Below are 56,044 nucleotides of genomic sequence, written 5' to 3'. Positions count from 1 at the left end.
CGCACGTGCGTTTTCCCGCGGCAGCAGTCCGATTGCAGCGCTGCGCGAGTTCGGACAGCACCGGCGCGGCGGCACGCAGGCTGCCCGGGTATTCGAGCACGGCCACTTCCATCAGGGTGGGTGACGTGGGCTTGTGGGTCGGCGATGAAGAGGGGGAAAGTGCTTCCATGGCGGCGCTCCTGGAACGGCTGCTGAAACCGCCAAACCCTGCTGGATCAAGGCCTGACGGCGATTCCAATGGAGCGTACGGAGCACCTCACACGGCAGCTATGAAACAAGTTGCAAATCCGGCCCGGTAACGACATTCCAGATCTCTGCGGCAAACCCTTGACTCTTGACCAGACTCCAGGGTTCACACTGGGCCCCTGCTCCCCCAAAGAGGTCGCCGTGAACATCGGACAACTTGCACGCCACGCTGGCGTGCCCATCGACACCGTGCGCTACTACGAGCGCCAGCACCTGCTGCCCACTGCCCAGCGCAGTGCCGGCGGCTATCGGGTGTTCACCGACGCCGACCTGACCCGCCTGCGCTTCATCCGCCGGGCCAAGGCGCTCGGCTTCACCCTGGAGGAAATCGGCGAGCTGCTCGCCCTGAGCGACCAGCGCGGCCAGGACATGGCCCAGGTGCGCGAGGCAGCAGTGCTCAAGCTGCAGGACATCGAGCAGCGCGTGGCCGAACTGCAGCGCATGCATGCGGCACTCGAACAGCTGGTGGATGCCTGCCCCGGCCACGGCGAACTGGAACAGTGCCCGATCCTGGGCGCACTGACGGAGCCGCGCCAATGACCGCATCCAAAGGCAGCTGCTGTTCCGCGCACGGCGGTGGCGTCGGCGCCACGGCTGGCAACACGGTCAAGGATCCGGTCTGCGGCATGGACGTCAACCCGGCCACTACCCCGCACCATGCCCGCCATGCCGACCGCGACTACCACTTCTGCAGCGACGGCTGCCGGCGGAAGTTCATTGCCGCGCCGCGGCGGTATCTGGACCCGGCCCCGCACGCCGCCGACCCCGTTCCAGCCGGCACGCTGTACACCTGCCCGATGGATCCGGAGATCGTGCAGGAAGGCCCCGGTACCTGCCCCATCTGTGGCATGGCACTGGAGCCCATGATGCCCCGCCTGGACGAGGGCGAGAACCCGGAACTGACCGACTTCCGCCGGCGTTTCTGGTGGAGCCTGCCACTGAGCATCGCCACGATGGCGCTGGCGATGCTGGCCATGACCCCGCTGCTGCATGGGGTGCCACCGGTCGTGCGGGTGTGGATCGAGCTGGTGCTCGCCACGCCGGTAGTGCTGTGGGCGGGGTGGCCGTTCGTGCAGCGCTGGGCGCAGTCCATCCGCAACCGCAGCCCGAACATGTGGACTCTGATCGGCACCGGTGTGCTGGCCGCGTATGGCTACAGCGTGGTGGCGACGGTCGCACCCGGGCTGTTCCCGCCGTCATTCCAGCAGCACGGCCACGTCGGGGTGTACTTCGAAGCGGCGGCGGTGATCATCTCGCTCACCCTGCTCGGCCAGTTGATGGAACTGCGTGCCCGTGCCCAGACCTCGGCGGCGATCAAGTCACTGCTGGGGCTGGCGCCGAAAACCGCGCGGGTACTGCGCGATGGCGGCCACGAGGAAGACGTCGCCACCACGGCACTGCAGCCCGGCGACCGCGTGCGGGTGCGGCCCGGTGAAACGGTCCCGGTGGATGGCAGCGTGCTGGAGGGTCGCTCCACGGTGGACGAGTCCATGCTGACCGGCGAAGCGGTCCCGGTCGCCAAGGCCGTGGGCGACGCTGTCATCGGCGCCACCCTCAACGGGACCGGCAGCCTGCTGATCCGCGCCGAGCGACTGGGCGAAGACAGCATGCTGGCGCAGATCGTGCAGCTGGTGGCGCAGGCGCAGCGCTCACGTGCCCCGATGCAGCGGATGGCCGACAAGGTCGCCTACTGGTTCGTATTGGCGGTGCTTGGCGTGGCGGTGCTGACCTTCTTCGGCTGGGGCCTGTTCGGACCGGAACCCTCGTGGACCCATGCGGTGCTCAGCGCGGTGGCCGTGTTGATCATCGCCTGCCCCTGCGCGCTGGGCCTGGCCACGCCGATGACGATCATGGTCGCCACCGGACGCGCGGCGCAGCACGGTGTGCTGTTCCGCGACGCCGAGGCCATTGAGGCGCTGCGCGCGGTGGATACGCTGGTCGTGGACAAGACCGGCACGCTGACCGAAGGCCGGCCCGCGTTCCGCAGTGTGCAGGCGATGCCCGGATACGTGGCCGAGGACGTGCTGCACTGGGCGGCCAGCCTGGACCAGGGCAGCGAACACCCGCTGGCGGCGGCGATCGTCGCCGAAGCGCGCCGTCAAGGCCGCCCTCTCGCGGCGGTGGAGGACTTCGATTCGCTCACCGGCCTGGGCGTACGCGGCACGATTGAAGGCAAGGCGCTGCTGCTCGGCAACGCGGCATTGATGAGCGACCACGGCATCTCCCTGCAGCCCCTGCACGCCGATGCGGAACGGCTGCGCCAGGCGGCAGCCAGCGTGATGTTCCTGGCTGTCGACGGCGCGCTGGCGGGGCTGATCGCCGTGGCCGATCCGATCAAGGCCTCCACCGCCGAAGCCATCGCACAGCTGCGCCGCGATGGGTTGCGCATCGTGATGGCCACCGGCGATGGCAAGGCCACCGCTGAAGCAGTAGCGCGCGAGCTGGGCCTGGACGAGGTACACGGTGAAATGCGCCCTGCGGACAAGGCCGAACTGATCCGCAGGCTGCAGGCGCAGGGCCGCACGGTGGCGATGGCCGGCGATGGCATCAACGATGCGCCTGCCTTGGCGAGCGCCAACGTCGGCATCGCGATGGGCAATGGCACGGACGTGGCGATGTCCAGCGCGCAGGTGACGCTGGTCAAGGGCGACCTGCGCGGAATACTGCGCGCACGCCAGCTGTCTTCCGCGAGCGTGCGCAACATGCGGCAGAACCTGGGCTTTGCGTTCCTCTACAACGGCCTGGGCATTCCGGTAGCAGCCGGTGTGCTGTATCCGCTGGGCATCACGATGTCGCCGATGCTGGCGGCAGTGGCGATGAGCCTGAGTTCGGTGTCGGTGATCAGCAACGCCCTGCGTCTTCGTCACCAACGATTGCCCACGTCCTGACAGTTTTTTCTTGCCATTCGAAAACAGCATCGCTATGATCTCGCTCCTCACGACGTGGGGCCATAGCTCAGCTGGGAGAGCGCCTGCATGGCATGCAGGAGGTCGGCGGTTCGATCCCGCCTGGCTCCACCACTCCGATCATTAGGCCGATCGGAAGGTAGTGAACACAATTTGGAGTTTTTCGTGCGTCCCCATCGTCTAGAGGCCTAGGACATCACCCTTTCACGGTGGCGACCGGGGTTCGAATCCCCGTGGGGACGCCAGTTACAAAACAAAAAGCCCTGACTTCGGTCGGGGCTTTTTGTTTTTGTGCTTCATCAGGTCGAAAGCAGGGCAGCGTTTCAATTGCTGCGAGCCGGGAGGCGTGCGCGGAAGGTAGGGTCGATTCCCGAACGACCGCACGTACCGCACCAACATCCGGTAACGCGTGTGTGATCGACGCCGGCCTTTGATCTTCCATGGCCACCGGCCCCACGCAGTGAACCGCGCAGACAAAGGCTCTGGCTCTTGCTGTAAGAAAAACGCACAAAAACACTTGGCGAATCGTCTTCACACGCGTAGAATTCCGCCTCCAGCATCGTGGGGCCATAGCTCAGCTGGGAGAGCGCCTGCATGGCATGCAGGAGGTCGGCGGTTCGATCCCGCCTGGCTCCACCACTCCGGACCTTAGGCCGTTCGGAGGTGTTGGAAACATTGATGAGTTCATGCGTCCCCATCGTCTAGAGGCCTAGGACATCACCCTTTCACGGTGGCGACCGGGGTTCGAATCCCCGTGGGGACGCCACTCATCAACCGGTGTAACGACCAACGGTCGTCACCTACCGGTAGCATCCGACCGTTGGTCGGAGGGCGGTATTCAACAAAAGCTGGCCATTCAGGCAAATCTACGCTATGATGGTCGGCTTGCAGCAGCAACGTGGGGCCATAGCTCAGCTGGGAGAGCGCCTGCATGGCATGCAGGAGGTCGGCGGTTCGATCCCGCCTGGCTCCACCACTTCTCCGGACATAGGCCGTCCGACAGAAGCAGAATTCAAAGTTTCGTGCGTCCCCATCGTCTAGAGGCCTAGGACATCACCCTTTCACGGTGGCGACCGGGGTTCGAATCCCCGTGGGGACGCCAATGAAACGCAGAAGACCCCGGCAATGCCGGGGTTTTTTGTATCCGCCGAAAAAGTGTTTCCATTTCCCGGAAAACACCGATATGATAGCGGGCTCGCAGCATCATCGTGGGGCCATAGCTCAGCTGGGAGAGCGCCTGCATGGCATGCAGGAGGTCGGCGGTTCGATCCCGCCTGGCTCCACCAACATCCGGTCATTAGGCCGATCGGATGGATGCGGCATTAAAATTCAGGTTTTCGTGCGTCCCCATCGTCTAGAGGCCTAGGACATCACCCTTTCACGGTGGCGACCGGGGTTCGAATCCCCGTGGGGACGCCAATACAACGCAGAAAGCCCCGGCCATGCCGGGGCTTTTTGTTTGGTAGCGTATCAACCCCCGATTGATATCTCTCCCGGTCCAGGTCCATGTGCTATTCCGCCCAGATCCGCGCCGACTACACCAAGCTGGTTCGTGAGTTCGGCGCCACCCTGTCGCTGGACGAGTTCGCCCAACTCTATGCGCATGACGCCGGCAAGCAGCGCCCCAGGACGCCCAAGGCCATGGACGACGGCTTTGCCGGTGCGCGCACCGCGCAGGGCCAGGACATCGTGGCAAAGATCCAGCAATGGCACGCCGAAGAAATTCAGGCGCTGGACGAAGAAATACGCGTCCAGGCCGCGCGCCTGAAGCAGGCCGAAGAAAGCCTGGCGCAGCGCCCCACCCAAAAGGCCCGCAATGACATCCGCATTGCCGGCAACCGCATTGACCGCGCCCAGGCACGCCTGGCCGACCTGCACCGCACCGGTCTGCTGCCGCGCGACAGTCGCATCTTCCCCGGCCTATACGCCCCGGTGATCGTGTCCGAACACGGCCAACGCGTGATCAAGCCGATGCGCTACCAGTGCCGCCTTCCCGACAAGCCCGCGCGCAGTGACGCGCTCTATCCCGGCACCTACAACGCGCGACGCGACAGCCTCGAGGCTTACTGGAAGAACGCATTCGGCCACCAGCACGGCGTGGTCGTGGTGCAGTCGTTCTACGAAAACGTCTCGCGCCATGCACTTGAACAGCGCCGCCTGGCCCCGGGCGAGAATCCACAGAACGTGGTGCTTGAGTTCCGCCCGCAGCCGCCCCGCGACCTGCTGATCGCCTGCCTGTGGTCGGAATGGGAGGGACCCGAAGGCCGGCTGCTCTCGTTCGCCGCCATCACCGACGCCCCCCCGCATGACGTGGCCGCCGCCGGCCATGACCGCTGCATCGTGCCGATCCGGCGCGAAAACCTGGATGCCTGGCTGAACCCGGATCCGCAGGACCTGGCCGCCCTTTACCGCATCCTGGACGACCGCGAGCCGGTCGAGCTCGCTTACGCCGAAGCGGCGTGACCCTGCAGGGCAGCGGTCAGCGCCTGGTTCAATTCAGCGGTCAGATAGGGCTTGGTCAGCACCCTGCCCGCGCGGAACGCTTCGGGCAGCTGGAAATTCGCCATGCCAGTGGCAACGACGAAGGGAATGCCGAGCGCGGTCAGGGTAGCGGCGACCGGGTCGCTGGTCTCGTGATTGGCGAGCCGGTAATCGAGCAGCACGATCTGCGGGGCAGCCTCCTCGATCAGGCGCAACGCCTCGGCCACCGACGACGCCGGGCCAAGCATCACCGCGCCCGCGTGCATCAGCTGCATCTCCAGCAGCGACGCGCTCATCGCGTCGTTTTCCACCACCAGTACCCGCAGACCCTGCAACGCGCTCATCACCGTTCCCTGTATGGTTCAGCGCAATGAGTATAGCGTCGCGGAAAAATGAAGGACCGGACCCGACTGAACGATTCAGACCTCCCCAATCGGATCCGGTTTGTATACACTACGCGGCCAGCCAGCCGAAGTGGCGGAATCGGTAGACGCAGCGGACTCAAAATCCGCCGCCCTTAAAAGCGTGTGGGTTCGAGTCCCACCTTCGGCACCACTGATGTATTAAAGCTGTACGGCTAGTGATAGCAAGGGTTTTGCCAAGTAGACTGAGCCACCTACTGAGCCACCGGCACCCTTGATGAACGACGGACCCACCTACCTGAAACAGCGTGCGGGGGTGTGGTACGTCCACATGAAAACCCCCGGCCATGCGCGCCATGAGTACGGGGACACGCGGAGCGTGTCTCTAAAGACCCGTGATCATGCCCAGGCGCTTCGCGCCCGGCACGCGGTGATTGCCCGGCTACAGGCCGAGCACGACAAAGCCAAAGCCACCCCTGCCCCATCTGCTGCAGAAGCCATTGCCCTGCAGGCCGAGGGCGTGCGCGCTGGCACAGTCCACCCCGACGACTATGAGGGCCAGGTCGAAACGTTCCTCCGGCGAGCGCCCAAAGACGCCGAAGGGGAACCCGTGCTCACCCCTTCAGAACTACGGCTGATCCGCCGGGCCAATTCCATTGCCGGTGGTGGTGTCCTGCTACTCGACGAGCTGGCCGCGCAGTGGCTTGCAGCGGAAGCAACCCGGGGCGTCAAGCGGGCCACTGTGGCAGAGCGTCGGGCGCACCTGAGGAAGCTACAGGACCACGCGGGAGCCGATGCGGTGGCCTCTGCACTGGACCGCAGGTGTGCCGTGGGTTTCGTGGAAGACGTGCTGAACCCCCTGCCCCCTCTCTCTGGAACGAAAGCAATTCATCCTCGCCACTGCCCGCCGCTTCTGTGACTGGCTGGAGGTGAAGGGACTGATTCCGTCCAACGCCTTCGACAAGGTCGGGCTCCTCCTGCGGGCTGACGACACCTCGCGCGAGGACCGCGAAGTCTGGACCGGTCCGCAGCTACATCGATTCCTGCAGGAAGTGGAAGGTGGTGATGCGCTATGGCCGCTGGTCGCCACGTGCGCGTATCTCGCCTGCCGACCGCAGGAGCTATGCAACGTGCGGACCGACGACATCGCAGACGGCACCCTTTCCATCCGCGTAAGTAAGACCGACGCGGGTAAGCGCCTCCTGCCAATCCCCGTCACGCTACAGCCGTTGATCACCTCACTGGTCCAGACCTCTACCGACGGATGGTTGATACCTGGGCTTGTGGTGACTGGGGCTGATGACGATCGTTACAAGCTGCTGGGCAAGCGGGCGCAGACTGTCCGCAAGGTCATTGGCGCGGGCGAGAGCCATCCTATCTACAGCCTGAGGCACACGGGAGTCACCCTCATGGCTGACGCCGGGATACCCAAAGAGCTGCGGCAACGCATCGTCGGCCATGTCGGCGACGGCGACGTGATAGACCGGAATTACGACAGGTCCCGCCGACTCGCAGCGATGACCGATGCCCTTTCCAAGATCACTTTCGGTGCCGATGTGGACGCATACGTCAGGTCCACCGGGGAGCGGTTCAAGGTGACCTCAAGAGTCCGTAAGAGGTCCTGAGGCGCTGCGCACAGCACTCCCACAGCATTGCCACAGGCTGCTCTACTGGCTGTTCACAGGCGAGCACTGCCACCGCGTGAGCGTGCCCGCGCACTGCAGTTAGATAGACCGCGCCAAGAGCATCAATCACGAAGCCGGAGCATCAACCACAAATGTGTCCGAAGCCGGGCACTGAGCTGCAAGCATCCAAGGCCGCAGCGCGTGCTGGGCCTGACACTTGCGACGAGGGGCCTTGAGGCCGACTGAGCCGGCACCGCGTATGGGGCCCGGCGAAACTCCGGGTTATGAGCCCGGCAGCCTGTTCCTCTAGCCTACGCCCGCAGAAACGCAAACGGCCCGCCGGTGAGGGCGAGCCGCCGAAATGGATGGAAAAGAAAAAGCCCCCGGGTTCGCCTGAGGTTCTTATCTGATCGTGCCCGAAACGTTACGCTTGAGGTGCACACCTGTGAACAGGACAATAAAAATGGGTCAGAAAACCGCACGTCAGCGGGCAAAGCAGGACATTGAAAACGATGCGGGGCTCGAACTTGTTGGGGTAATAAAGAACGGCGCCGAATTGGCCGTGGTCGCAGCGTTGTTCTCTTTCATCGGAACAAATTTCGCCTCTCGCGAGGCATTGATCGTGAGCTGGGTGCTGAAAGTGTCACTTGCAGTTTTCATCGCATCGCACATTCAGCACCGGATGATGAACATTGCCACTCCAGGGCGAAAACACTACTACCCAAAGATTATACTTTCAGCGGCTCTGGGGGTTGCTGTACTCATGATGGTTCATTTTTGGGTAATAACACCCGTACTTGGAGCAATTGAACGGCAGATGGCGGCTACGCAGCCCTTGCCCCAGCCCCAAGACGATCCCGCACGCGCTGAAAGGCAAGCTCTGCCATCAGCTGGTACTGCCGCACCGAAACCGGCCGCTGCCCCATCAGCACCAGCAGCTCGCGCGCCTGCTGCCACCGTTCCTCCTTCCGCCGCCCCGAGCCGCAGTAGTACCCCCGAAGCACGCAGGCCAAGTTAATGTCAGTGCGCGCGATGTCCGACACGATGTCTTCGATTGCCTGCGCAGTCCAATTCGCCACGGTGCCACCCCAAGCGCTCAGGAAGACAGCTTGCAGCGTCCATAGCGGCCTGCCACCAAGGGCGCAGCGATAGACCTCAGGGCCAACTGAAGTCTACGGGACGGCCGGAACACGCTGCTCGGGGAGCTGATCATCAAGATCCGAGACAACCGGCAGGCGACCTAGCTGCGACCGGGGCCTTTCCACCTCGGGGGGTAGACTTCGAGCTGCGCGATTAGCGCGACGCAGAGGCTAGAGGAAATGAATGACGGACGTCCAGGCGACGCGACCACTCCCCGCCAGCACGCCATCCGGCTGGACTTTGATTGTGACCCGATGCTCCAGGCGCTCATCACGCTTGCGGAGAGTGGTTCTGGTTTGCCCGTGACCCTTCAGACTGGGGGCATGCTCGTGACCGGAAACGTGGTCACCGGCCACCACTTTGTCCTTCATGTGCTGGATGACGTCGTGGGAACGCTGAAGAATGAAGCTCTACGTGCAAACCTAGATGACACGTTTCGCTCCTTCCTCGACTTTTATCCGGCACGGACGACGCAACCGGACGGAAGGGTCACCGTTTACATCCACCTCGAAAACGCCAGGTTCTTCGCGCCGGGCGGGACCCGGGCGACGCCCGACGGGAAGGGGGTATTTTGGCGGGGGAATATCTCCCAAGTGGTCGGATTCAACTTCGGCGCCCTCGCGCTTTAGTAGGCTGAAGCAGGGACAAAGCTGCAGCGTCCCGGAAGGATATCCCTCGGCGCAGCGGCAACGGCCGGAACCACTCGCGGAAGGGTGGTCTATAGGTAACAGGAGGGCAAGCCCTTGGGCCTCTGGTCGTGCCCTAAGGCCCCTGTTACTGTTCGCGCATGGGACGCGGGGGCGTCGGCAGAGGACCGTCGTGGTTATGGACAATATCGAGTCTTGGGCAAAGCTGGTTGCGCCTATCGTTTCCGCTCTGCTGATCGCTGGGTTTAAGTGGTACACGGAGGGCCGGCCAAGGGTTATCTCCTACCTTGTCCAGTCATGGGGAGTGCTCATAGCTGACGGCCCTGATGGCACTAAGGGCGGCATGGTCCACTCCCACTCAATCGTGGTCGCTAATATCGGTCGCAAGCCGGCCACCGGCGTCCGCGTAACGCACAGCATCAAAGATCATCTACCCGCCCACGCCGTCCACCCTCCGACCCAGTACACGATTGAGAGGAACCCGGAAGGCTATCCTCAGATCGTGTTCCCGGTGCTAGTTCCGAAGCAAGAGGTGACCATTTCCTACCTCTACTTCCCTCCTCTATTCGCCGGCCAAATCCTAGGCAACGTGCTGAGTAACGAGGGCATGGCGAGGATTCTGCAGATGGTGCCGACACCTAAGCCGAATCGTTTTGTGTCTTGGGCGACGTGGATACTGGCGACGATCGGCGGCTCCGTCGTCGTGTACTGGCTGTTCCGTTTGATCATCTGGCTTGCGCTCTACGCCTGAGAGCCTCAAGTGATCTTGCGCTCCCTCACGCTCTAGGGCCAGCTCAAGGAACCTTTAAGGAGAACTACCCATGAAGGATGTACAGGGCATTTCTGAGATGGCAGACAAGCTCCGTCCGCACCTACCCGAGTACCTGAAGTGGTTTGACGAACAAAACGACAAGTTCAAAACCCTCATAGCGGCGGACCATGACCCGATTGGCCGTGTCCTAAAGTGTCATTTGGTTGTCGAGCACTACTTGACGGAATGGCTTGTAAACCACTACGGAATCCAAGACATTGAAAAGGTGAGGCTGACCTTTGCACAGAGGGCCAACTTGATCCCGTCCCAAGGGCAGGCAGTCAGCTTCATGAAGCCGGGAATTCTTAAACTGAATGCCATTCGTAACGATTTCGGCCACAGCATGGAGGCAACGCCTTCGATGGACGACATGTCTGCCCTGCTGACAGTTTTGCGCGTGTTCCAGCCGCAGCGCCGTTTTGAGTCGCCGCTTGATATTGTCGAGGCATTCACCACAACCGCGTGCACCTTCCTTCTTGTCACTCCTGAGCCACTCGCGGGGATCATGGCTGACGTCTTCTCCAAGATTCGCATGGAGTGACCCTATAGGTGCGGTCGCGCGCGACTTCTTGGGCATGTTGATACCATCAAGGCGAGTGGAAGTGTCGAGTGGGGCTAAGTTGCGTGAGAGGCGCTGCGTTTACCGTTCCGCCATTCCGGCCACTCCCCACTGGGGACGTCGGGAGTGAATCCAGGGGGCTGGGCCTGCGGCCTAGCCCCCCGCCCCTCCTTACTTGGGACGCTTTCCAGGCAGCGCATGGTCCTTTGCATAGCGCACTGCTGGCATCGTTGGACGGATGGGCTGGGTAGGGGCAGGCGGCTTCGGGGGCGAACTGGGCGGCTTCTTATCGTTCATGGGATCACTCTAAGTTGTCAATCAGGACACGGACGGGTTTGTCGGGCGCGCCGACTGTGTTCGTCAAATAGGCAACACCCGCTACAGCAAATAGCACAAGACTTATGACAAGCCACCGGTTTGCCTTGTGGGCCCATGCTGCTCTCTCGTCGTTGTTGCCGCCATTTCGCGCGGTGCACTCGGCATAAATGGCTTCGACCTCGGCAGCGTAGTCTTCCAGGGCCGCGCTCTTCGCTGTCTCCAAGCACTTGTGTTGAGCGGCGTAGAAGCTAATGAACTCTCCACGCGTTTTCAGCATCTCCTTCGTGTCCGGGAAGTACGCATAGGTGTACCCGAATATCGAACGAATCATGTAGTAGACCGTCGCAGCCAGTGCCGCCGTAGTAAGCAGTAGGGTCACTATCCGGAATATGTTTGAGAGGCTTGCGTCCAAGGACGCCCCTTTGGACATCGTGAGAGTGCCTCCGAGCAGAAGGGCGACGATACCAACTAACAGCGAGAGGCTGTTATTTAGGCTGTCGCGACGTTGTAGCTCAAAGAAGAAGTGTTCTTTGAATGTGGTGTCCTTCTCCATTGCGGCAGCATTCCTTGTGTGTTCCCTCGGTGCATCATGCCAAAGTTTCTACCGGGAAGGTGACTTGATGGTTTCCAGAAAAATTTGCGAAGGGGCATCGATCTATCGAACCTTACGCCCTCCCCCCATGCCCCCCTGGGGTGCCTTCTTGTCCCGGATGTTTGCACGCGCTTTCCACTCCGCCCCAGCCCACCTACCAGCTCCTTACCAAACGCATCCTGCAGCGCACCGAGGGCCGACCCTATGGTCGCGCGCGATGGCATGTTCCGCAGGGCACCTGAGGTGTCCTAAGGTGCCATGTATTGGGATGCGTGAGGCGGGGCGAGATGGACAGACTGTCCAATTTCGCCCCGTGCTGCCAGAAGCCATGATCTAGGGGTTCCGTGCATGTCCGGCTATACGGAAAGGGTGACGTAATCGGGGGCGGGAAACCCTTGCTACCGCTGGGCCTGTCGCGTCGGATTGCATATACGCAAAGGACGCAATGGTATTGACGGCTCTCCGCTCGGCGTACAAGATCGCCTAACGACCGTTAGCGGGATTTGTACAGTGAAGTATGTAGCCCATCTCCGAGTATCTACTGCAAGACAAGGTCAGTCGGGGCTGGGTCTGGAGGCCCAACGGGCTGCCGTCACCTCGCTAGTCAATATGCGCGGAGGCATGCTTCTCGAGACTTTTGTGGAGGTGGAGAGCGGCGGGCTTGATCATCGCCCAGAGCTGCAGAGAGCGCTATATCTCGCTCGGGTCACAGGCGCTACCTTGGCCATAGCCAAGTTGGATCGCTTATCACGAAACGCGTCGTTCCTACTCACCCTGCAGGACAGCGACGTCCGGTTTATAGCGGCGGACATGCCAGATGCGAACGAGTTGACAGTTGGCATCATGGCCCTTGTAGCCCAGCAGGAACGCATCGCTATTTCGCATCGCACCAAGGAGGCGTTGCTGGCCGCGAGGAAGCGCGGCCGTAAGCTCGGCAATCCTAATGGCGCCCAGGCATTACGGAGAGCTGGACGGGGAAACGTCGACGCAATAAATGCCCTGAAGGTTGCGGCGGATGACGCCTCGGAGAAGCTCCGGCCTTTGGTCAAGGCGCTCGAGGGTTCAGGAGTAGTTAGCCTTGGAGGCATAGCAGCAGAGTTCAACTCGCGCGGCGTTTTATCCCCTAGGGGAGGCCGCTGGCACCGCTCATCGGTCGCAAACCTGCTAAAGCGGCTTGAGCTGAACTCTCGACGCAGTACACTACCTTCTTCCTGAAGGAGCAAATCTAATGTTGCCCGATCTCCGGAAGGTAAAGGCGGAGCTGCAAAAGGTTCATATGCAAACCATCAGCGCTCTGGCCCAGAAGCAGCTTGGAGCGTTCTCAGACATTCCCAGGCACATCATTCATGAAGGCGATAGCATGGTCACTCTGCGCGCGGACGGGACGTCGGAACAGAGCGGCATGTCAACTGTCTCGGCAGAGAGTTCAATCGACGCGGGAAGGGTAGCCAAGATCACCGCCGATGAGCGATACGAGATTCTGGCTGACTTGGCGCGCCGTATGGCCGAAGGGATGGCCACACAACTTTACGGCGAACTCAACAGAACGCTGGAGGATGCGGGCCAGGTGGTGGAGGGAAAAGGAAAGGGCTTCACCCCAGAGCTGTTCTTGGAAGTGCTCGAGAAGATCGAGATGGAGTTTGATGACGCCGGTCAGATGAAGAATATGCGGCTAGTCATGCACCCAGATTCCAAGCTGGACTTTGCCAAGGTGCAGAGACAGCTGGACACAGACCCTGGCCTACAGCAGCGATACAACGACATCATGCAGCGGAAGCGAGAGGCGTACTATGCTAGAGAAGCTGCTCGAGAACTGGTTGGATAGTGCAAGTGAGTTGAGTTATCAGCAGGTGTTCGTCCAGATGCTCTCTGCATCCGGGTACACGGTCCTCCACAGCACCCGCCACTGCCTGCTCGAGTTCGGCAAAGACGTACTGGCCATTGCGCCGGACGGAGTTGGTTGCGCGTTTCAACTCAAAGGTCAGCCAGGCAAGCAGATGACTGTCGGCGAGTTCCGAAGGGACATCCAGCCTCAGCTGGTTCAGCTCATGTCCCAACCGCCCGCAATGCCCGGCTTTCCTCCCGGCATTCATCGTTCTTACCTCGTCAGCAACGGCAGCTTCGGCGAGGAGGTCCAAGTGGCCGTGGCGCTGATGAACGCGGCGCCCTACCCCTCAAAGCTAGAGCTGTGGAGTCGGGGCAAGTTGTTAGAGATGGCGCTGAGCACTTCGACAAAACTATGGCCCAGCGAGATCGACGACACGAGACGGCTTCTGGATCTCTATATGGCAGACACAGCAGATCAACTGCCTCTTGATCTGCTTGCGGGCATGTTGAGCTCCATTCTTTTGTTAGATCGACTTGATTCCGAGAGCGACAATCCCTCCGTTTCGGAGCTCTCTCGGGTTGCCAGCAGTGCAATGTGGGCGGCCAGTATTGCCCTATCACCGTTTGCACTGCGGGAGAACTACCAAGCGGTCGCTGTCGGCTGGACGGTAACCCGGGTGATGTTGCAAGCAATGTTCGAGAAGAGCGGGGGCAAATGTGAAGTAAGCCAGCACTATGAACTTTCGGAGCGGGTCATCCTCGACGCCCTGGCAGCTCTCTGGGCCGAGGTTAGCCAGAAAGCTCATCTGACCATGCCCCCAGGGCTAGAAGACTCTGTCATCTATGAATGGCGGGTCGGCACCCTGCAAGGGCTACTGTCTTCCTTACATCTCGCCAACGAATCTCAGCCGCTGTTGCCACCCGACGAGCACGAAGCTCTGGGGACTTGGCTCTTGGTGGAGCGCGACGCTCCGGACCTTTGGGGCGAGGCCGCCGTTGCCTGCGAGCTTTCCCACCTCCTCGTACTGCTCAAAATAGGAGAGTACGGGCGGGTCGTGGCGACATTGGCAAGCCTCGCAGCCGCAATCATCTCGTCGAATCAGACAGATTCAGCTGCAGCATTGTCGAGCCCCTATTACGACGCCACGGCCAGCTTTCTTGCTCAGCTGTCGCTTGAGGTGGAGGAAAGTGACAAAGAGACATTTGCGGGCGCCTCCTATATGGCCCGCGTCCTCGTACTCGCGTTAGCGGCGATGGGGGAGAAATCCCAGTGCAAGCGCCTTTGGCCCGACTTCTCCAAACTTTCGCACCGTTACTTCCTGCAAGCCGAAGACTGGATGTACCTTGTTCCCTCGTCACGCTGGGGCCAAGAGGTGACACACATTTATCCGAATACGCACAAATGGTCCGCGCTGGTCGAAGAAGCCGATGGACTTAGGCGTCCGGCCAACCTGCCCGTTTGGCTCCTCGCTATGTGGTGGCAGGCATGCCCGCACCGAGCCAACGCAGAGTCATGGTTAAGTTCAATAGCCTCTAGTCGGCTTCAAACGGCGTGGGGCCCAGAATGACCCTTGTTCTGGTAGCCTACGCCCCCGCGCCTCCATACGGGGCGCCGACTTATGCACCAACGTGGACAGTATTAGTAGCACTATAAGTGTAGGTCGGGACCGACCATTTGACCCAGCCAAGTTCCCGGTAACGCCGGATTCCAAAAGGGTCGTTGAGGAAGTCAGGAGGCTCTTGGATGCATCCGAGGGCCGGGTGCGTCGTAGGCAGCCAAACGCTAATCGAATCCACAACGAGGCGATTGCAGCTCTTGTGAGTGACTTGGTCCATCGGTCTTTGCGAGATCCGGGGAGTTGGCTCACGGTCGAGATGTCCAAGTCGGATCTGACGCCCGCGCGAAGACGAGCCCCCTTCATGACCGAGCAGTTCAGGGCACTCATCCAACAGCTGGCAGCCTCCACAGTCAACGTTCTCGAGCTGCGCACTGGTTATGATCAGATCTAGGTAATATGCGCTCTACCGTCAGAGCATCTTCGTGGCTGCTACAGAGGGCCGATGAGCTTGGTCTTTCGCTCTCCGACTTTGGCCGCCGACAAGATCTATTGGGCGATCCGCTCGTCCTCCGTGGTCCTAAGATCAGGGGCGAGGCCAGTGAGGTGCCACTCCCGCAGACGAGCCAAGTGGCACGCATTCGTCAAGAGATGGTCGAGGTAAACGGCTGGCTGGCTGAAGCAGATCTGAGTTACCTAGGCCCGGATGAAGACCGCATCGACCTGGGCCATCGATTTCTTCGCCGGATATTCAACGACGGAAACCTAGATCGCGGCGGCCGACTTCACCATGGGTTCTGGCAGGACATGAGGAAGGACCAGCGGCGGGACTTTCTTCGGATTGAAGATCGACCCATTGCCTCTGTGGACTTCGCGCAACTATCGGTTCGACTGGCGTATGCACAGGTAGGCGCTGCGCCTCCGGATGGGGATTTGTACTGGGTGCCAAGACTTGGCGGGAACTCCCGCGAGGTGGTCAAGCGCGTCATGAACGCGATGTTTGCCAGCGACAAGGTTCCGACTCGTATACCCCAAGGCACGAGGAGTTTGTTCCCTGCGCGAGTTTCGATTGGCGAAGTCGTTGCGGGAATCACTCGCCGGCACGCCCCGCTGGCCCATCTGTTCGGCTCCAGCCTAGGGACGGTCCACCAGAATGTGGAAAGCAGGGTCATTCTCAGCGCTGTCTTGAAGTTGAAGACGCTAGGTGTGGTGGCCCTTCCCATCCACGACTGCTTACTTGTCCGATGGGATCAGGCAGAGTTGGCCAAAGAGGTGATGGAGGTCGCGTTTGAACAGGTCACTGGCGGTAAGGGCCAAGCAGAGATTGCCTTCTCCCCCTCTAGCCCTGTCACTCGTCAGTCAAAGCACAGCTAGTACCTAAGTACACCTAAGTAATCTTCCGGTTGCCCATAAGAAGGGTGCGTAAGGCGAGCGAAATGAACCCCACTGCCTACAACAAGCGACGAGTCGAGATCCAGCAACGTATCAGCGGTGCTCAAGGTACCTTCTGTGCATCGTCGGGGATTGCAAACAACCGACAATGGCTCACCAGCGCTCTGGACTGAACCGAAACTATTGCCGCCGGCATGTAGACCACTACAAAAGGCATGGAAGTTACGGGAAGCCCAGCTACTCCGCTGCCCAGCTCAACCCCTTCCGAAAGAGCGCCCTCAGATGGCTTCAGAAGCGTTCAGGGGAGCCTTGCGTGATTGAGGCGCTGGATCGTATTGGCACGGCGTACTGGCGAGCAGGGCGCCCTGTGGAGGCATTTAGGTTGGCCGGCCTTTCCCCTGGCGACCGAGCGAAGGCGCAATGGGCGCGGTTGAACGACAGAAACGTGGATCGTCTGCAGGTCATCGCAGTTTGGATGGGCGTAACACTCTGCCATCGTGCGGACCAGCAGCCGGAACGTAAAATAACCTTCAGAACCGTACAGGCTGGAAAGGTGATTCACCGACTGGCCGGCGGTACCCATAAGCGATGGGAGTCTTCTATTGGCGAAGGAATCGAGGTTACGGAACTGCACAAATATCCCTCGAGCCGGGGAGCCGTCCTTCGACATCTGGGGTCCACGGTCGCTTGGGCCGCCCAGCCCCTTATGGAACACGTTGAAGACATGGAGGCGTTCCACGCACTTACCGGACCTACTGGAAGCCGCTTGCCTCGAGCACGCACTCGAGCGACCGCCTAGGGACGCACGACCGACTGGAGCGCCCCTGCTACGCACAGCATTTGCGCAAACGCCCAATCCTTATCCCCTCCCCTGCAACTTTTTTCCAGAACGAAACAAGTAGCAGCTTCCAGAACGAAGGCTCACGGAAAACCATCAAGCTATTGATTTATATGCACATCTGGCGAGCTCTCACAGGTCGTGCGTGTATCCCACCTTCGGCACCATGGAACCCGAAAGGCCAGATCGCAGGATCTGGCCTTTTGCTTTGGGGCGCGTTTACACCAGGCGGAGAACCGGCGGCCCACCGGGACTGCCCGACTGCGCTGCCTGGCGCAGGACCTGCGCCACCGCGCCATCGACCCGGAACGCAGACACCGTCTGCAGCAGCTGGGTTGCCTGATCTTCCATGCTGCGCGCAGCGGCCGACGCCTCTTCCACCAGCGCCGCATTCTGCTGGGTGCTCTGGTCGATATGCTCCACCGCCTGGTTGATCTGCACGATGCTCTCGCTCTGCTGCTGCGTACCGGTGCTGATCCTTGCAATCAGCGCCTCCACCCGCTTCACGCTCTCCACGATTTCTTCCATGGTGCGTCCAGCGCTTTCGACCTGGGCCGTACCTGTGCCGACGCGGTCCACCGAGTCGTCGATGAGCTGTTTGATCTCCTTCGCGGCGCTGGCCGAACGCTGCGACAGCGAACGGATCTCGCCGGCCACCACCGCAAAGCCGCGCCCATGTTCGCCGGCACGCGCCGCTTCCACGGCCGCGTTCAGGGCCAGGATGTTGGTCTGGAAGGCAATGCCGTCGATCACGCTGATGATGTCGACGATGCGGCGCGAGGAGGCGTTGATGAGGGCCATGGTGGTGACCACCTCGCTGACCACCCTGCCCCCCTGCGCGGCCACGTCCACCGCGCCACCGGCCAGTTGGCTGGCCTGGCGCGCATTGTCGGCGCTCTGCCGCACCGCGCCGGTCAATCCCTGCAGCGACACCGCTGTTTCCTCCAGCGACGCGGCCTGCTGCTCGGTCCGCTGGGACAGGTCCGCGTTGCCCACGGCGATCTCGCTGGCACCCAGGGCCACCGCGTCGGCTGCCACGCGGATCTGGCCGATCATGCTGCCCATGGTGGCCACCATGGCATTGACGCCCTCACACAGCTCGGCGATGGCGCCGGTCGCGTTGCCGGCATCGATACGCCTGCTGAGGTCGCCGGTCTGTGCGGCGGCGACCACTTCACGGGTCTGCGCAACGGCGTTGGCCAGTGCCTGTGCATCGCGAACCTGCGCGGTGACATCGGCTGCGTACTTGACCACCTTGAACGGCCGGCCGTTCATGTCGAAGATCGGGTTGTAGGAGGCCTGGATCCAGATCTCGCGCCCGCCCTTGCCCAGGCGTCGATACTGCCCCGCATCGTATTGGCCACGACCGAGCTTCTGCCAGAACTCGCGATACGCCTCGCTGCGGGCATATTCCGGCTCGGCAAACATGGAATGGTGTTGCCCGCGGATCTCGTCCAGCGTGTAACCCGTCGCCGCCAGGAAGTTCCCGTTCGCCGACAGGATGCGACCATCCAGGCCGAACTCGATGACCGCCTGCGACGTATTGATCGCTGCCAGCTGGCCGGCGAAATCGGCCGCCTGCATCTGCTGGGCAGTGATGTCGGTCGCGAACTTGACCACCTTGAAGGGCTTGCCACTGCTGTCGAACACCGGGTTGTAGGAGGCCTGGATCCAGATCTCACGGCCGCCCTTGCCCACGCGCCGGTACTGACCGGCATCGAACTCGCCCTTGCCAAGGCGCGCCCAGAAGTCTCGGTAGGTCGTGCTGCGCACGTGCTCGGGGTCGACAAACATCGAGTGGTGGCGTCCGCGGATTTCCTCCAGCGTGTAGCCCACGGTCTGCAGGAAGTTGTCGTTGGCCTCGAGGATGATGCCCTCCAGGTCGAACTCGATTACCGCCTGTACGCGGTGCAGGGCGGCCACCTGGGCTTCCAGCTCGGCATTGCGCTGTGCAATGGCCACGTGGGCCTGACGCGTGGCGCGTGGCGAGAACGTCACTGCACCCAACAGGCGCAGCAGGGACGGTGTGGATGCGCCAGGTCGAGCGGACGCCGGCGGCTGAACAGCTGCGATGGACATCGTTGTTTCCTCGGTTCCAACAAGCTCAATGGGCTACGCCGGGCCCCATGCCCGATGTAGTGCGCAGAACGCTTGGGGACTCACGAAGACCGTCATGGGCATGACGTCCCTTCCGTGGGGCAGACCGTTACCGCCTGCACCCCTGTGAGCGGCACGCGCTGGCGAAACTTTAGGGCGGTGTCGCGTCAACGCCGCCGCACGGTCCCCACCACGGCGGCAGCCGATTTTCCGGCCAGGGCCCGGGACAACTCCTGGGCCGGCAGCACATCGAACATCCGCGCATACTGCGCGGCCATCCGGCCCAGGTCCCACACCCCAAAGCGCGAGCAGATACCGGTGACGGTGTCACCCGGGTCCGCCGAGCGCAGCGCAGCGCGGATCGCATGCAGGCGCTCGACCAGATAGAACTGGTGCGGTGCCATGCCGAACAGGTCGTCGAATGCACGATTGAGCGAGCGCTGCGAGGCCCCCACCGCGGACGGAATGTCCGCGAACGCAGCCTCCCCCCGCAGGCTGCGCTGGATATGTTCGATCCCGCGCCGGACGATCTCTCGTCGCGACAGCGGCGGGCGTCCGCGCCTGGGCGAGGCCTGCCCGTGCCCCGCCAGCAGGTGGCACTGCAGGACCGCAGCGGCCAGCTGGCTGACGAAGGCCGCGCGCGCGCCCGGCCGTTGGAACGCGTCCGGATCGCCTTCGTGCACGTCGAATGCGCGCTGGACCAGGGCGCCGATCCGTTCCACCCTCGGCGCAGTGGCCGTGATGGTGCCGGTACGGTACAGCCAGGCGACCTCCAGGCGCTCAACCTGCGCCACCTGATCCAGCAGCACGTGTTCGGCGAAGTCGATGCCCAGGAAGCGCGCCGGGACCTGGCTGAAGCCGTGCACCTCCACCTGCGGCGCCAGCCAGGTAAAGCTGTCCTCGCCCACCCGTTGTCCATCCAACGCCGTCTGGCTGCCCGGCAGCGACAGATACACACCAAATCGCCCGGCGTGCGGCGCACCGCGATACAGCACCGGGGCACCATCCCTGCCGTGCAGGAGAATGACCCCATCAAGGTCCAGCATATTCAGCGACCACGCCCCGTCGCCGCGACCGGCAATGCGCATTTCGCCGTCGATTCCCTTGATGGAATTGGAATACGCCTCAAAATCCGGGTAAATCAGCGACGGCATAATCTGAAGATATTGAGAGAATCGACGCACTCTACTTCACATGAACAGGGCGTGAACCGCAATTGGTCATGTAGGAATCTGGCGAATTTGGCTAACTTTACGTAGCGCAAGGGAAAACCCGACAGTAAGAATTGACCCGCCGCGCGATGCGACGCCCGGACGGTGGGGACTGTCCGACACTTGATCGCACGGCGTCTGGGCGAACCTGACTGATAATGCGAAGCGCGTCGCGTTTTTTACCGCCTGAACGCGCCACCAGGTTCCGTCAAATGGCGCAGGTATATATCAGGAGATAATGCCTTCACAACGGCCGGGATGTGGCGGTCGACGCTTCGCGGCTGCGTTTGAGATAACCGGGTCGCGGCGGAACCGGCACGTGCTGACCGGTTCAGCCCGGCCCGCCCTCACTGCTGTCCAGGTCGATGTCGCCATCGCCTGTGTCCAGCGGATCCGGGCCCCCATGCACGGGCGCTTCCACCTGCACATTGTTCTTGCCCAGTGCCTTGGCCCGGTAGCACTGTGCGTCGGCCGCAGCCACAGCCGTATCCACGCTCATGTGGCCGCCGATCGCGGCGATGCCGATGCTGGTTCCGACCACGAGGCGCTCCGCGCCCCACGGCACGCTGAGCGTGCGCACTGCCTCCAGCAGGTCGCTGGCAATGCGCCGCGCACGCCGGAGTGAGCAACCGGCCAGGATCACCGCGAACTCGTCGCCACCCAGGCGAGCCACGATGTCCGAATCGCGCACGCCATGCCGGAGCACCGCCGCGACGGCCCACAGCATGGCATCTCCGGCGAGGTGGCCGTGGCTGTCGTTGATCGGCTTGAAGTCGTCCAGGTCGATGAACATCAGCGAGGCGGACTGCCCGGTCCGGGCCACCCGGGTAATGGCCTCCTGCAGGTGCGCTTCGAAACCGCGCCGGTTGCTCAGCTCGGTCAGCGGGTCCACCTCGGCCAGGTGACGGGCCTCGCGCTGGCGCGCACGCTGCTGGGTGACATCACGGATCACCCACACCGCACCGGTGACCTGACCGTCCCCAGCCTGCAGCCAGGCCCGGGTGAGGTCAACCGGCAACAGCTGGGCGCCCACTGACAACAGCAGGTCCGAATGCAGGTCCACCGCATTGCTTTCCGCATCCAGCAGTACTGCCAGATCCAGCGGCGAGCGCGGCGCGTACTCGGTGGTCAGTTCCATCACGTCCTGGACCTGGCTGCCGGTGACCGGCGCGGCCCCCTCCCCTGCCAGCGCGCGCGTGGCCGCCGCATTGGCGTACTGGATGCGCCCTTGCAGATCCAGGGTGAGCACCATGTCGGCCACCGCGTCGAGGGTTACCCGGGTGCGATGCTCGGATTCACGCAGTTGCTGGCCACTGAGCCGCTGGGCGGTGACATCCTGGATCTGCGACACGAAATGCAACGGCTCACCATGCGGGGCCCGCACCAGCGAGACCGACAGCCGGCCCCAGACCACGTTGCCGCCCTTGCCCAGATAGCGCTTGTCCATGTGGTAATGGTCCCGGCGGCCGGCCAGCAGGTCGCCGACCAGCGCCAGGTCGGTGTTGAGGTCATCAGGATGGGTCAGGGTCTGGAAATCGATCTCCAGCAGTTCGGCACGGCTGTAGCCCAGGATGCCGCACAGCGCGTCGTTGACGTCCAGCCAGCGCCCTTCCAGCGACACCAGCGCCATGCCCAGGGCGGCGGACGAAAAGGCACCTGCGAATTTCTCGGCGGCGACGTACGCCTGCTCGCGCATCTCCAGCAACGGCGTGATGTCCACTGCCATGCCGAGGTAGCCCAGACGCTGGCCGTTGCCGGAGTCGAGCGGACTGATCGACAGCCGGACCTGGCGGTGTTCGCCATCCTTGCGTACGAAGGTCCACTGGTGCGACCAGGTGCCGTGCGCGGCGCGCGTGGTCAGCGCCTCGAAGATGGTGGGCACCCGGCCCTCGGCATCCGCCAGCGGGCGCAGGTATTCCTCCATCTCATGCACTTCGTGGAACAGCCCGGGATTGACCCGACCGATGACCTCATCGGGGTGGTAACCCAGCAGCTTCTGCGCCCCGCTGTTGAACAGGTTGACCACGCCGTCGGGATCGGTGGCGATCACCGCCACTTCGTCGGACGCATCCACCAGCGCCTGCAGGCGCTGGCGCATGTCCGCCGCATCTTCGAGAGCGTTCTGCAGGTCGCTGACGTCGGCATGCGCACCGGCCATCTTGAGCGGTTGGCCCTGCGCATCCCACTCGTAGACCCGTCCCCGGTCCTGCACCCAGATCCAGCGCCCTTCCTTGTGGCGCATCCGGCACAGGCTGTCGTAATGCGGTGAGCGGCCTTCGAGGTGCTCACGAAGCAGTGCATTGGAGCGCGCCAGATCGTCGGGATGCACCAGCCGGAAGAAGGTCTCGGGCGTGATCGGCGCCAGTTCCGCGCGGGTGTAACCGACGATCTGCGCCCAGCGCTCGTTGACCCACATCGTACCGGTCTGGCAGTTCCACTCCCAGGTGCCCATCGCCGTGCCGTCGATGATCATTTCCAGCCGGCGGCGCTGCTCCAATGCCTCCTGCAGTGCATCGACGGGGGTCGGCACCGGATTCATGCGCGCACCCCCAGGGCGCCACGGATGGCGCCATCGTACTGGCCTGGACCGCATTGCCCCGCCTGCTGATCTGTCATCTGGCCTCCCACCGCGTGCCTAGCGTACCGGCATTCAACGGGAAACGGGGTCAAGCCTTCCTCACGGCCCCGCAGGGGCCCGTCTCAGCCTCCGCGCTTGGCGCGCGCGAAGGCGTCAGCCAAGGCGTTGTTGGCCGGCGGTACGCTGCTGCCCGGGCGTGGGCCAGCGGCCGCGCCACGACCGCCCGGCCGGGCACTGCCGCCCTCGCGCCGGCCGCCGCCGGCCGCGCGTGGGGCGCGCTCGCCCGGGGCCCTCGCCGGGGTGGGGCTGTCGTCCAGCCGCCGGGTCAGCGCAATCCGCTTGCGTGCCACATCGACCTCCAGCACTTTCACCTTGACGATGTCGCCGGCTTTGACCACGTCACGCGGGTCCTTCACGTAGGTGTCGGACAACGCCGAAATATGGATCAGGCCATCCTGGTGCACGCCGATGTCCACGAACGCGCCGAAGGCGGCCACGTTGCTGACCACGCCTTCGAGCACCATGCCCGGCTTGAGGTCCTTGATCTCTTCCACACCGTCGGCAAAACGCGCGGCCTTGAACTCCGGGCGCGGGTCGCGACCGGGCTTTTCAAGTTCCTTGAGGATGTCGCGTACGGTCGGCAGGCCGAAGGTGGCGTCGGTGAACTGTTCGGCCTGCAACCCGCGCAGGAAGCTGCCATCACCGATCAGCGCCTTGATCGGGCGCGCGGTCGCGGCCACGATACGCTCCACCACCGGATAGGCTTCCGGGTGTACCGAGGAGGCATCCAGCGGCTGGTCGCCGTCGGCGATGCGCAGGAAGCCTGCACACTGTTCAAAGGTCTTGTCACCCAGCCGCGGCACTTTGAGCAGGTCCTTGCGGCGCTTGAACGGACCGTTCTCGTCGCGGTGGCGCACGATGTTCTCGGCCACGGTGGAGGACAGCCCCGACACCCGCGACAGCAGCGCTGCCGAGGCGGTGTTGACGTGCACGCCGACGGCGTTGACGCAGTCCTCCACGCGCGCGTCCAGTGCCCGCGCCAGCCGGTATTGGTCGACGTCGTGCTGGTACTGGCCCACGCCGATCGCCTTCGGTTCGATCTTCACCAGTTCGGCCAGCGGATCCTGCAGGCGCCGCGCAATCGAGACCGCACCCCGGATCGATACGTCCAGGTCCGGAAATTCCCTGGCCGCGAACTCAGACGCCGAATACACCGAGGCACCGGCTTCGCTGACCACGATCTTCTGCAGCTTCGCGTCGCCCAGCGCCTGGATCGCTTCGCCGGCAAGTTTGTCGGTTTCGCGGCTGGCGGTGCCGTTGCCGATCGCGATCAGCTCCACGTTGTGCTTCATGCACAGCTGCTTGATGGTCTGCAGCGACTGGTCCCACTGGCGACGGGGTTCGTGCGGGTAGATCGTATCGGTGGCCACCAGCTTGCCGGTGGCATCAACCACGGCGATCTTGCAGCCGGTGCGGATGCCGGGGTCCAGTCCGAGCACCGTCCTGGGCCCTGCCGGCGCGGCCAGCAGCAGGTCCTTCAGGTTGTCGCCGAACACCGCGATGGCCTCGGCCTCGGCCTTCTCGCGGGCCTGGTTGAACAGGTCCAGCAGCAGGTGCATGTGCAGCTTCGCGCGCCAGGTCAGGCGACAGGCGTCGAGCAGCCAGCGGTCAGCCGGACGGCCCGCGTCGCGGATCCCGGCCCTGAACGCCACGCGGCCTTCGGCATACACGTGGCCGGCTTCCGCATCGCTGCCGGGGTCCAGTTCCAGGAACAGAATCTCCTCGCGGCGGGCGCGGAACAGCGCCAGCAGGCGGTGCGAGGGAATCCTGGCCAGCCCCTCGGCGTGCTCGAAATAATCGCGGTACTTGGCACCCTGCGCTTCCTTGCCTTCGGCCACGCGTGCACGGATCACGCCGTGCTCGCCCAGCCAGGCGCGCAGCTCACCGACCAGCGCGGCGTCTTCACCCCAGCGCTCCATCAGGATCGCGCGCGCGCCTTCCAGCGCCGCCTTGGTGTCGGCCACGCCCTTGTCGGCGTCGACGAAGCCGGCCGCGAACACCTGCGGATCCAGCGTTGGGTCTTCCAGCAGGCCGTCGGCCAGCGGTTCCAGCCCGGCCTCGCGTGCGATCTGGGCGCGGGTGCGGCGCTTGGGCTTGTACGGCAGATACAGGTCTTCCAGCCGCGATTTGGTGTCTGCGGCCAGGATGTCATGGCGCAGTTCGTCGCTGAGCTTGCCCTGTTCGTCGATGCTGGCCAGCACCGCTGCGCGGCGCTCTTCCAGCTCGCGGAGGTAGGTCAGCCGGCTTTCCAGGTTGCGCAGCTGGGTGTCGTCAAGGCCCCCGGTGACCTCCTTGCGGTAGCGGGCAATGAACGGAACGCTGGCGCCTTCGTCGAGCAGGGCGATGGCGGCGTGCGCCTGGGCAGGCTGGGCACCGATTTCGTCGGCGATGGTCTGGGCGATCTGCTGGGCGAGCTTGAGGTCTGGCATTGCGTCCGGCCGAAGCCACTATGCGGAAAACACCGATTGTGGCAACGCGCGGCGGCGGGGGAAACCCGTTGACATTGTCATACCCCGCAGGTACCGACCGCGGGGCGGCAGGCGTCATCGGTAATGCTGCGCCGCACGCGCCTTCACCGCTTCGTCCTGCAGCGATTCCAGCGCCATGACCCGGATCCTGCCCAGCCCCTGCAGTTCCATGAAGCGCTCGGTGTAGATCTCCGGGCCAATGTCGGTATCGGCGCGTGATTTGCTGAAACCGTAGGGCACCAGGCCCTTGTCGCCATCCTTGCTACCACCGACATAAAGAACGATTGCCATGTGATGTGTTCCTCCAGAAACGTCGTGCATGTCCTTCGACGCACAGCTTAGCGCGCTCAACCCGAGTGGTTTGTCAGAAGGCTAATGACGTTTCTTTGCATGCAGATGACCTCGCGTTGCGGGCGCGTTGTCTAGCGTCTTTTCAACGGCCACCAGCCGTGGCCGTTCAGCGCGTACAGGTCCGCCGCCCGCTCGAACGGGTTGCGGGCGCTCACCCCGCCGCACAACAGGTACACCGGCAGGTAGAACGGCCCCAACACCAGGTACTGGTAGACATGTGCGCGCTCGTGATCATGCAGGCCGATGACCGGTTCGGTGCAGTGCCCGGCCTGGTGCGCATAGGTCCGGCAGGGGATGTCGAGGCTGGCGCCGGTGTGCAGAATTACATTGCCCAGGGTGATCGCGCCACCCGGTCCCCAAGGGTACTCACGGAACACCAGGGCGACGTCACGTCGGCTCCAGTACGGGCGTGCGCCGGCCAGCATCCCGGCCAGTCCGCCCAGCACGCCGATCAGGGTGTTGGGCGAGGTCCAGACCGCGCCCAGTCCCTGCAGCGCGCGCAGCGCCAATGGCGGCAGGCTCAATCGGCCTCGTTGGGGATCAGCAGCCACAGCACCAGATACACCAGGATGCCCGGAAACGCGGCCGACGCCAGCGACACGAGCACGAACAGGACCCGCAGCAGAGTCGGGCTCCAGCCGAAACGGTGGGCAATGCCGCCCATCACCCCGGCAATCATGCGGTCGTTGAGCGAGCGCGACAGCGTGCGGGGGGCGGTGGTATTCATGGCGGGATCCTCCAGCAGTAGTGCGGGGAACAGTAGCGCAGCGGGTGTGTAGCCGGTGCGTTGATGGAAAATCCCGCGTCCCTGGTTCAGCGCGGCTTCCGCAGCGCCTGCAGGCGCGCACCGAACCATGCCGCCGCCGTCTGCTCGGGCTGACCCGGGCACGCGATCCGGTACGGCCTGCCGCTCATGCTGCTCTGGCTGGCGGCCCGCTCGATGAACTGCTCGGCGGTATCGACCTTGTCCTTCTTCAGCAGGTAATCGTACTTGCGCTGCAGGTGTGCCCGCGCTTCGGCGGCGTCGTGCCAACTGCCGTTGCGCTGGAAGCGGCAGGACGACCCGTCCAGCGCGCCGATCAGGGCGGCGATCTCGCGGCGGGCCGCTTCGCTGGGCGCTGCCGTGACGCTGCCATTGAAGGCACCCAGCGCGATCATAAGTGCCAGCGTCCAGCGGATGTCCATCAGCTGCGCTCCGCCAGCCAGGCCGATATCGTACCTGGCACTTCGCGCTGCGCGCGGCCGGAGACGTAGATGCCGATATGGCCGCCGCGGAAGCTGCTTTCGGTGTAGTCGCTGCTGCCGATCCGCCCGCCCATCGCGCGCGACGCATCCGGCGGCACCAGGTGATCCTGCTCGGCGTAGATGTTCAGCACCGGCAGGGTGACCTGGCGCAGGTCGACGTGCTCTTCGCCGATCGTCACCCCGTCATGCATGAGGCCATTGCCCTGGTAGAACTGTTTGATGAAGTCACGGAAGGCCTCACCGGCCAGGTCCGGCGAATCGAAGATCCACTTCTCCATGCGCAGGAAATCCTGCAGCGCGGCCTTGTCGTCGAGAATATCCAGCAACCCCACGTATTTCTGGATGTTGAGCCGGAATGGCTTGAGCATCAGGTAGCTGGCGTTCATCAGGTCGGCCGGGATGTTGCCCAGCGTATCCACCAGCAGGTCCACGTCCACCTGCCGCGCCCAGTGCGAGAGCATGTTGTCCGGGGTCTGGAAATCCACCGGGGTCACCATGGTGATCAGGTTGGCCAGCTTGGGCTGGCGCAACGCGGCGTAGCACAGTGCGAACACCCCGCCCTGGCAGACCCCGAGCATGTTGACTGGTGCGCCGTCATTGGCGGCCACCAGGTGGTCGACGGCGCCATCGACATAACGCAGCAGATAGTCTTCGAGCGTCTGGTAGCGCTCCGAGCGGTCCGGGTAGCCCCAGTCCAGCACGTAAACGTCGTGCCCCAGCGCCAGCAGGCGCTGGACCAGCGAGCGGTCGGCCTGCAGATCCACCATGTACGGGCGGTTGACCAGCGCGTACACGATCAGCAGCGGAGTGCGCTGTACCGGCGCCTGCCCACCGACGAAGCGGTACAGCGTGACCTTGCCGTCGCGCCAGACTTCCTCGCGCGCGGTGGCGCCGTAGTCCACGTCCTCCACCGACGGCAACAGCTTCAGGCCGTCCATCAGCTTGCGCTGCATGGACAGCGTTTCCTGCAGCAGGTCTTCGGCGTTGAAACCGAGTGGTCCCTTCATGGTGCCGCCTTGCGCGCACGCGGCTTGGGCGCGGCCTTTTTTGCAGCCTTCCTTGCCGGCTTTTCCGCAGCGGGCGACGGCGACGGCCTGGTTGCCGCAGCCATGCGCCGTACCAGCCGTTCCAGTTCGGTGATGCGCCGGTGCGCGGCATCCATCTCGGTGCGGGTCGGCAGGCCGAACGCCTCGCTGATCCGCTCCACTTCCTGCTGGGCCGCGCCGCGCAGGCGCATCTGCGCGTTGCCGAGCGCGGCGTAAACCTGCTGGAACGGCTCGGACATCGCGACCTTGGCGTAGGCCTCTTCGGCCGCCTCGATCCACAGGTCGAACATCGCGCGCGCGCTGGTCAGCTGGTTGCCTGGCTGCTCATGCTCGGCGAGGCGCTGCTCGAAGAGGGTGAACGCCTCGTCCAGCGCCCGCTTGATCTGGTCCACGTAGTCACGGGCGTGACCCTGGTACTCCTGCTGGGCGCGCAGCAGCGCCTGCCAGCGTGCCTGATGTTCGCGGCCGGGGCCGAACGCGGGGCTCTGCAGCCACGGCTCGAAGTCCCGCTGCAGCCGCTCCAGCAGCGCCAGCAGGTCGGGACCGCCGGCCTGCGTGTGCCCACGTGCGCCTTGCAGCATCCACTTGAGCAGGCCGTCGCCCTGCCCCTCCACGGCTTCACGCCACGCCTGGGCGATATCGGCACTGCTGCTGTCCCGGCCGGCAAAACGCGCGGCGACCTGCTGCATGGTGCCGTACCAGCCGCCGGCCTGTTCGCGGAAGCGGTGCACGGCGTCTTCGGACTGGCGGTTGCCCGGGTTGGACATCAGCTGCGCCCAGCCTTCGATGGTCTGCTGCCAGGTGCCCGGCGCGGCGCCGGCCGTGTCGGCCCCGGGCGGCCCCGCGGCGTGTCGCAGCGCATCGCCCCAGGCGCTGAAGTACTGCCGGGCCAGCGCCTCGAAGTCGCCTGCGTCGTGGCCGCCGCCCGCGGTACTCATGGCTTGGGAATGCGCAGGGTCTTGCTGATCATCAACGACCCCGACAAGGCAAACAGCAGCACCAGCGGGTGCAGCTGCCACGGCCCCAGCTGCCAGCGCCCCAGCCACAGGTCCTGGCCGATGGCGCCCATGCTGGCGGCGACGGCCAGCACCACCACCAGCGCCAGGCTGGTGGGGATGGGGGTGCCCTCGAAGTACGGCACCTTGTCGCCTTCGCCCGCCAGCGCTTCGGCGGTCACGTTGTAGCGGGCCAGCCGGCTCACGCCGCAGCACACGAAATAACTCAGCACCAGCCAGTCCCAGCCGCCCTGCATGCCGCAGGCATAGGCCAGCGCGGCCGGGGCCACGCCAAAGGAAATCACGTCCGACAGCGAGTCCAGCTCGCGGCCCAGCGTGGAACTGGACTTGCGCCAGCGCGCGATCCGCCCGTCCAGCGCATCGAAGATGAAGGCCAGCGGGATCAGCGCCATGCCGAACAGCAGGTAGCTGCGTTCGCCATCCTGCAGGAAGCGCATGGCCGCAAACACCGCACCGGTACCGCAGAACGCGTTGGCCAAGGTGAACCAGTCGGCCAGCTGGAACTCGCGCAGCATCGTGAAGTGACGTTTCATGGAAGCTCGGTGGGCGGCAATGCCGAAAGAGTACCGCGACCGGGCCGAACCGGGACAGCCTTCACGTACGCCGACCTTCGCGCCTGGCTCACGCGACGCTGACGGGCGGCGAATTTTTCGCCACCCATCTTGACAGCCATGGGGGCCGGTCGGTGCCGCGCGTTATCCACAAACTTACGCACCGGTCATCCACACCCCCTGTGGATAAGCCCAGCCTATCGTTAAAGCCGGGTGTACGACCAGGACTGCATCGTGCCGTCGCGATAGGGCATCACCCCATGGAACGGGCGCGGGTCGTCGTCGAACACCAGCGGCAGGAACTGACGATCGCCCTCCCACAGCGGCAGGGTCTCCAGCTTGTCCACGTCCACCCATTCCAGGGTGCCTTCGGGATTGGAGGTCAACGGCGTGCCGGTGAAGTCGTCGATGACGAACACGAAACCGAACCAGTCTTCGCCGTGCTTGCCGAACCCGGGCCAGCTGATGGTGCCGCGCATGCGCATGGTGCCGCACTCGATCCCGGCTTCCTCCAGGATTTCCCGGCGCATGCCGGCGGCCACGTCCTCGTCGCGCTCGACCTTGCCGCCCAGTCCGTTGTACTTGCCCAAGTGCTGGTCACCCGGCCGTGCGTTGCGGTGGATCATCAGGGCCTGGCGACCATCGGGCGACAGCACGTAGCCCAGCGTGGCCACGATCGGGGTATAGGGCATGGAGGCAACAGCTCACAGGACACGATCGCCGATTATGCGCGATCCGTGCCGGGCCGGTCGCTCAGCCGGCGATCTGGGCGCGGCGGGTGTCGGCCGGGGCCGGCAGCGCATCGGGGTCACGCTGCAGCGTAGCCACCCCATGCCCACGCTCGGCCAGGTATTCCAGCCACTTGCCGAGGAAGGTGTTCATGCGCATGCGGTGGCTGATCAGCTCGGCCGGCGGTGGGTACATGCCCACCACATCCTGCCAGCGGCGGCCCACGTAGCAATGGGTGGTCTCGGCCTGGCGCGCATCGCGGTACAGCCGCACGTAGGCCGACGGGTCGGGCTGGCCGGTCACCGGGTCGGCGAAGTCGTAGGTCAGGCGCAGTTCGACCGTGTAGGGATGGCATTCGATGACGTCAAGCCGCACATCCAGCCCATCCCCCACCGAGGACACGTAGCTGCCCGGTTCCAGCCCGGCCGGTTCGAACAGCCGCACCAGGTGGCGGTAATTCTCGGCGTACAGGCCCATGAGCCAGCTCAGGCGGCTGAGCCGGGGAATGCGTTCGATGCGGGGCGATGCCTGGGCCATGTATCCGATCCTACACGTTGAAGAATCCAACGTGGGGACGGCAGCGACCGTCCAAAAGGGGCGCCCCGCGCCGGGTAGCTCACGACCGTTGGTCCGGTAGCTCACGACCGTTGGTCGTGAGCCCTAATAAAGCTCCCGCTGCAACCCCAACGTGGTCAACACCTTGCTCGAGATTTCCTCGATCGAGGTATGGGTGGTGCTCAGGGTGGGAATGCGCTCCATCCGGAACATGGTCTCGGCCGCGGCGACCTCGCGCCGGCAGGTCTCCAGGTTCGCGTAGCGCGAGTTCGGGCGGCGCTCCTGACGGATCTGCTGCAGACGGTCCGGGTCGATGGTCAGCCCGAACAGCTTCTTGCGGTAAGGCCGCAGCCGGGCCGGCAGGCGGTCCTGCTCCAGGTCCTCATCGGTCAGCGGGTAGTTGGCCGCCCGCACCCCGTAATGCAGGGCCAGGTAGATGCAGGTCGGGGTCTTGCCAGCCCGCGATACCGCCACCAGGATCACGTCGGCATCGTCATAGTTGATCGCGATGCCGTCGTCGTGGGTCAGCGCGAAGTTCATCGCGTTGATGCGGCGATGGTAGGTCTCGAAATCCACCATGCCGTGCGCCTGGCCCACCCGGGAATGGCGGTTCACGGCCAGCTCACGCTCCAGCGGCTCGATGAAGGGGGCGAAGACGTCCAGCATCAGCCCGCCGCTTTCGGCGAGGATCATGCTGAGCCCGCTGTCCACGCAGGAGCTCACCACGATCGGCCGGACCTGGTAGCGCTCCCCCGCCGCCCGGATCCTTTCACACGCTTCGCGGGCCTTTTCCGGATCGTCGATGAACGACATCCGGTCGGTGATGAAGCTGAACCCGGAGAACTGGGTCAGCAGGCTATGCCCAATGGTTTCAGCGGTGATACCGGTTCCATCGGATACATAAAACACCGGACGGATGGTCGACATGCGCCTTTTACCCCCTCTGAAGCTTAAAAAGGCCGACGATACAAGCTTGTGCCGACGGCGGTATGCCCGGCATCATATCGGCTTCTTCCTACGGACGTGGCCATCCAAGCCCGCCTCGGGCGATGGCCAAACGGAGCATCGCGCTTGAACGAGAATATCCTGTGGTTGCACGAACTGCGCCTGGCCGACCTGGCCCGCGTAGGCGGCAAGAATTCGTCGCTGGGCGAAATGATCGGCAACCTTGCCGGTCTGGGGGTTTCTGTCCCCGGCGGTTACGCAACCACCGCTGAAGCCTTCAAGGACTTCATCGCGCACAACGATCTGTCCAAGCGCATTTTCGACAGGCTGGCCACGCTGGACGTGGAAGATGTCGCCGCGCTCACGGCTGCCGGCAAGGAAATCCGCGGCTGGGTGATCGACGCGCCGCTGCAGCCGCAGCTGGACCAGGACATCCGCAGCGCCTACCAGCAGCTCTGCGACGAAAACGGCGGCGGCGACGTGGCCGTGGCGGTGCGTTCGTCGGCCACCGCCGAAGACCTGCCCGACGCTTCTTTCGCCGGCCAGCAGGAAACCTTCCTCAACGTCACCGGTGCCGACGATGTCGTGCACAAGGTCAAGGAAGTGTTCGCCTCGCTGTATAACGACCGTGCCATCGCCTACCGCGTGCACCACGGTTTCAAGCACGAAGACGTGTTCCTTTCCTCGGGCGTGCAGCTGATGGTGCGCTCGGGCGTGGGTTCGTCCGGCGTGCTGTTCACCCTGGACACCGAATCGGGCTTCCGTGACGTGGTGTTCGTGACCTCCAGCTTCGGCCTGGGCGAAATGGTCGTACAGGGTGCGGTCAACCCCGACGAGTTCTACGTCTACAAGCCCACGCTGAACGCCGGCAAGCCGGCCATCCTGCGCCGATCGCTGGGCAGCAAGGCGATCCGCATGGTGTATTCGGATGTCCCGGGCGAGCGCGTCCGCATCGAAGACACCCCTGTCGAGATCCGCAACACCTTCTCGATCAGCGATGAGGACGTGCAGGAATTGTCGAAGCAGGCGCTGATCATCGAAAAGCATTACGGCCGCCCGATGGATATCGAGTGGGCCAAGGACGGCGTGAGCGGCAAGCTGTTCATCGTGCAGGCGCGCCCGGAAACGGTGAAGTCGCGCGGCCATGCCACCCAGATCGAGCGTTTCGCACTGAACCAGAAGGACGGCAAGGTGCTGGCCGAGGGTCGCGCGGTGGGCGCCAAGATCGGCGCGGGCGTGGCGCGTGTGGTCAAGTCGCTGGAAGACATGGCGCGCGTCCAGCCGGGCGACGTGCTGATTGCCGACATGACCGACCCCGATTGGGAGCCGGTGATGAAGCGCGCCTCGGCGATCGTCACCAACCGTGGCGGTCGTACCTGCCACGCCGCGATCATCGCGCGTGAGTTGGGCGTGCCGGCCGTGGTCGGCTCGGGCAACGCCACCCAGGTGCTGCAGGATGGCCAGGAAGTGACGGTCAGCTGCGCCGAGGGCGACACCGGCTTCATCTACGAAGGCAAGCTGGACTTCGAGCGCACCACCACGGACCTGGGCAACATGCCGCCGGCGCCGTTGAAGATCATGATGAACGTGGCCAACCCGGAACGTGCCTTCGACTTCGGCCAGCTGCCGAACGCCGGCATCGGCCTGGCCCGCCTGGAGATGATCATTGCCAGCCACATCGGCATCCATCCCAACGCGCTGCTGGAATACGACCGCCAGGATGCGGCCACGAAGAAGAAGATCGACGAGAAGATCGCCGGTTACGCCGATCCGGTCAGCTTCTATGTGAACCGCCTGGCTGAAGGCATCGCCACGTTGACCGCGTCTGTGGCACCGAATCCGGTGATCGTGCGCCTGTCGGACTTCAAGTCCAACGAATATGCCAACCTGATCGGCGGCAGCAGCTACGAGCCACACGAAGAGAACCCGATGATCGGCTTCCGCGGCGCCAGCCGTTATGTCGATCCGAGCTTCTCGGCTGCCTTTGCGCTCGAATGCAAGGCCGTGCTGCGCGTGCGCAACGAGATGGGCCTGGACAACCTGTGGGTGATGATTCCGTTCGTGCGCACGCTGGAAGAAGGCCGCAAGGTCGTCGAGGTGCTGGAACAGAACGGCCTGAAGCAGGGCGAGAACGGGCTGAAGATCATCATGATGTGCGAGGTGCCGTCCAACGCGCTGCTCGCCGATGAGTTCCTGGAGATCTTCGACGGCTTCTCGATCGGTTCCAACGATCTGACCCAGCTGACGCTGGGCCTGGACCGCGATTCGTCGATCGTGGCGCACCTGTTCGACGAGCGGAATCCTGCGGTCAAGAAGCTGCTGTCGATGGCGATCAAGGCCGCACGCGCCAAGGGCAAGTACGTGGGCATCTGCGGTCAGGGCCCGTCCGATCATCCGGACCTGGCCGAGTGGCTGATGCAGGAAGGCATCGAGTCGGTGTCGCTGAACCCGGACACCGTGGTCGATACCTGGCTGCGGTTGGCCAAGCTCAAGGCCAAGGGCTGATAACGAAAAACCCCGCTTCGGCGGGGTTTTTCGTGGATCAGGCCTCCACCCCTTCCGCGATCGGATAGTCGGTAAAACCGGCCTCAGCCCCACCAAAGTACGTGGCCTTGTCAGGAGCGTTCAACGCCAGGCCCTGCTGCAGGCGAGCCGGCAGGTCGGGGTTGGCGATGAACGGTCGGCCGAAACCGATCAGGTCGGCCCAGCCCTTGGCCAGTGCTTCCTCGGCGCGCTCAACCGTGTACTTGCCCGCATAGATCAGGGTGCCGCGATAGATCATCCGCAGCGCTTCCTTGAACGCCACCGGCATCATCGGGGCGTCTTCCCAGTCCGCTTCGGCGATGTGCAGATAGGCCACGCCGATGCTGTCGAGGATGTGCGCGGCGGCCAGGTAAGTGGCCTGCGGGGTGTCGTCGACGGCGCCCTGAAGGGTGGTCAGCGGGGCAAGGCGCACGCCGACACGGTCGGCGCCCACTTCGGCGGCGACCGCTTCGGCGACTTCGCGCAGGAAACGCAGGCGGTTCTGCAGCGAACCGCCGTAGCCGTCGGTACGCTGGTTGGCCCGGGAATCGATGAACTGGTTGATCAGGTAACCGTTGGCCCCGTGCAGTTCAACGCCGTCGAAGCCGGCGTCGATGGCGCGGCGGGCGGCCAGCGCGTAATCGCGCACGATCTGCGGGATCTCGGTTATCTCGAGCGCACGCGGCATGGAGTGCTGGACCATCTCGCCTACCCCGCCCTGCGGACCGGTGCCGGCGACGTCGACGAAGACCTTGACGCCGTCGGCCTGCAGGGCCGAGGACGAGACCGGCGCTGCGCCGTTGGGCTGCAGGTCCACGTGCGAGATGCGGCCCACGTGCCAGAGCTGGGCGAAGATGCGGCCACCGGCGGCGTGCACGGCGTCGGTGACGCCGCGCCAGCCGGCAACCTGGGCGTCGTCGTGGATGCCGGGGGTCCAGGCGTAGCCCTGCCCCTGCGGGCTGATCTGGGTGCCTTCGCTGACGATCAGGCCGGCCGAGGCGCGCTGGGCGTAGTACTGGGCCATCAGCGGAGTGGCGACGTTGCCGGTGGCGGCGCGTGAGCGGGTCATCGGCGGCATGACGATGCGGTTGGGCAGGGTCAGCGGACCGAGGCGGTAGGGGGTGAAGAGCATGGGGGTTCCTTGCTGGAGACTGTGGCAAGGATGGGGATCACAGGCTGTTGGGAACAGGCCTTTGGCGGCAATAGTGTTGTGCCGTGAATGCAATGATCGGGGCCCGACATCGTAGCGACACGCCATGCGTGTCCCACGACAACGGGCCGGTGCAGGCGCATCGGCTGCGAACGGACCGCCCGGGACACGGGCGGCGTGTCGCTACGGAATCTCGCCTGCCAGTTGGTTGTAGGCGGCACGGACTGTTTCGTAGCCGTACTGGCGTTCGAGGCGGCGCACGATGAAGTGGCCGCGGGCCATGTCCTGGTAGTAGTCGGTGAACATCGTGTTCAGGGTGGCGCCAGCCACCGCGCCGATGATCGGCACCGCTTGGGCGGCGAACTTCTCGGTGACCACCACGCCGAAGCGCGCGGCCACCTTCTCGACGATCTTGGCCAGCCACTTGCCGGCCTCCTTCGGGGTCAAGCCGATCATCACCCCGCCACCGCCGACCGCCGCGCCAGCCAGTTCGGCCGACAGGTGGCGCATCACTTCGGCGGTGAAGCCACGGGTGATGTAGTAGCCGGTCTCACTGGCGTCGTCCTGGCCGGAGTTGCCGCCCAGCGCGAACACTTCCAGGCAGGCGTGGCGGGTGCCCATCTCGCTCAGGTCGAAGCCTTCGCTGCGCGCCACGTCGGCGACCGAGCGCATCATGATCGTGGTCGACACCGGCAGTTCGAGGAACAGCGCGGTGAAGCCGAACGCACCGCCCAAGGCACCGGTGGTGGCGGCCGCCACCTTGTGCCAGCGCGTGGACGCGGCCTTGCCCGGGGTGTTGTCCATGCTCCACAGCGCGGCCTGCGCCGACTTGAACAGCGCCGCCTCGACCGCCCCGTGGATGCGCCGCGACACCGACTGCGGCAGCTTTTTCACCGCGAACTCCAGCGGCGAACCGATCAGGTTGGCCATCTTGGCGGTGAGCGTGGGCGATTCCAGCAGGCCGACCGCCCGCTGCAGGTCGGCCCAGTCCTGCGAGGTAGGCAGGATCTGCGCTTCCAGCGGCGGCGGCACGATACGGACGATATGGCTCATGCCCGGATCATACCGCCCGCAGATTGAATGAAGCACCACGGTAGCCCCGGCCAAAGGCCGGCGCCATCGTCAGGCTGCCGGAAGCCCTGAGAGAGCGCCCATGTACTGCCTGTAGTGGCGCAGTTCGGCGATCGAATCATGCACATCGCTCAGCGCGGTATGGCTGGAGGTCTTGCCCACGCCGGCGGCGACGCTGGGCGCCCAGCGCCGGGCCAGCTCCTTCACCGTGGACACATCCAGGTTGCGGTAGTGGAAATACTTCTCCAACCGCGGCATTTCACGGTGCAGGAAACGACGATCCTGGCAGATCGAGTTGCCACACATCGGCGATGCGCCGGCCTTGATCCACTGCGCCAGGAAATTCACCGTCTGCGCCTCGGCCTGAGCCACGGTCACCTGGCTGTCGACCACGCGCTGCCAGAGCCCGGAACGGCGGTGCTGGTTGCGGTTCCATTCGTCCATCGCTTCCAGACGCTCCACCGGGTGGTGGATGGCGAACTCCGGGCCTTCGGCCAGCACGTTCAACTGCGCATCGGTGACGACGGTAGCGATCTCGATGATCGAATCGTTGTCGGTATCCAGACCCGTCATCTCCAGGTCGATCCAGATCAGTCGTTCGCCTTCAGCACCGTTGTCCGCCATGTCCTTCCCTTGTGCAGAGTGTAATGCACATGATACCGCCTCTGCGGCGCGGCCCTGCCGTGAATTCATTCCAGCAGCAGCGGCGGTTTGCCGCGCTTGGCCCGGAAATAATTGGTCAGCCGGGTGCTGGCCTGTTTCGCCAGCACCCCGCCGTGCAGCTCCACGCGGTGGTTGTGGCGCGCGTCACCCAGCAGGTCGAATACACTGCCGCAGGCACCGGTCTTGGGATCGGTGGCCGCGTACACCAGCCGCGCCACCCGCGCATGCACCACCGCCATCGCGCACATCGCGCACGGCTCCAGCGTCACGTACAGGGTGCTGCCAAGCAGCCGGTGGTTGGCCAGCACCCTGCCCGCCTGCCGCATCGCCACGATCTCGGCATGGGCACTGGGGTCGTGGTCGGCGATATTGAGGTTCCAGCCCTCACCCAGCACCGCGCCGTCGCTGCCGACAAGTACGGCCCCCACGGGAATCTCGTTGAACTCGCGCTCGGCGCGTTCGGCCAGGCGCAGCGCGTGCTGCATCCAGTACTCGTCCTGGTCGTGCACCGGCACGCCCAGCGGCGGCGGCGGTGGCAGGCGCTCAACCACCGCCGTCGGCCTTGCGGAGGAACGCGTCGAAGGCGGCCAAGGTGGCCTCGCTGACGTGGTGCTCGATGCCTTCGGCGTCGCGCCGGGCCGAATCGGGATCCACGCCCAGGGCGAGCAGGAAGCGCTCCACGGTCTGGTGTCGGGCCCGCATTTCCACGGCAAGCTGTTCGCCGGCCGAGGTCAGGAACACCCCCCGGTAGGGGCGCTGGACCGCCCATCCTTCCTTCACCAGGCGCTTGAGCGCCTTGGCCACGGTCGGCTGTGCAACGCCCAGCCGGGTGGCGATATCGACCTGCCGCGCCTCGCGGCCGTCGGCGATCAGGTCGGCAATCAGCTCCACGTAATCTTCCACCAGCTCCGAGCGCCTCGCCTCGCGCACCTGCACGAACCCCTCCACATGCACCTGGGCATCGATCAGTGGGGTGGGCGTCCTGGCTCGGGTGGGCGACATGCGCCCAGTTTAGCGAACCTGCCGCTGCAGCGGGGTTTCGAACAGCACCGCCCCTTCCAGGTTGCGCGCCACCAGCAGGCCGCCATGTGCCCGTGCGAACTCGTGGGCGATGAACAGCCCCAGCCCCAACCCCCGGCTGTCGTGGAAACTGGCCTTGAACGGTTCGAACAGACGCGGCAGCAACGCTTCCGGAATCTGCCCGGCATTGCGCACCTGCAGCCGCAGTGCATCGCCGGGCAAACCGCGCACCTGGACCTGCACCGGTGCGTCGCCGCCATGCAGCACCGCGTTGCCGATCAGGTTGGAGAGCAGCTGCGCCAACCGGTCCGGGTCGCCCTGCAGACGGGTATCGCCCTCCACCTGCAGTTCGATCCTGGCCTTCGGGTGGGCGCGGCCGATCTCGTTGACCACCACGGCGGCCACTTCCGCCAGGTCGCATTCCTCGGTCTGCAGACGCAGGCCACCACTGCGGATCCGCGAGAAGTCCAGCAGCTGCTCGACCATCCGCGCCATGCGCACCGCGCTGTTTTCCAGGTGGACCAGGGTCTGCTGCGCAGACGGGTCGTCGGGCAGGTCCAGCGACAACTTGTCGGCACACAGCAGGATCGCCGACAGCGGGGTGCGCAGGTCGTGGGTGAGGACCGCCATCATGGTTTCATTGAGCTTGAGCGCGTGCTCCAGCGCGTGGTTGCGCGCCTTGAGCAGCTGCTTCTGCTGGTAGAGCTCGATGAACACGTTGACCTTGCTCATGATCACCTGCGGCTCGATCGGCTTGTGCAGGAAATCCACCGCGCCGCTTTCGTAGCCCTTGAACGCGCGCACCGGATCGTTCGGCGAGGCGGTCAGGAAGATGATCGGCACATCGCGGCTGCGCTGCGAGCCGCGCATCAGCTCGGCCAGCGAAAAGCCATCGATCTCGGGCATGTGCACGTCCAGCAGCGCCAGCGCCACTTCGTGCTCCAGCAGCAGTTCCAGCGCTTCGGCACCCGAGGCCGCGCACAGGATGTCCAGGCCGTCGCGGCGCAGCAGCGCCTCCATGGCGACCAGGTTCTGCGGCACGTCATCGACGATCAGCAGGTTCACACGCTCGGTGGCCGGCGACGTGGTGGGCTCGATCAGATTCATCGGGTAAGGCCTTTCATGCGCATGCATAGGGAGGTGAGCGTCAGCACCGCGTCGGCGCCGGCATGGGCCAGCGCAGCGGCTGGCATGATCGGGGAATAGGCATCATCGGGGCTCTGGATCCAAGCCTGGCCCCCGGCACGGCGCACCGCGGCAACGCCGGCGCTGCCATCATTGCTGGCCCCGGTGAGCAGGATGGCCAACACGCTGCTGCCGAACACCTCGGCGGCGCTTTCAAACAGCGGGTCGATCGCCGGCCGCGAATACAGCACCGGCGGATCCACCGACAACGCCAGGCTGCGGCGGTCTTCGACCAGCAGGTGGTAGTCCGGCGGCGCGAACGTAACGGTGCCGGCCACCAGGGGCTGCTTGTCCTCGGCCTCGCGCACCGGCAACGGGCAGCGCACATCGAGCAGGCCGGCAATCCGGCTGGGGCGGTCGCGTGGAAGGTGCAGCACCACCAGCACCGGCATCGGCAGGTCTGCCGGGAGCGCAGCCAGCAGCTGCTGCAGCGCGCTCACACCGCCGGCGGAGGCACCGACCACCACCAGCTCGAACAGGGGCAGCTCCACCGCGGCATTCATCAGGCCAGCTTCCGATACAGGCGCTGCTCGCGTGCGCAGGCTTCGAACGCATCGGCATGCTCGCCGAACTGCAGCGACTCCTTGCTGCCCAGGCCCAGGAAGCCGCGGTGCACCAGCGCTTCGTGGAACAGCCCGATGGCACGGTCCTGCAGGGCGCGCTGGAAATAGATCAGCACGTTGCGGCACGACACCAGGTGCACTTCGGAAAACACCGTGTCGGTGGCCAGGCTGTGGTCGGCAAACACGATGTTGCGCTTCAGCCGTCGATCGAACACCACGCTGCCGTACCCGGTGGTGTAGTAATCCGACAACGAACCGCTGCCACCGGCTTCGAGGTAGTTGCGGCTGAACTGGGCCAGCCGGTCCAGCGCGAACGCGCCGGTTTCGGCCGCCTCCAGCGCATCGGGGTTGATATCGGTGGCGTAGATGATGGCACGGTCGAGCAGCCCCTCTTCCTGCAGCAGGATCGCCAGCGACCACACTTCCTCGCCGGTGCTGCAGCCGGCGATCCACAGCTTGATCGACGGATAGGTGCGCAGCACCGGGATGGCATGCTCGCGCAGCATGCGGAAGTAGGCGGGGTCACGGAACATCTCCGAGACCTGCACGGTGAAATACTGCATGGCCAGCGCGAAGGTCTCCGGCTCATGCAGCAGCCGGTGCTGCAGCGCGCCCATGTTGTCGCAGTCGAACCGCGCCATCGCGTGGCGCATGCGCCGGCGCAACGAGGCCAGCGCGTAGTCGCGGAAGTCATAGTGGTAGCGCTGGTATACCGCCTCCAGCAGCAGCCGCAGCTCCAGGTCGAACAGATCGGCCTCGTTCATCGGCGGGAACACCACACGCGGCACAGCGAAACCAGCTTGTCCACGTCGATCGGCTTGGCGATGTAATCGTTGGCACCGGCCTGCAGGCAATGCTCGCGGTCATCGGGCATGGCCTTGGCGGTCAGCGCGATGATCGGCAGATCGCGCCAGCGGTTGTCGCGGCGGATCTCGCGCATCGCGGTCAGCCCGTCCATCTCCGGCATCATGATGTCCATCAGCACCAGGTCGATGTCCGGCCCCAGGCGTTCGAGCGCCTCGCGGCCGTTGCGGGCGATCTCCAGCTTAACCCCCAGCGGTTCCAGCACGCTGGACAGGGCGAAGATGTTGCGTACATCGTCTTCCGCCAGCAGCACGGTACGCCCGTCCAGCACCGCATCGCGACGGCGCGCTTCGCGCAGCAGGCGCTGCTGGTCGCTGGGCAGCGAGGCTTCCACGCTGTGCAGGAACAGGGTTACTTCATCGAGCAGGCGTTCGGGCGAGCGTGCGCCCTTGATGATGATGCTCTTGGAATAGCGGCGCAGGCGCTGCTCTTCGTCGCGGGTCAGCGCACGCCCGGTGTAGACGATGACCGGCGGGAAGGCCACCGCCTCGTTGCCGGCCATGTGTTCGAGCAGGTCGTAGCCGGTCCCGTCCGGCAGCGCCAGATCGGTCACCATGCAGTCGAAGGTTGAATCGGCCAGCTCGGCCTTCGCCTCGGCGAGCGTGCCCACCGCGGTGATTTCCAGCTGGTCGCGACCCAGCAGCAGCTGCAGGTTGGAGCGCAGGGCACTGTCGTCCTCGACGATCAACAGGCGGCGCACATCCCGCTCGCTGGTGGCTTCCAATTGCTGGATCGCCTCGACCAGGCGCTCGCGCGTGGCCGGCTTGATCACATAACCGATCGCACCCAGCTCCATCGCCACCTGCGAACGTTCCAGCCCCGACACCACGTGTACCGGGATATGCCGCGTCGCGGGGTCGCGCTTGAGGCGCTCCAACACGCTCAGGCCTGACACATCGGGCAGCCCGATATCCAGCAGCACGCCGTTGGGGCGCAGCTCGGCGGCCAGTGCCAGCGCTTCTTCGGCGGTCTGCGCGACCACGCAGTCGAAGTCAAGCTCATGGGCCATGCCCACCAGCGCCTCGGCGAAGACCACGTCGTCCTCCACTACCAGGATCATGCGCCCAGCGCGGCTGCGGCGGCCGCGGTCATCGACCACGCGCGGTGACTGGGTGGCCGCGGACGTACCGTGGGCGCTGCCGAACAGCGGGGCCGGAGCGGCCGGCCTGGCGGCCGGTGCAGGGCGTACATCGGGCGCCGCCATCGGGGCTGCGGTCGCGGTACCCGCCGCCAGCGGCAGGTCAAGGATGAAGCAGCTGCCGCGGCCCGGTTCGCTGGACACGGAAATGCTGCCGCCCATGCGCGAAGCCAGGTCGCGCGAGATCGACAGGCCCAGGCCGGTGCCGCCGTAACGCCGGCGGGTGCTGCCGTCGGCCTGGCGGAACGCTTCGAAGATCACTTCGGTCTGCGCCTGCGGAATGCCGATACCGGTATCGGTCACCGCAAACTGGACGCGCCCTGCCCCGTTGCCGCGCACCACCAGCGAGACGCTGCCGTGTTCAGTGAACTTGACCGCGTTCGCCAGCAGGTTCTTCAGGATCTGCTGCAGGCGCTGGCCATCGGCCACCAGCTGGCTGGGCGCGTCGGTGTCGGCGCGGATGTCCAGCGCCAGGCCCTTCTGCGCGGCCAGCGGCTCGAAGGTTTCCTTCAGGCGCTGCAGCACGCTGGATACCGCCAGGTTCTCCTCGGCCAGTTCGACATGTCCGGCTTCGATGCGCGACAGGTCGAGGATGTCGTTGATCAGCGCGAGCAGGTCGTTGTTGGACGAGTGGATCGCCTGCGCGTACTTGACCTGTTCGGCGGTCAGCGTGCCGTCCTTGTTGTCGGCCAGCAGCTTGGCCAGGATCAGCGCGCTGTTGAGCGGCGTGCGCAGCTCGTGCGACATGTTGGCGAGGAATTCGGACTTGTAGCGCGAACTGGCCTCCAGCTCGCGGCTGTTCTGGACCAGCTGGCCCTGCGCGATCAGCAGCGCCTGCTGGCGGGCTTCCAGCTCATGGGTGCGCTCTTCCAGCTGTACGTTGGTCTGCTCCAGCTCGGCCTGCTGCTGTTCCAGGCTGGCCTGCGAGTGCAGCAGGCTGCGGCTCTGTTCCTCAAGCTCTTCGTTGGCCACCCGCAGCTCTTCCTGCTGGGTCTGCAGTTCTTCGCTCTGGCGCTGGGTTTCTTCCAGAAGTTCGACCAGCTGCGCGCGCAGCAGCGCGGTGCGCAGGGCCACGCCCAGCGGTTCGGCGCACTGCAGCAGCAGCTCCAGCTCCAGGGCGCGCGCCGGCGACACCCCGGCCCGGCCAAGTTCGACCAGGCCGATCACCACGCCATCGGCAGTGATCGGTCCGAGCAGGCGCTGGTGAACCGGGGTTCGTCCCAGCGCAGTTTCAATTTCCAGCAGGCTTTCGCCTTCTTCCAACCGGCGCGGCTGGCCCTGGCGCAGCACTTCACCCCACTGCCCCGCAGACGCCGGGAGCGAATCGGGCAAGTGCGGCGGCAGCGCGGCCCCGCCCACCAGCAGCAGCCGTTCGCCCTGCAGGCGATACAGGGCGCCCACGTCGGCGTTCAGGCGCGCGCACAGGGTGCGCATGGCCTCATCGGCCAGCACCCGCGGTTCGGGGTCGCCCCGCAGGCTGACTGTCACGGCATTTTCGGCTTCCTGCAGCCACAGCGCGTCGGCGGCGCTGCGGCGGGCCTGGATGGCCTTGATCACGGTCAACGCCATCAGCAGGAAACAGATGCCGCCGATGGTGCGGTTGATGAAGGAGAATGCCGAATTGGTGCTGGCCGGGGCCAGGTGATAGCCCAACGCAAGCAGGATGCAGGAGCCGACCGCTACCAGCAGCGGCGCCTCCAGTCGGCGCTGGAACAGGGTGACGCCTACGGCCATGAAGTAGGTCAGCCACACCGCATAGCCCAGCGGCACCACCAGCTCCGAGGCGATGGTGAAGCCCATCAGGCCGGCCGATGCCAGCCAGATCCAGCGGTCGCGAGCGGTGGGCGCTGCATTCATGCACACGGTTCCAGCGTGAAAAGGGCTTCGATGTTAACCGAACTGTGAATTCGGGCGTTATACGCCAGATGGCGGCGTGTTCAGAACTGTTGTTGACACTATCTTCACACCGCGACTCCTACGGTTCAGCCCCTTACAGGGGGAGTAAAGCCGCCGCCGTGGTCAAGGCAGTCACCGATATTGCGCCGCTAGCCGATGATCGCCTGCAGTTGCAGCTGTTGATCGATCACGTCTCCGATCACGCGATCTATCTGCTCGACGCGCAAGGGTGCATCCGCAGCTGGAACCGTGGCTGCGAGCGGGTCAAGGGCTATTCCACCGAAGAAGTGATGGGGCAGCATGTGCGGCTTTTCTATGCGCCCGACGAGCGCGCGTCCGGCGCCGCCGAACATACCCTCGTCCAGGCCGAACAGCAGGGTCGCTATGCCGGCGAAGGCTGGCGGGTGCGCCGCAGCGGCGAATGCTTCCGCGCCAGCGAGGTAATAGAACCCGTGCGCCAGGATGGCGCCCTCCTCGGCTTCGTGAAGGTCACCCAGGACGTCACCGAGCGCTACCACGCCCAGCGCCTGCTGCAGGATGCGCAGCGGGCGCGCGAGCAGTTGCAGCAGTTCGAGGGCGTCGGCCGGCTCACGCGTGGGCTGGCCCACGAATTCAACAATCTGCTGACTACCATCGGCAACGCGCTGGACCTGATCTCGCTGCGTCCCGGCGCCGACGCGCGCACCCGTGAACTGACCGAACTGGCCCAGGCCGCCGCCGACCGGGGCTCGCTGCTGACCCGCCAGTTGCTGGCGTTCTCGGCCGACCAGACCCTGGTTCGCGAGCCCTTGCAGGTAGCCCGGCTGTTCGAACAGGAACTGCCCGTGCTGCAGCGGGCCTGCCCGGACAACATCCGCCTGCGTCTGGAAGTGCCTTTCGACCTACCTCGAATCACCACCGATGGCGTACAGTTGCATACCGCTGTATTGAACCTGCTGCTCAACAGCTGCGAGGCCATGCCGCAGGGCGGGACGATCACCATCAGTGCCACGGCCGAACACCGCCTGGCCCCGGACCTGGCCAACCCCACGCAGCGCCGCTATGTGGCCATCGCGGTGACAGACCAGGGCAATGGCATGCCGCCGGATGTGGCCGAGCGCGCCAGCGAACCGTTCTTCACCACCAAGGAAGTCGGCAAGGGCAGTGGTCTGGGCCTGAGCCAGGTGTTTGGCTTCGTGTCCCAATGCGACGGCTTCGTCGATGTCCAGACCGCGCCTGGACGCGGCACCACTGTCCGTTTGTTGTTACCTGCCCTAGAGGAAGTCGCGCATGTCTGAGCCCCTTCGTGTGTTGATGGTCGAAGACCAGGACGACCTGCGTGAGCTGATCGGGCAGGCGCTGCGCGATTTCGGTATCGAGGTGCATACGGCGACCGACGGTCCGAAGGCCGTTGAACTGATCGATACGACCGGCGGCTTTGATGTCGTGTTCAGCGACGTCAACATGCCCCAGGGCATGAGCGGACTGGAATTGAGCGCGCACGTCGCCAATGCCCTGCCGAACGCCCGGATGATCCTGTCGTCCGGCTATGCACGGTCCCAGCTGCCGCCGCTTCCGGACAATGTTGAATTCCTGCCGAAACCCTACCGGCTCAAGCAGTTGGTGTCTCTGTTGAAGGAATCCCCGCCGGCGAACTGAAGCGCGGGTGTGAACGCTTCATGCCTGAACGGACCACTTCACGCCGGCTCTGCAAACACGGCGGGATAGTACCTGTGTACTCCGTTTGACAGGACGCACGGAATGCTCGACCGCAGCCAGGATCTGGAACGCATTGCGCTGATCGACGCGCTCAACGTGATGGATCCGGCCTTGGGGCGCTCGCTGGACCCGGTCACCGAGCTGGCGGCGTTTACTTTTGGCACCGCCATCGCACTGATTTCCATCGTCGACGCTGACTCGCAGCGCTTCATTTCCCGGGTGGGGCTGTCGCTGGAACGCACCGACCGCCACCACTCGATCTGCTCGTGCGCGCTGCAGTCCAGCGGCATCCTGCAGATCGAAGACCTGCGCCAGGACCCCCGCTTCCACGACAACCCGCTGGTAGCCGGCCCGGAGCAGATGCGCTTCTACGCTGGCGCGCCGCTGGTGACCCGCAACGGCATCGCGCTGGGCACCCTGTGCCTGATGGACCGCACCCCGCGCGTGCTGACCGCCGACGAGCAGCGCCAGCTGCAGACCCTGGCGCGGATTGTGGTGAACCAGATGGAGCTGAAGATGTCGCTGGGGCGGCGCGAGCCGATCAGCGGGCTGCCCAACCGCCAGCAGTTCCAGGCCGACCTGAGCGTGCTTGGCCGCCAGGACGGCGGCATCTCGTTCACCGGCGTGTTGTTGGATGTGTTCGACCTGCAGAGCGCCAACGACGCCGGCCAGGCGCTGGGACTCAAACCGGTGGAATCGCTGCTGCGGCAGGCCTCGCTGCGCGTGCAGGAAGTGCTGGGTGAAGATGTGCAGGTGTACCACGTGGCTTCCACCCGGTTTGCATTCGTGCTGCGCGACCACGCGCATGCGCAGGTGGAGGCGCTGATGAAGCGGCTGCATGAGCGCATGCGGCGGCCGCTGATGGTGGGCAGCATTCCGATGTCGCCGCAGTTCCATGCCGGGCTGTGCGATTTCCGCGCCGACCCGGAGGAAGCCGGCGACCTGGTGCGCAAATGCATGGTGGCACTGAACCACGCACTGCAGACCGACGCCTGCCTGTGCTGGTACTCGGCAGACCGCGATGCGCACCTGCGCCGCCGCTACCGGCTCGCCTCCGATGCGGCGCGCGGGCTGGCGCAGGAGCAATTCAGCCTGGTCTACCAGCCGCGCTACGACCTGCGCGATGGCCAGCCGGTGTCCGCCGAAGCGCTGCTGCGCTGGACCCATCCGATGCTGGGACCGATCACGCCGGGCGAGTTCATTCCCGTGCTCGAGTGCACGGCGCTGATGCCCGCGCTCAGCCAATGGGTGATCGAGCACGCGTTCGCGCAGGCAGCGCGGTGGCAGCAGCAGCTGCCCGGATTCACGCTGTCGATCAACCTGTCCCCGCGCGATTTTGACAATGCCAACCTGTGGACCGGCATGGCCGAGCGTCTGCAGGCCAACGGGCTGGTACCCTCGCAGATTGAAGTGGAAATCACTGAAGGCCAGTGGCTGCACAGTCACCCCGCCGCCCTGCCCCAGCTGCGCGCGATGGCCGCCGCCGGCGTGCGTATCGCCATCGACGACTTCGGCAGTGGCTACAGCAACTTCGGGTACCTGAGCGAAGTACCGATCAGCCACATCAAGGTCGACCAGAGCCTGGTCACCGGCCTGGCACGTTCGCGTACCGCACGGTTGAAGGTGGAAGCCATCATCCGGCTTGCCCAGCAGCTGGGCTACCGCACCGTGGCCGAGGGTGTTGAGCATGAGTCCGAGCTGTCGCTGCTGCGGCTGTGGGACTGCCATGAGGCGCAGGGTTACTACCTGGCGCGGCCAATGAGTGCCGAAGCCGTCACTCAGTTGGTGCTGGCGTGTCGCGCGGGGCCGCCGAGCGATATCGCCAGCGACTAGGCCGCCTTCCGGTTGTGATAATGGCGGCATTCCACTGCCTGGTGCTTCTCATGTCCAACCTTGCCCCCCTGCCCGTCCTTGCCCCGGGCCACTACCGCCATTTCAAGGGCGGCAATTATCGAGTGATCGACGTCGTGCGCCACAGCGAGACCCTGCTGCCGATGGTGCTGTATCGCCCGCTGGACGAGGACTTGGGACTGTGGGTGCGGCCGTATGACATGTTCACCGCGCAGGTCGAGGTGGACGGCGTGTTGCGGCCACGTTTCGCGTTGGTGGACGAGGGCTGAGAGGACGCAATCGCTGCCGCCTGGACGAAAAAAAGCGCCCCGAGGGGCGCTTCTTACTACGCGGCCAAGGCCATGGGTTCAAGGTGTCGCGGTCACACCTTGGGCTGAAGCATCGGCCACGATGAACGGGTCGCGCCCGGCATCGGCGTAGGCGCCGCAGCTGGCGTCGCCCGGTGCCACCGGGTCGCACGGCCACACCGCGCGCGGCACGGTATCGCGCGGCTCGAAGCGCTCGCCATTCCAGACCGCGAAGCCCAAGTGCAACCGGCCCCATTCGCCGTAGCTGCGCGGCTCGGGTTTCTCGGAGGCGCCGACGTCCACATACCAGCGCATCGCCGGGCCAAACTGAAGTTTGCCCGCATCCAGCTGCACGCGCGCGCCGTCGGCGCCATAACGCTTCCGGTCGGCGTCCGACAGCAACGGCTCTGCCGGCAGCGCCTGCTGGGTGATGTCCACCGGCGCCGCGCCCGCGCTCACGCGGTAGACGCGCTGCTGCACCACTCCCTCGCGGCAGCTTCCGGCCGGCAGGCGCACGGTCTTGGCCGGCTCGGCGTCGGGGCTGCGGTTGTCGGCACACGCGAACGGGCCGGACACCAGGTACACCGTGCTGGACGGATCAGCGCCTTCGAACGAACGCACCCAGACATCGCCCTGCACCGACAGGAAGTCCGGGCGCAGCCCGTAACCGGGCACCGCCTTGAACCAGCCCTTCTGCCCGACCTGGCGCTCGCGCCAGGCGCGCGGCAGCAGCAGCTGCTGCTCCGGAATGGCCACCAGCAACGCCGAAAGGTGCGGCGGCAGCGTGCCTTGGCAGGCACCGATCAGCAGGTCCTCCTGGGTGGCCAGGCGCGCTGCCAGGTCGTTCGGACAACGCGCACCGAGCTGTCGCTCGATCTGGTTGTTGTCATTGGCGAGCATGGGGATAACCAGCGGCCGTGGCGCGACGGGTACCGGTTCGGAAGAAGCTTCTGGTCCGGCTGACGGACTGCTCACCGACGGTGTTTCCATCGATGCAGCTGCAGCTGAGGCCGCCGCCTCCACGGAATCAGAAGGGACCACAGGACGTTGCGCCGCCGCAGCAGAGACAGGGGCCGCCACGGCGGGCGCGGGATCGACTGTGGCTGCATCATCAACCTTTTCAATCGCAGCGGAAGGCTCTCGACTCACCGGTTCAACCGGCTCAACCGGCCGAGGCTCAATACCCGGCGTCACAGTCGCTGGCAGATTGACCAAGACAGGCGTAGAAGCTGTCTTCGCCTCCTGATCGCCCATTGGCGCGGCTGTTGCGGTCGCATTGACGGGGCTGGCGCCTAATGCTGCCTCATTAACCGCCGATGCCGCGCCCACAGCCTCGGACGCCGACTGAGCTTGCGCGGCGCAAGTCGCAAGCGGCAACAGCAGCAGGAGGGGTACCGAATAGCTAACAGCCGAGCAACGGCAGCGAACTGAATTCCTTCGCATCATGTCGTCCTTGAACTAATAGATGAATTGTCGAAGCCAGGTCCAATCCATAACGATTCAGAGCTGAGGCACATCATCCAGATCTGTAGCTCTGGCTTTCAGCGTTTACCAGAGCATTATGCCCGCACACATCAACGGAATGGCTTGAACTCAGACAAGCTGCAGGCGGAGTAGACAACGCTGCACTGCTGCCCCCCCTGGGCACTGCGGCATTGCTGAAGCGCGAGATCCTTGGCCTGCTCGTCGGTCTCGGCATGGGCCGCGATGGACGTACCGGCCCCGGACTTCAAGCTGTCCGACGTTGCATCCGCAATCGCCGCACACTGGTTGAAATAGGTCAACCTGGTCTTGCACGCTCTACCGCCGAGTCGCTTGCACTCAGCGGTCGCCGCTGCAATCGCCTGCCGCTTTGACTTCATTGCAACGGATGCGCCCGTCGCGAGGCTGGTCGGATCTTCAGAGATTGCACCCCACCTTGTCTCCCACTTCCCAGTCGCGACCGGGCCTTGGGAATCACTGCCACCTGAGGAAGGGATGGGCGCGCATCCGCCTACTCCCTGACCTCCCACGGGATACTGCCCCGGAGGACAGCGTCCCTCGGCAGAAGCCATGAACGGAACACAAGCCAAGCTCATCAATACGATCAGCACTCGAATCACGGACGACTCCTACTCATGTTCAAAAAGCTGTAACAGCAAGATCAACGTGTGTCGGCATTTCCCATCCGACCCGTGATGGGGGCGCCAGACTCCTGGGAAACCTGCGAAACAGTTCGCCCAGAGTGGGCCTGCGGACTAACGTCGCCACCGGCGTCGACATTCTTCGTCTGCTGCGGCGTATACGAACCCGGCGGCTGGCCTTGCGGACCGGGCTGTGCTGCCGGCGAACCACCTATCTGGGAATATGCCATGAAGCTGCCCAGGGTACCCTGGAAGAACATCGCGGCCATTGGGGGCGCAGTCAGAATCAGTGTCGTGAGGATCAAGCCCATGCCGCCCTGCTGCATGGCCTGGCTGGTCATGCCGTCGCTCATCGCGTCTTTCAGGAAGAAGCTGTTGATCAACGACGAGGTCCAGAATGCGGCCGAAACACGTATGACCATGTCCAGCGCGATCGATACCATCGCCGACAGCACCGCCATCGAGAACATCGTGCCTATGCCGTAGAACAGCCACTTCTGGAAGAACTGCTTGGTCTGGTCAAACAGTAGACACAATATGAAAAGGGGTCCGAAGCCGATGAACAGCGCAATGGCGACCTGATAGAGCAGCAGCATCGCGCCAGCGGTCACCGCCGGGCCGCCGGTTCCGATGCCGATGAACCACATGGCACGCGTCTTTTCTTCGCGGAGGCCGCCATCGTCCAGCACCTTGATCGCATCGATACTGGACAACGCCACCTGCATCCAAGCCAGGCTCTTGTCGATCTGATCTTCAGCGGTGCCGCCCTCGCCGGTTACAACTCGGGTGATCAGGCCGCCGACATCCTTGGTCAGGAAATTGCTGACGCTGCTGCCAAACATCGCCATCGAGGTCGCAACGCTGATGATCAGCGCCGCACGGGCCATGTTGGTGACCAGCACCATCATCGAATCGCGGCTCTGGCCGGTGACGATGCGGTAGCCCTGGATCAGCACCCACAGCGTCATCAGGATCAGGGCGATGCCACCTACCCAGGCCATCATCCGGCCCATCATCTCGATGCCGAAGTCGTTGATGCGATCGCGCAGGTAATCAAGAATCAGTTTGAAGAAGACGAAATCACCGATCGACTGGACACGCACCGCGTAGCCCAGCAGATCCTGCAATCCGCCTGAGAAATCAAAAACGTTGGCAATCGACCTGATCGACATTTCCACAATCCCTTGGTGATGCTGCTACTGCATTGGGTCCGGCAGTACCTTGCCGGCCCGCTGTACCTGCGTGGGTGCTTACTTGACGCTGAGTGCGCCCTTCAACGCGGCGGTCTTGACCAGGTCGCCGATGATGTTCTTGGTGGTATCGCCCTTCAGCGCGTTCTGGGCCACCACCTTCTGGTTGGCCTCCATCACTTCGATGTAGGCATCGTAGGAGCGCATCCGCGACTGCCAGATCTGTGCCTGGACGGCCAGATCATTGGCCATGCGCAGCGATTCGCTGTCAGTGCCCTGCACGTTGCCCTGGTTGTTGTTCAGGATGCGCAGCTTGAAGATGCGGTTGAGCGAGGACTCCATCTTCGGCACCGAGTAGGTCATGAACATCACCGCTTCGTTGTACTTGCGGTTCTGCATCATGCGGATGTTCACGCAGATCTGGGTCTGCTGCTCCTTGAAGTCGGCCTGCGGATTGAACACGAAGGTCTTGAACAGCCCCATGGGGCTGAAGTCTGTCGATCCCCCGCAGGATTCCCGCACCAGATAGTTCTCGCCTACCGGGGTCAGCTCAACGCCCTGGGGCATACCGAAGTCGTTAAGCACTGCCTGCACCTCCACCAGCGCCTGCGCATACTGCTGCAGGGTGCGGATCCAGCGGGTGCGCTGTTCCACATACTCGGCCGCGTCCTGCGCCTTGGAGGCGTAGGCGGTGATCTCAGCCTTGTACGTGTTGATCTGGTTCATGATCTGCTGGTAGACGCTCGGGCCGACTTCGACCACGGGCATCGTGTAGGCCGGTGCGGGCGCGTTGCACATCAGCACGGTCACCAGCGACAAGGCCGCCAGGCGGAAGCTGAAATGACTGCGGCGCGTCTTCTTCGGGTTCATAGCGGTATCCATATTTTTCTCCATCGAATGCGGGCATTGCCACTCCCTGATCGGCCGGGGGACCGTCAGGCAACGGCGTCCTGTCGTGTCCCGGCGGGCTTTCCAGAGCCCTTGCGCTTCCTGTAGAACTCACTGAGCCACTGGTCCGGGGTGAGGTCGGCCTGCGATACCTTCTCGCGCTGGGCGGCGTCGAGCAGGACGCGGTGCATCACGTCGATATTGTCGGTGGAGGCCGAAATCACCGACAGGATGTCATCCATGCCACGCAGGTTGAGCTGGCACACGCTGGCAGCGTGGCCCTGCTTGACCAGGAAGCAGCGTGAGCGCTCATCCAGGGCGGTGACGACCTTGAACTCGGACTCGGTCAGCTTCAGGCCGTCGATGTAATCCGCACGGCTGGCATTGGGGTTGGGCAGCAGGATCAGCGTGGCGGTCTGCTCGATCAACGCCGCGGCGATGTCGCTCTTGAGCGCATCTTCGGGGCTCTGGGTGGCGAAGATGCCCATGCCGTTCTGCTTTCGGATGGTCTTCTGCTTGTTCTTGGCGAATTCCTTCAGGCCGCCCTCGCCGTCCAGGATCTTCCAGAATTCGTCCATCACGTAGATCAGCGGGCGGCCGTCGATCAGCGATTCCAGGCGGTGCAGCAGGTAGTTGATGACCGGCACGCGCACTTCGGGGTTGTCGATGATGTCGGTGTAGTCGAAGCCGATGATGTTGGCGCGGCTCAGGTCCACGGTGTCCACCGGGTTGTCGAACACCCAGCCCAGCGAGTTGCCCGAGGTCCACTTGCGCAGGCGCGCATACAGGCCATCGTCGCCCATGTTGGGCAGGCTCTTCTGGAAGTTGGTCATGCTGCGCAGGTGCATGGGGGTGTCGAGCATGTTCTCGACACCGCGGAAGATGTCCTCTTCCTCGCGGGCGCTGTACTCGTGCTTGTTGGCCAGCACCTTGATCAGGTCGGCCAGGAACTGCACGTTGGCTTCGTTGTTCTCGCACTGGAACGGGTTGAAGCCGGTGGCCTGGCCGTTCTCCAGCGCCAGGTAGTTACCGCCGCAGGCGCGCACGAAGATCTCCGCACCACGGTCCTTGTCGAAGAAGAAGATGGTCGGCGACGGGTCGTACTTCTGCACCTGGCTGAGCAGGAAGTTGATCAGCGCCGTCTTACCGGTACCGGACTTGCCGATCACCATGGTATTGGCGATGGCCTTTTCGCCCAGCGAGTTCTCCGACGGGTGGGTGGCGTGGAAGTTGAAGTAGTACGGCTGGCCGTTGGTGGTCTGCAGCGTGGTCACGCAGTCGCCCCACGGGTTGTTGTGCTGCTTGCCGGTGGCGAAATTGTGCAGCGGCGACAGGCCCAGGAAGTTGAGCGAGCTGATGTTGGCCAGGCGGGTGCGGTAGCGCCAGTTGGCCGGGAACTGCGAGTAGAACGAGGCGGTGACGGCCAGGTCTTCCTTGGTCGAGACGAACCCGGCATTGGACAGCTCGGCGCGGGTGGTGGCGATGTTCTGCGAGAGCTTCTCCTGGCTATCGGCGTAGACGGCCATGATGAAGTGGTACTCGCCCAGCACGAAGTTGCCGGAGGACAGCTGGTCCATCGCCTGGTCGAGCTCGACGATCTGGCTGACTGCCTTGTCACCGGAGGAGATCATCATGCCCTTGGTACGGTCCAGCACCTTGAGTGCGTCCTGGCGCCCCATCGGGCTGAACGAATGGGTGATGACGTACTCGAAGTCGAGGTACTTCAGGCCGTTGAGCACACCCGGATAGGTGCCCTCGGCATATTCCTTGATGTTGAGGATGGCGCCGAAGTGATTGACGCCGTTGGGCGTGCTGATCACGAAATCACCGGTCTTGGCCGAGAACATGTGGCGGCTGATCGGCAGGTAGTCCTTGACCGGCGCGGACAACACCGGCACCGGCTCGTCGACCCGGTTGAGCAGGTAGCCGAAGAATTCCAGGGTCTCGGAGAAGACCATGCCGTTCTTGGCTTCGTACATGCCCATGCGGTACGGCGAGTAATCGCGGATGACCGCTTCCACATTCCCGGCCATTTCCAGCAGCTTGGCCACGGACTGGTCCTGCTCGGCCTGCAGCTGGGTGATGCTGGAGGACTTGTCCATGAAGCGCTTACCGGACACGACCGGGCGGTAGATCATGGTCAGGTACAGCTCGTTCTGCATGATACGCTGCGAGGACAGCATGCCCATGTACTGGTCGGACACGTCCTGGTTGAAGCGCTGGCTGAACTTGCTGCTGCCCTTGAGCTGGCGGCGACGGCGGACGTCGTGCACCCAGAAGGCGACATTGACGAAATCCGGCGCGCGCAGGGTCTGCAGCAGTCGATTGAAAGTGTTGTGGCGGTGCTCGAGCTCCCAATCCTCACGACCCACGAACGGCAGTCCTTCCAGGTGCCAGGTCAGCAGGAAATCTCCACCCGTGGTCTTGACGACCGTCGGCGCCACGTGGGACGACAGGGGAATGAATTCGCTGATCGAGGTATCGGGACTGAACATGAGCGCTTCCAATGGGTGCTGCGGGGATGGTGCGGTGCCTGCACCGGGCAGGCGATGTGATCGCCTGCCCGGCCTGTAGCGTGCCGTGGTCAGGCCGACGGCGGCGGCTTGTCGCGGTAATGGTTGGGCGTGAACACCCACATCCCGTCGTGCTGCTGCAGGTTGCGCGCGCGGAACTTGAACTGCAGGCGCAACCCGATCAGGCGGAAGATCATTTCATCGCGCTTGGCCATGTGACGCAGGATGAAGATGGCAATCGGGATGGTGATCAACAACCGCATGTCGATGTACATGCTCAACAGCAACAAGCCGCCTGCGACCAGGAAGAACGGGACGTATGGCACGCCCAGGAACATCGCTGGCCGCGTGCAGCCACGGAACAGGACGTTCTTATGCACTGTAGTACTGGACGGCATTCATGATGGCGGCGGTGGCGCTGCCCGAGCAGGAGCTGGCATTGCCGTCGCCGAGCAGCATCTTGGCGATCTGGCCGGCCGCGCCGATCAGCAGACCACCAATCAGGATCGGGGCGACGTCGCCGATGCGCTTGTGGGCGAAGGCGATCTGGTAGCCGGCAAAGATGACCGCGATGGTAACCACGGCGATCGAGGCGATGTTCAGCAGGCCGTTGATGTTGTCGAAGAAGCCGCAGACCTTCTTGTCGGTGCCGCCGAAGTTGGTCTGGGCGAACACGTCCGGCACGAAGACCGCGGCAACGAAGGCAACGGCCATCAGGACGGTCTTCAGCGAGCGCTGGGCGTTGGCGATATCGAGATTGTTACGCTTCATGGTGGGTTTTCCTTGTGGATGGTCTAACACGACTGGATCGGTCCTTCAGAACACGAAGGCTTCATCCCCAGCGGGGATGTTCTGTACCGGCACCGCCTGGGCAGGCATCGCCTGCGCGGGCAGTGCCACCGGGGCATTGCGTTCACTCCATGCGCGCACCACCACCGGGCCGGCGTTGTTGTTCGCCGGCAGGGGCTGCGGTGCGACCGGTTGCGGGACGGGCGGCGGCGCGGACATCTGCGTGGCCTGTGGCTGCGGCATCACCTGGTCCATGGCACCCATGACCACGCGCGACAGCGCCGCGTCGGCGGTGCGGACCAGGCCACCGCGCACCATCGCGCCGGTGGAGGGGTACACCTCGTAGGCACGCGCCGGATCCACTGGCACGGCGGCCTGCGCGTAACTGGGCGCCAGCGCCTGCATCGCCTGCACGCGGGCTTCGGCCACGCCCTGGGGCTGGCCACTGAACTGCGGGTGGTGGGCGACATCGACCACACG

The 56,044-nt window shown here is 64.3% G+C and carries 52 protein-coding genes and 9 tRNA genes (2 of these 61 only partly in view); 27 read left to right on the top strand and 34 right to left on the bottom strand.

Translation table 11 applies throughout. The features are described from left to right. Positions 1-169 carry the beginning of a GlxA family transcriptional regulator gene (locus tag ACGFZ3_RS13555; protein WP_392921916.1) on the bottom strand. 902 nt of this gene lie to the left of the window's left edge, so the window shows 169 of its 1,071 coding nt (coding positions 1-169); its start codon is at positions 167-169; its stop codon lies beyond the left edge, outside the window. A gap of 218 nt (positions 170-387) precedes the next feature. On the opposite strand from ACGFZ3_RS13555, the gene ACGFZ3_RS13550 reads away from it, so the two are divergent. The 11 genes from ACGFZ3_RS13550 to ACGFZ3_RS13500 all read left to right on the top strand — a co-directional run bounded on the left by ACGFZ3_RS13550 (position 388) and on the right by ACGFZ3_RS13500 (position 5,615). Beyond that, on the top strand, positions 388-786 hold the full coding sequence (locus ACGFZ3_RS13550; protein ID WP_392921913.1) for a heavy metal-responsive transcriptional regulator: 399 nt from the start codon (positions 388-390) through the stop codon (positions 784-786). Next, a complete protein-coding gene (locus ACGFZ3_RS13545) occupies positions 783-3,134 on the top strand; it encodes a heavy metal translocating P-type ATPase (RefSeq protein ID WP_392921910.1) in 2,352 nt (783 codons plus the stop codon). Before ACGFZ3_RS13550 ends, ACGFZ3_RS13545 begins: the two co-directional genes overlap by 4 nt. 56 nt (positions 3,135-3,190) lie before the next feature. After that, positions 3,191-3,266: transfer RNA gene (locus ACGFZ3_RS13540), tRNA-Ala, on the top strand. Between the two features lie 55 nt (positions 3,267-3,321). Beyond that, positions 3,322-3,397: transfer RNA gene (locus ACGFZ3_RS13535), tRNA-Glu, on the top strand. A gap of 318 nt (positions 3,398-3,715) precedes the next feature. Beyond that, a tRNA-Ala gene (locus ACGFZ3_RS13530) sits at positions 3,716-3,791 on the top strand. A gap of 51 nt (positions 3,792-3,842) precedes the next feature. Next, positions 3,843-3,918 (top strand) — tRNA-Glu (locus tag ACGFZ3_RS13525). 134 nt (positions 3,919-4,052) lie between these two features. Continuing rightward, a tRNA-Ala gene (locus ACGFZ3_RS13520) sits at positions 4,053-4,128 on the top strand. Between the two features lie 50 nt (positions 4,129-4,178). Then, positions 4,179-4,254, top strand: a tRNA-Glu gene (locus ACGFZ3_RS13515). Positions 4,255-4,362: 108 nt separating this feature from the next. Continuing rightward, positions 4,363-4,438, top strand: a tRNA-Ala gene (locus ACGFZ3_RS13510). Positions 4,439-4,495: 57 nt separating this feature from the next. Then, a tRNA-Glu gene (locus ACGFZ3_RS13505) sits at positions 4,496-4,571 on the top strand. A gap of 87 nt (positions 4,572-4,658) precedes the next feature. Then, the gene (locus tag ACGFZ3_RS13500; protein WP_392921907.1) at positions 4,659-5,615 is read left to right on the top strand and encodes an SOS response-associated peptidase family protein; all 957 of its coding nucleotides are present in this window, start codon (positions 4,659-4,661) and stop codon (positions 5,613-5,615) included. On the opposite strand, the gene ACGFZ3_RS13495 is transcribed toward ACGFZ3_RS13500, so the two are convergent. After that, on the bottom strand, positions 5,597-5,977 hold the full coding sequence (locus ACGFZ3_RS13495; protein ID WP_392921904.1) for a response regulator: 381 nt from the start codon (positions 5,975-5,977) through the stop codon (positions 5,597-5,599). The two genes, ACGFZ3_RS13500 and ACGFZ3_RS13495, sit on opposite strands and share 19 nt — an antisense overlap. 124 nt (positions 5,978-6,101) lie before the next feature. Between ACGFZ3_RS13495 and ACGFZ3_RS13490 the strand changes: the two genes are divergently transcribed. The 7 genes from ACGFZ3_RS13490 (at position 6,102) to ACGFZ3_RS13460 (ending at position 10,759) form a co-directional block, all read left to right on the top strand. After that, a tRNA-Leu gene (locus tag ACGFZ3_RS13490) sits at positions 6,102-6,188 on the top strand. An 84-nt stretch (positions 6,189-6,272) separates the two neighbouring features. Then, a complete protein-coding gene (locus tag ACGFZ3_RS13485; RefSeq protein WP_392921901.1) occupies positions 6,273-6,914 on the top strand; it encodes a DUF6538 domain-containing protein in 642 nt (213 codons plus the stop codon). A 10-nt stretch (positions 6,915-6,924) separates the two neighbouring features. After that, positions 6,925-7,620, top strand: coding sequence for a hypothetical protein (locus ACGFZ3_RS13480; RefSeq protein ID WP_392921899.1), 696 nt, complete (start codon positions 6,925-6,927; stop codon positions 7,618-7,620). A 463-nt stretch (positions 7,621-8,083) separates the two neighbouring features. Then, entirely contained in the window at positions 8,084-8,638 is a 555-nt protein-coding gene (locus tag ACGFZ3_RS13475) for a hypothetical protein (RefSeq protein ID WP_392921896.1), read from the top strand. 301 nt (positions 8,639-8,939) lie between these two features. After that, the gene (locus tag ACGFZ3_RS13470) at positions 8,940-9,389 is read left to right on the top strand and encodes a hypothetical protein (protein ID WP_392921894.1); all 450 of its coding nucleotides are present in this window, start codon (positions 8,940-8,942) and stop codon (positions 9,387-9,389) included. A 196-nt stretch (positions 9,390-9,585) separates the two neighbouring features. Then, complete coding sequence (locus ACGFZ3_RS13465; RefSeq protein WP_392921891.1) at positions 9,586-10,158, top strand: hypothetical protein; 573 nt, start codon at positions 9,586-9,588, stop codon at positions 10,156-10,158. Positions 10,159-10,228: 70 nt separating this feature from the next. Then, the gene (locus ACGFZ3_RS13460) at positions 10,229-10,759 is read left to right on the top strand and encodes a hypothetical protein (RefSeq protein WP_392921889.1); all 531 of its coding nucleotides are present in this window, start codon (positions 10,229-10,231) and stop codon (positions 10,757-10,759) included. A 319-nt stretch (positions 10,760-11,078) separates the two neighbouring features. Here the strand turns inward: ACGFZ3_RS13460 and ACGFZ3_RS13455 are convergent, their stop codons facing one another. Continuing rightward, positions 11,079-11,648 carry a hypothetical protein gene (locus ACGFZ3_RS13455; protein WP_392921886.1) on the bottom strand — a complete coding sequence of 190 codons (570 nt, stop codon included), beginning with the start codon at positions 11,646-11,648 and terminating at the stop codon, positions 11,079-11,081. Positions 11,649-12,197: 549 nt separating this feature from the next. On the opposite strand from ACGFZ3_RS13455, the gene ACGFZ3_RS13450 reads away from it, so the two are divergent. From ACGFZ3_RS13450 to ACGFZ3_RS13435, 4 genes are all read left to right on the top strand, one after another. After that, the gene (locus ACGFZ3_RS13450) at positions 12,198-12,902 is read left to right on the top strand and encodes a recombinase family protein (RefSeq protein WP_392921884.1); all 705 of its coding nucleotides are present in this window, start codon (positions 12,198-12,200) and stop codon (positions 12,900-12,902) included. 13 nt (positions 12,903-12,915) lie between these two features. Next, a complete protein-coding gene (locus ACGFZ3_RS13445) occupies positions 12,916-13,512 on the top strand; it encodes a hypothetical protein (protein ID WP_392921881.1) in 597 nt (198 codons plus the stop codon). Continuing rightward, entirely contained in the window at positions 13,478-15,082 is a 1,605-nt protein-coding gene (locus tag ACGFZ3_RS13440) for a hypothetical protein (RefSeq protein WP_392921878.1), read from the top strand. Before ACGFZ3_RS13445 ends, ACGFZ3_RS13440 begins: the two co-directional genes overlap by 35 nt. Positions 15,083-15,700: 618 nt before the next feature. Beyond that, positions 15,701-16,444, top strand: coding sequence for a hypothetical protein (locus tag ACGFZ3_RS13435; RefSeq protein ID WP_392921876.1), 744 nt, complete (start codon positions 15,701-15,703; stop codon positions 16,442-16,444). 1,075 nt (positions 16,445-17,519) lie between these two features. On the opposite strand, the gene ACGFZ3_RS13430 is transcribed toward ACGFZ3_RS13435, so the two are convergent. The 14 genes from ACGFZ3_RS13430 to ACGFZ3_RS13365 all read right to left on the bottom strand — a co-directional run bounded on the left by ACGFZ3_RS13430 (position 17,520) and on the right by ACGFZ3_RS13365 (position 32,134). Continuing rightward, a complete protein-coding gene (locus tag ACGFZ3_RS13430; RefSeq protein WP_392921873.1) occupies positions 17,520-19,379 on the bottom strand; it encodes a methyl-accepting chemotaxis protein in 1,860 nt (619 codons plus the stop codon). A gap of 185 nt (positions 19,380-19,564) precedes the next feature. Beyond that, the gene (locus ACGFZ3_RS13425) at positions 19,565-20,551 is read right to left on the bottom strand and encodes a helix-turn-helix domain-containing protein (protein ID WP_392921871.1); all 987 of its coding nucleotides are present in this window, start codon (positions 20,549-20,551) and stop codon (positions 19,565-19,567) included. A 388-nt stretch (positions 20,552-20,939) separates the two neighbouring features. Continuing rightward, a complete protein-coding gene (locus ACGFZ3_RS13420; protein ID WP_392921868.1) occupies positions 20,940-23,147 on the bottom strand; it encodes a PAS domain S-box protein in 2,208 nt (735 codons plus the stop codon). Positions 23,148-23,308: 161 nt separating this feature from the next. Continuing rightward, positions 23,309-25,675, bottom strand: a complete 2,367-nt coding sequence (locus ACGFZ3_RS13415) for a Tex family protein (RefSeq protein WP_392921865.1) — start codon at positions 25,673-25,675, stop codon at positions 23,309-23,311. Positions 25,676-25,789: 114 nt separating this feature from the next. Continuing rightward, a complete protein-coding gene (locus ACGFZ3_RS13410) occupies positions 25,790-26,005 on the bottom strand; it encodes a hypothetical protein (protein ID WP_392921862.1) in 216 nt (71 codons plus the stop codon). 131 nt (positions 26,006-26,136) lie between these two features. Further along, the gene (locus ACGFZ3_RS13405) at positions 26,137-26,589 is read right to left on the bottom strand and encodes a hypothetical protein (RefSeq protein ID WP_392921859.1); all 453 of its coding nucleotides are present in this window, start codon (positions 26,587-26,589) and stop codon (positions 26,137-26,139) included. Further along, a complete protein-coding gene (locus ACGFZ3_RS13400) occupies positions 26,586-26,792 on the bottom strand; it encodes a PspC domain-containing protein (RefSeq protein ID WP_068852656.1) in 207 nt (68 codons plus the stop codon). Before ACGFZ3_RS13400 ends, ACGFZ3_RS13405 begins: the two co-directional genes overlap by 4 nt. Before the next feature lie 86 nt (positions 26,793-26,878). Then, the gene (locus tag ACGFZ3_RS13395) at positions 26,879-27,223 is read right to left on the bottom strand and encodes a YfeK family protein (protein ID WP_392922035.1); all 345 of its coding nucleotides are present in this window, start codon (positions 27,221-27,223) and stop codon (positions 26,879-26,881) included. 26 nt (positions 27,224-27,249) lie between these two features. After that, positions 27,250-28,317: a class III poly(R)-hydroxyalkanoic acid synthase subunit PhaC gene (gene phaC, locus ACGFZ3_RS13390; RefSeq protein WP_392921855.1), complete on the bottom strand. Its 1,068-nt coding sequence runs from the start codon at positions 28,315-28,317 to the stop codon at positions 27,250-27,252. Next, positions 28,314-29,294 carry a class III poly(R)-hydroxyalkanoic acid synthase subunit PhaE gene (phaE, locus tag ACGFZ3_RS13385; protein WP_392921852.1) on the bottom strand — a complete coding sequence of 327 codons (981 nt, stop codon included), beginning with the start codon at positions 29,292-29,294 and terminating at the stop codon, positions 28,314-28,316. The genes phaC and phaE overlap by 4 nt, the downstream gene beginning before the upstream one ends. Next, complete coding sequence (locus ACGFZ3_RS13380; RefSeq protein WP_392921849.1) at positions 29,291-29,905, bottom strand: CDP-alcohol phosphatidyltransferase family protein; 615 nt, start codon at positions 29,903-29,905, stop codon at positions 29,291-29,293. Before ACGFZ3_RS13380 ends, phaE begins: the two co-directional genes overlap by 4 nt. A gap of 221 nt (positions 29,906-30,126) precedes the next feature. Next, entirely contained in the window at positions 30,127-30,615 is a 489-nt protein-coding gene (locus ACGFZ3_RS13375; RefSeq protein ID WP_392921846.1) for an NUDIX domain-containing protein, read from the bottom strand. Positions 30,616-30,676: 61 nt separating this feature from the next. Next, the gene (locus ACGFZ3_RS13370; protein ID WP_392921844.1) at positions 30,677-31,189 is read right to left on the bottom strand and encodes a DUF1249 domain-containing protein; all 513 of its coding nucleotides are present in this window, start codon (positions 31,187-31,189) and stop codon (positions 30,677-30,679) included. Between the two features lie 123 nt (positions 31,190-31,312). Next, positions 31,313-32,134, bottom strand: coding sequence for a pyruvate, water dikinase regulatory protein (locus ACGFZ3_RS13365; protein WP_068852678.1), 822 nt, complete (start codon positions 32,132-32,134; stop codon positions 31,313-31,315). Between the two features lie 144 nt (positions 32,135-32,278). Between ACGFZ3_RS13365 and ppsA the strand changes: the two genes are divergently transcribed. Continuing rightward, on the top strand, positions 32,279-34,657 hold the full coding sequence (ppsA, locus tag ACGFZ3_RS13360) for a phosphoenolpyruvate synthase (RefSeq protein ID WP_392921841.1): 2,379 nt from the start codon (positions 32,279-32,281) through the stop codon (positions 34,655-34,657). Between the two features lie 37 nt (positions 34,658-34,694). On the opposite strand, the gene ACGFZ3_RS13355 is transcribed toward ppsA, so the two are convergent. The 9 genes from ACGFZ3_RS13355 to ACGFZ3_RS13315 all read right to left on the bottom strand — a co-directional run bounded on the left by ACGFZ3_RS13355 (position 34,695) and on the right by ACGFZ3_RS13315 (position 44,186). After that, positions 34,695-35,807, bottom strand: a complete 1,113-nt coding sequence (locus tag ACGFZ3_RS13355; RefSeq protein ID WP_392921839.1) for an alkene reductase — start codon at positions 35,805-35,807, stop codon at positions 34,695-34,697. A 201-nt stretch (positions 35,808-36,008) separates the two neighbouring features. Further along, a complete protein-coding gene (locus tag ACGFZ3_RS13350; RefSeq protein ID WP_392921836.1) occupies positions 36,009-36,878 on the bottom strand; it encodes an EcsC family protein in 870 nt (289 codons plus the stop codon). 69 nt (positions 36,879-36,947) lie between these two features. Beyond that, complete coding sequence (gene orn / locus ACGFZ3_RS13345) at positions 36,948-37,520, bottom strand: oligoribonuclease (RefSeq protein ID WP_392921834.1); 573 nt, start codon at positions 37,518-37,520, stop codon at positions 36,948-36,950. Positions 37,521-37,585: 65 nt separating this feature from the next. Then, positions 37,586-38,110, bottom strand: a complete 525-nt coding sequence (tadA, locus tag ACGFZ3_RS13340; RefSeq protein ID WP_392921832.1) for a tRNA adenosine(34) deaminase TadA — start codon at positions 38,108-38,110, stop codon at positions 37,586-37,588. Then, positions 38,103-38,561, bottom strand: coding sequence for a manganese-binding transcriptional regulator MntR (gene mntR, locus ACGFZ3_RS13335; RefSeq protein ID WP_392921829.1), 459 nt, complete (start codon positions 38,559-38,561; stop codon positions 38,103-38,105). Before mntR ends, tadA begins: the two co-directional genes overlap by 8 nt. A gap of 9 nt (positions 38,562-38,570) precedes the next feature. Beyond that, positions 38,571-39,686: a response regulator gene (locus ACGFZ3_RS13330; protein WP_392921826.1), complete on the bottom strand. Its 1,116-nt coding sequence runs from the start codon at positions 39,684-39,686 to the stop codon at positions 38,571-38,573. Then, the gene (locus tag ACGFZ3_RS13325; protein WP_392921824.1) at positions 39,683-40,267 is read right to left on the bottom strand and encodes a chemotaxis protein CheB; all 585 of its coding nucleotides are present in this window, start codon (positions 40,265-40,267) and stop codon (positions 39,683-39,685) included. Before ACGFZ3_RS13325 ends, ACGFZ3_RS13330 begins: the two co-directional genes overlap by 4 nt. Continuing rightward, positions 40,267-41,115 (bottom strand): CheR family methyltransferase, encoded by an 849-nt coding sequence (locus tag ACGFZ3_RS13320; RefSeq protein WP_392921821.1) that lies wholly within the window; start codon positions 41,113-41,115, stop codon positions 40,267-40,269. The genes ACGFZ3_RS13325 and ACGFZ3_RS13320 overlap by 1 nt, the downstream gene beginning before the upstream one ends. After that, entirely contained in the window at positions 41,088-44,186 is a 3,099-nt protein-coding gene (locus tag ACGFZ3_RS13315; RefSeq protein ID WP_392921818.1) for a response regulator, read from the bottom strand. The genes ACGFZ3_RS13320 and ACGFZ3_RS13315 overlap by 28 nt, the downstream gene beginning before the upstream one ends. Positions 44,187-44,344: 158 nt before the next feature. On the opposite strand from ACGFZ3_RS13315, the gene ACGFZ3_RS13310 reads away from it, so the two are divergent. From ACGFZ3_RS13310 to ACGFZ3_RS13295, 4 genes are all read left to right on the top strand, one after another. Next, positions 44,345-45,502, top strand: coding sequence for a nitrogen regulation protein NR(II) (locus tag ACGFZ3_RS13310; protein ID WP_392921815.1), 1,158 nt, complete (start codon positions 44,345-44,347; stop codon positions 45,500-45,502). Further along, positions 45,495-45,863 (top strand): response regulator, encoded by a 369-nt coding sequence (locus tag ACGFZ3_RS13305; protein WP_392921813.1) that lies wholly within the window; start codon positions 45,495-45,497, stop codon positions 45,861-45,863. The genes ACGFZ3_RS13310 and ACGFZ3_RS13305 overlap by 8 nt, the downstream gene beginning before the upstream one ends. Before the next feature lie 102 nt (positions 45,864-45,965). After that, a complete protein-coding gene (locus ACGFZ3_RS13300) occupies positions 45,966-47,756 on the top strand; it encodes a putative bifunctional diguanylate cyclase/phosphodiesterase (protein ID WP_392921810.1) in 1,791 nt (596 codons plus the stop codon). 50 nt (positions 47,757-47,806) lie between these two features. Further along, complete coding sequence (locus ACGFZ3_RS13295; protein ID WP_392921807.1) at positions 47,807-48,043, top strand: DUF1653 domain-containing protein; 237 nt, start codon at positions 47,807-47,809, stop codon at positions 48,041-48,043. Between the two features lie 78 nt (positions 48,044-48,121). On the opposite strand, the gene ACGFZ3_RS13290 is transcribed toward ACGFZ3_RS13295, so the two are convergent. The 8 genes from ACGFZ3_RS13290 to ACGFZ3_RS13255 form a co-directional block, all read right to left on the bottom strand. After that, positions 48,122-48,961, bottom strand: coding sequence for a hypothetical protein (locus ACGFZ3_RS13290; RefSeq protein WP_392921804.1), 840 nt, complete (start codon positions 48,959-48,961; stop codon positions 48,122-48,124). A gap of 674 nt (positions 48,962-49,635) precedes the next feature. Next, the gene (locus ACGFZ3_RS13285; protein WP_392922032.1) at positions 49,636-50,115 is read right to left on the bottom strand and encodes a DUF4189 domain-containing protein; all 480 of its coding nucleotides are present in this window, start codon (positions 50,113-50,115) and stop codon (positions 49,636-49,638) included. A gap of 89 nt (positions 50,116-50,204) precedes the next feature. Then, on the bottom strand, positions 50,205-51,356 hold the full coding sequence (locus tag ACGFZ3_RS13280; RefSeq protein WP_392921802.1) for a type IV secretion system protein: 1,152 nt from the start codon (positions 51,354-51,356) through the stop codon (positions 50,205-50,207). Between the two features lie 78 nt (positions 51,357-51,434). Next, entirely contained in the window at positions 51,435-52,256 is an 822-nt protein-coding gene (locus ACGFZ3_RS13275) for a hypothetical protein (protein ID WP_392921799.1), read from the bottom strand. Between the two features lie 53 nt (positions 52,257-52,309). Further along, positions 52,310-54,757, bottom strand: coding sequence for a VirB4 family type IV secretion/conjugal transfer ATPase (locus tag ACGFZ3_RS13270; RefSeq protein WP_392921796.1), 2,448 nt, complete (start codon positions 54,755-54,757; stop codon positions 52,310-52,312). Between the two features lie 89 nt (positions 54,758-54,846). Next, positions 54,847-55,155, bottom strand: a complete 309-nt coding sequence (locus ACGFZ3_RS13265) for a VirB3 family type IV secretion system protein (protein ID WP_339449309.1) — start codon at positions 55,153-55,155, stop codon at positions 54,847-54,849. Then, positions 55,148-55,546, bottom strand: a complete 399-nt coding sequence (locus ACGFZ3_RS13260) for a TrbC/VirB2 family protein (RefSeq protein ID WP_392921792.1) — start codon at positions 55,544-55,546, stop codon at positions 55,148-55,150. The genes ACGFZ3_RS13265 and ACGFZ3_RS13260 overlap by 8 nt, the downstream gene beginning before the upstream one ends. Before the next feature lie 45 nt (positions 55,547-55,591). After that, positions 55,592-56,044 carry the final stretch of a lytic transglycosylase domain-containing protein gene (locus ACGFZ3_RS13255; protein WP_392921790.1) on the bottom strand. Its footprint extends 498 nt past the window's final position, so 453 of the gene's 951 nt are visible here — the last part of the coding sequence; its start codon lies beyond the right edge, outside the window — the gene reads right to left on this strand; the stop codon is at positions 55,592-55,594.

Source organism: Stenotrophomonas sp. NPDC047960 (assembly GCF_043204395.1).
GTDB lineage: Bacteria > Pseudomonadota > Gammaproteobacteria > Xanthomonadales > Xanthomonadaceae > Stenotrophomonas.
The sequence above is the reverse complement of the archived record's forward strand: the minus strand, read 5'-3'. Positions and strand labels throughout refer to the sequence as shown.

What these genes read in the sequence shown, in the direction of transcription:
- ACGFZ3_RS13495 (WP_392921904.1), bottom strand. Translation starts at nt 5,977, where the DNA reads ATGAGCGCGTTGCAGGGTCTGCGGGTACTGGTGGTGGAAAACGACGCG.
- ACGFZ3_RS13485 (WP_392921901.1), top strand. Translation starts at nt 6,273, where the DNA reads ATGAACGACGGACCCACCTACCTGAAACAGCGTGCGGGGGTGTGGTAC.
- ACGFZ3_RS13325 (WP_392921824.1), bottom strand. Translation starts at nt 40,267, where the DNA reads ATGAATGCCGCGGTGGAGCTGCCCCTGTTCGAGCTGGTGGTGGTCGGT.
- ACGFZ3_RS13380 (WP_392921849.1), bottom strand. Translation starts at nt 29,905, where the DNA reads ATGAAACGTCACTTCACGATGCTGCGCGAGTTCCAGCTGGCCGACTGG.
- ACGFZ3_RS13375 (WP_392921846.1), bottom strand. Translation starts at nt 30,615, where the DNA reads ATGCCCTATACCCCGATCGTGGCCACGCTGGGCTACGTGCTGTCGCCC.
- ACGFZ3_RS13350 (WP_392921836.1), bottom strand. Translation starts at nt 36,878, where the DNA reads ATGAGCCATATCGTCCGTATCGTGCCGCCGCCGCTGGAAGCGCAGATC.
- ACGFZ3_RS13330 (WP_392921826.1), bottom strand. Translation starts at nt 39,686, where the DNA reads ATGAATCTGATCGAGCCCACCACGTCGCCGGCCACCGAGCGTGTGAAC.
- ACGFZ3_RS13430 (WP_392921873.1), bottom strand. Translation starts at nt 19,379, where the DNA reads ATGTCCATCGCAGCTGTTCAGCCGCCGGCGTCCGCTCGACCTGGCGCA.
- ACGFZ3_RS13355 (WP_392921839.1), bottom strand. Translation starts at nt 35,807, where the DNA reads ATGCTCTTCACCCCCTACCGCCTCGGTCCGCTGACCCTGCCCAACCGC.
- ACGFZ3_RS13470 (WP_392921894.1), top strand. Translation starts at nt 8,940, where the DNA reads ATGAATGACGGACGTCCAGGCGACGCGACCACTCCCCGCCAGCACGCC.
- ACGFZ3_RS13370 (WP_392921844.1), bottom strand. Translation starts at nt 31,189, where the DNA reads ATGGCCCAGGCATCGCCCCGCATCGAACGCATTCCCCGGCTCAGCCGC.
- ACGFZ3_RS13280 (WP_392921802.1), bottom strand. Translation starts at nt 51,356, where the DNA reads ATGTCGATCAGGTCGATTGCCAACGTTTTTGATTTCTCAGGCGGATTG.
- ACGFZ3_RS13285 (WP_392922032.1), bottom strand. Translation starts at nt 50,115, where the DNA reads ATGGCTTCTGCCGAGGGACGCTGTCCTCCGGGGCAGTATCCCGTGGGA.
- ACGFZ3_RS13290 (WP_392921804.1), bottom strand. Translation starts at nt 48,961, where the DNA reads ATGCTCGCCAATGACAACAACCAGATCGAGCGACAGCTCGGTGCGCGT.
- ACGFZ3_RS13420 (WP_392921868.1), bottom strand. Translation starts at nt 23,147, where the DNA reads ATGAATCCGGTGCCGACCCCCGTCGATGCACTGCAGGAGGCATTGGAG.
- phaC (WP_392921855.1), bottom strand. Translation starts at nt 28,317, where the DNA reads ATGAAGGGACCACTCGGTTTCAACGCCGAAGACCTGCTGCAGGAAACG.
- ACGFZ3_RS13315 (WP_392921818.1), bottom strand. Translation starts at nt 44,186, where the DNA reads ATGAATGCAGCGCCCACCGCTCGCGACCGCTGGATCTGGCTGGCATCG.
- ACGFZ3_RS13300 (WP_392921810.1), top strand. Translation starts at nt 45,966, where the DNA reads ATGCTCGACCGCAGCCAGGATCTGGAACGCATTGCGCTGATCGACGCG.
- ACGFZ3_RS13415 (WP_392921865.1), bottom strand. Translation starts at nt 25,675, where the DNA reads ATGCCAGACCTCAAGCTCGCCCAGCAGATCGCCCAGACCATCGCCGAC.
- ACGFZ3_RS13305 (WP_392921813.1), top strand. Translation starts at nt 45,495, where the DNA reads ATGTCTGAGCCCCTTCGTGTGTTGATGGTCGAAGACCAGGACGACCTG.
- ACGFZ3_RS13445 (WP_392921881.1), top strand. Translation starts at nt 12,916, where the DNA reads ATGTTGCCCGATCTCCGGAAGGTAAAGGCGGAGCTGCAAAAGGTTCAT.
- ACGFZ3_RS13295 (WP_392921807.1), top strand. Translation starts at nt 47,807, where the DNA reads ATGTCCAACCTTGCCCCCCTGCCCGTCCTTGCCCCGGGCCACTACCGC.
- ACGFZ3_RS13400 (WP_068852656.1), bottom strand. Translation starts at nt 26,792, where the DNA reads ATGAATACCACCGCCCCCCGCACGCTGTCGCGCTCGCTCAACGACCGC.
- ACGFZ3_RS13500 (WP_392921907.1), top strand. Translation starts at nt 4,659, where the DNA reads ATGTGCTATTCCGCCCAGATCCGCGCCGACTACACCAAGCTGGTTCGT.
- ACGFZ3_RS13410 (WP_392921862.1), bottom strand. Translation starts at nt 26,005, where the DNA reads ATGGCAATCGTTCTTTATGTCGGTGGTAGCAAGGATGGCGACAAGGGC.
- mntR (WP_392921829.1), bottom strand. Translation starts at nt 38,561, where the DNA reads ATGTCGCCCACCCGAGCCAGGACGCCCACCCCACTGATCGATGCCCAG.
- ACGFZ3_RS13460 (WP_392921889.1), top strand. Translation starts at nt 10,229, where the DNA reads ATGAAGGATGTACAGGGCATTTCTGAGATGGCAGACAAGCTCCGTCCG.
- ACGFZ3_RS13440 (WP_392921878.1), top strand. Translation starts at nt 13,478, where the DNA reads ATGCTAGAGAAGCTGCTCGAGAACTGGTTGGATAGTGCAAGTGAGTTG.
- ACGFZ3_RS13425 (WP_392921871.1), bottom strand. Translation starts at nt 20,551, where the DNA reads ATGCCGTCGCTGATTTACCCGGATTTTGAGGCGTATTCCAATTCCATC.
- ACGFZ3_RS13465 (WP_392921891.1), top strand. Translation starts at nt 9,586, where the DNA reads ATGGACAATATCGAGTCTTGGGCAAAGCTGGTTGCGCCTATCGTTTCC.
- ACGFZ3_RS13455 (WP_392921886.1), bottom strand. Translation starts at nt 11,648, where the DNA reads ATGGAGAAGGACACCACATTCAAAGAACACTTCTTCTTTGAGCTACAA.
- ACGFZ3_RS13395 (WP_392922035.1), bottom strand. Translation starts at nt 27,223, where the DNA reads ATGATCGCGCTGGGTGCCTTCAATGGCAGCGTCACGGCAGCGCCCAGC.
- ACGFZ3_RS13365 (WP_068852678.1), bottom strand. Translation starts at nt 32,134, where the DNA reads ATGTCGACCATCCGTCCGGTGTTTTATGTATCCGATGGAACCGGTATC.
- phaE (WP_392921852.1), bottom strand. Translation starts at nt 29,294, where the DNA reads ATGAGTACCGCGGGCGGCGGCCACGACGCAGGCGACTTCGAGGCGCTG.
- ACGFZ3_RS13270 (WP_392921796.1), bottom strand. Translation starts at nt 54,757, where the DNA reads ATGTTCAGTCCCGATACCTCGATCAGCGAATTCATTCCCCTGTCGTCC.
- orn (WP_392921834.1), bottom strand. Translation starts at nt 37,520, where the DNA reads ATGGCGGACAACGGTGCTGAAGGCGAACGACTGATCTGGATCGACCTG.
- ACGFZ3_RS13475 (WP_392921896.1), top strand. Translation starts at nt 8,084, where the DNA reads ATGGGTCAGAAAACCGCACGTCAGCGGGCAAAGCAGGACATTGAAAAC.
- ACGFZ3_RS13260 (WP_392921792.1), bottom strand. Translation starts at nt 55,546, where the DNA reads ATGAAGCGTAACAATCTCGATATCGCCAACGCCCAGCGCTCGCTGAAG.
- ACGFZ3_RS13275 (WP_392921799.1), bottom strand. Translation starts at nt 52,256, where the DNA reads ATGGATACCGCTATGAACCCGAAGAAGACGCGCCGCAGTCATTTCAGC.
- ACGFZ3_RS13545 (WP_392921910.1), top strand. Translation starts at nt 783, where the DNA reads ATGACCGCATCCAAAGGCAGCTGCTGTTCCGCGCACGGCGGTGGCGTC.